Annotated in this window: 46 protein-coding genes, 8 tRNA genes, 1 other RNA gene and 3 pseudogenes (1 of these 58 running past the window's edge); 21 read left to right on the forward strand and 37 right to left on the reverse strand. The window is 38.8% G+C overall.

The window, feature by feature from the left end; genetic code table 11:
- Nucleotides 1-311 precede the first annotated feature (311 nt).
- A complete protein-coding gene (locus CHB62_RS09200; RefSeq protein WP_089366642.1) occupies nt 312-1019 on the reverse strand; it encodes a DNA alkylation repair protein in 708 nt (235 codons plus the stop codon).
- Nucleotides 1020-1238: 219 nt separating this feature from the next.
- Between CHB62_RS09200 and CHB62_RS09205 the strand changes: the two genes are divergently transcribed.
- Nucleotides 1239-1508 carry a co-chaperone GroES gene (locus CHB62_RS09205; RefSeq protein WP_009011918.1) on the forward strand — a complete coding sequence of 90 codons (270 nt, stop codon included), beginning with the start codon at nt 1239-1241 and terminating at the stop codon, nt 1506-1508.
- A gap of 103 nt (nt 1509-1611) precedes the next feature.
- Nucleotides 1612-3237 carry a chaperonin GroEL gene (gene groL / locus CHB62_RS09210; RefSeq protein WP_089366603.1) on the forward strand — a complete coding sequence of 542 codons (1626 nt, stop codon included), beginning with the start codon at nt 1612-1614 and terminating at the stop codon, nt 3235-3237.
- Nucleotides 3238-3349: 112 nt separating this feature from the next.
- On the opposite strand, the gene CHB62_RS09215 is transcribed toward groL, so the two are convergent.
- The 6 genes from CHB62_RS09215 to CHB62_RS09240 all read right to left on the reverse strand — a co-directional run bounded on the left by CHB62_RS09215 (nt 3350) and on the right by CHB62_RS09240 (nt 8375).
- The gene (locus tag CHB62_RS09215; RefSeq protein ID WP_089366604.1) at nt 3350-3754 is read right to left on the reverse strand and encodes a PqqD family protein; all 405 of its coding nucleotides are present in this window, start codon (nt 3752-3754) and stop codon (nt 3350-3352) included.
- 42 nt (nt 3755-3796) lie between these two features.
- Nucleotides 3797-4282, reverse strand: coding sequence for a S24/S26 family peptidase (locus CHB62_RS09220; RefSeq protein ID WP_089366605.1), 486 nt, complete (start codon nt 4280-4282; stop codon nt 3797-3799).
- Nucleotides 4283-4357: 75 nt separating this feature from the next.
- Complete coding sequence (locus CHB62_RS09225) at nt 4358-5245, reverse strand: hypothetical protein (RefSeq protein ID WP_089366606.1); 888 nt, start codon at nt 5243-5245, stop codon at nt 4358-4360.
- Complete coding sequence (locus CHB62_RS09230; protein ID WP_089366607.1) at nt 5232-5732, reverse strand: hypothetical protein; 501 nt, start codon at nt 5730-5732, stop codon at nt 5232-5234. Before CHB62_RS09230 ends, CHB62_RS09225 begins: the two co-directional genes overlap by 14 nt.
- Nucleotides 5733-5762: 30 nt before the next feature.
- On the reverse strand, nt 5763-6626 hold the full coding sequence (locus CHB62_RS09235) for a sigma-70 family RNA polymerase sigma factor (RefSeq protein ID WP_089366608.1): 864 nt from the start codon (nt 6624-6626) through the stop codon (nt 5763-5765).
- A 282-nt stretch (nt 6627-6908) separates the two neighbouring features.
- Entirely contained in the window at nt 6909-8375 is a 1467-nt protein-coding gene (locus tag CHB62_RS09240) for a Do family serine endopeptidase (protein WP_089366609.1), read from the reverse strand.
- A gap of 830 nt (nt 8376-9205) precedes the next feature.
- Between CHB62_RS09240 and rnpB the strand changes: the two genes are divergently transcribed.
- The 5 genes from rnpB (at nt 9206) to CHB62_RS14895 (ending at nt 11019) form a co-directional block, all read left to right on the forward strand.
- An RNA gene (gene rnpB, locus CHB62_RS09245) (RNase P RNA component class A) lies at nt 9206-9590 on the forward strand.
- A gap of 94 nt (nt 9591-9684) precedes the next feature.
- Nucleotides 9685-10113, forward strand: coding sequence for a hypothetical protein (locus CHB62_RS09250; protein ID WP_089366610.1), 429 nt, complete (start codon nt 9685-9687; stop codon nt 10111-10113).
- A gap of 26 nt (nt 10114-10139) precedes the next feature.
- Nucleotides 10140-10547 carry a YkvA family protein gene (locus tag CHB62_RS09255; RefSeq protein WP_089366611.1) on the forward strand — a complete coding sequence of 136 codons (408 nt, stop codon included), beginning with the start codon at nt 10140-10142 and terminating at the stop codon, nt 10545-10547.
- A gap of 21 nt (nt 10548-10568) precedes the next feature.
- Nucleotides 10569-10754, forward strand: a complete 186-nt coding sequence (locus CHB62_RS09260; protein WP_089366612.1) for a FeoB-associated Cys-rich membrane protein — start codon at nt 10569-10571, stop codon at nt 10752-10754.
- 194 nt (nt 10755-10948) lie between these two features.
- A tRNA-Cys gene (locus CHB62_RS14895) sits at nt 10949-11019 on the forward strand.
- A gap of 1261 nt (nt 11020-12280) precedes the next feature.
- Here the strand turns inward: CHB62_RS14895 and CHB62_RS09265 are convergent.
- The 12 genes from CHB62_RS09265 to CHB62_RS09320 all read right to left on the reverse strand — a co-directional run bounded on the left by CHB62_RS09265 (nt 12281) and on the right by CHB62_RS09320 (nt 28218).
- A tRNA-Tyr gene (locus CHB62_RS09265) sits at nt 12281-12362 on the reverse strand.
- 4 nt (nt 12363-12366) lie between these two features.
- Nucleotides 12367-12444, reverse strand: a tRNA-Val gene (locus CHB62_RS09270).
- A 193-nt stretch (nt 12445-12637) separates the two neighbouring features.
- A complete protein-coding gene (locus CHB62_RS09275) occupies nt 12638-13939 on the reverse strand; it encodes an NCS2 family permease (RefSeq protein ID WP_036925343.1) in 1302 nt (433 codons plus the stop codon).
- A gap of 30 nt (nt 13940-13969) precedes the next feature.
- Nucleotides 13970-14746 carry an NAD(+) diphosphatase gene (gene nudC, locus CHB62_RS09280; protein WP_089366613.1) on the reverse strand — a complete coding sequence of 259 codons (777 nt, stop codon included), beginning with the start codon at nt 14744-14746 and terminating at the stop codon, nt 13970-13972.
- 97 nt (nt 14747-14843) lie between these two features.
- The gene (locus CHB62_RS09285) at nt 14844-16592 is read right to left on the reverse strand and encodes a bifunctional metallophosphatase/5'-nucleotidase (protein WP_089366614.1); all 1749 of its coding nucleotides are present in this window, start codon (nt 16590-16592) and stop codon (nt 14844-14846) included.
- A gap of 328 nt (nt 16593-16920) precedes the next feature.
- Nucleotides 16921-18255, reverse strand: coding sequence for an NADP-specific glutamate dehydrogenase (locus CHB62_RS09290; protein WP_009011934.1), 1335 nt, complete (start codon nt 18253-18255; stop codon nt 16921-16923).
- Nucleotides 18256-19578: 1323 nt separating this feature from the next.
- Nucleotides 19579-21300 carry a DEAD/DEAH box helicase gene (locus tag CHB62_RS09295; protein ID WP_089366615.1) on the reverse strand — a complete coding sequence of 574 codons (1722 nt, stop codon included), beginning with the start codon at nt 21298-21300 and terminating at the stop codon, nt 19579-19581.
- A 60-nt stretch (nt 21301-21360) separates the two neighbouring features.
- Nucleotides 21361-22578 carry an LptF/LptG family permease gene (locus CHB62_RS09300; protein ID WP_089366616.1) on the reverse strand — a complete coding sequence of 406 codons (1218 nt, stop codon included), beginning with the start codon at nt 22576-22578 and terminating at the stop codon, nt 21361-21363.
- An 11-nt stretch (nt 22579-22589) separates the two neighbouring features.
- On the reverse strand, nt 22590-23717 hold the full coding sequence (tgt, locus tag CHB62_RS09305; protein WP_089366617.1) for a tRNA guanosine(34) transglycosylase Tgt: 1128 nt from the start codon (nt 23715-23717) through the stop codon (nt 22590-22592).
- Complete coding sequence (gene lon / locus CHB62_RS09310; RefSeq protein WP_089366618.1) at nt 23717-26182, reverse strand: endopeptidase La; 2466 nt, start codon at nt 26180-26182, stop codon at nt 23717-23719. The genes tgt and lon overlap by 1 nt, the downstream gene beginning before the upstream one ends.
- 274 nt (nt 26183-26456) lie before the next feature.
- Nucleotides 26457-27167 carry a tRNA1(Val) (adenine(37)-N6)-methyltransferase gene (locus CHB62_RS09315; protein WP_089366619.1) on the reverse strand — a complete coding sequence of 237 codons (711 nt, stop codon included), beginning with the start codon at nt 27165-27167 and terminating at the stop codon, nt 26457-26459.
- A 19-nt stretch (nt 27168-27186) separates the two neighbouring features.
- Nucleotides 27187-28218 carry a diacylglycerol/lipid kinase family protein gene (locus CHB62_RS09320; RefSeq protein ID WP_089366620.1) on the reverse strand — a complete coding sequence of 344 codons (1032 nt, stop codon included), beginning with the start codon at nt 28216-28218 and terminating at the stop codon, nt 27187-27189.
- 195 nt (nt 28219-28413) lie between these two features.
- Here CHB62_RS09320 and spt point away from each other — a divergent pair, with 195 nt between their 5' ends.
- The 10 genes from spt (at nt 28414) to CHB62_RS09370 (ending at nt 34438) form a co-directional block, all read left to right on the forward strand.
- Complete coding sequence (gene spt / locus CHB62_RS09325; protein ID WP_009011942.1) at nt 28414-29604, forward strand: serine palmitoyltransferase; 1191 nt, start codon at nt 28414-28416, stop codon at nt 29602-29604.
- A gap of 1477 nt (nt 29605-31081) precedes the next feature.
- A tRNA-Pro gene (locus CHB62_RS09330) sits at nt 31082-31155 on the forward strand.
- 39 nt (nt 31156-31194) lie between these two features.
- Nucleotides 31195-31267, forward strand: a tRNA-Gly gene (locus CHB62_RS09335).
- 44 nt (nt 31268-31311) lie between these two features.
- A tRNA-Leu gene (locus CHB62_RS09340) sits at nt 31312-31393 on the forward strand.
- A gap of 30 nt (nt 31394-31423) precedes the next feature.
- Nucleotides 31424-31507, forward strand: a tRNA-Leu gene (locus CHB62_RS09345).
- Nucleotides 31508-31548: 41 nt separating this feature from the next.
- Nucleotides 31549-31621 (forward strand) — tRNA-Gly (locus tag CHB62_RS09350).
- A 33-nt stretch (nt 31622-31654) separates the two neighbouring features.
- A complete protein-coding gene (locus CHB62_RS09355; RefSeq protein WP_009011943.1) occupies nt 31655-32194 on the forward strand; it encodes a hypothetical protein in 540 nt (179 codons plus the stop codon).
- 30 nt (nt 32195-32224) lie between these two features.
- Nucleotides 32225-32632, forward strand: a complete 408-nt coding sequence (locus CHB62_RS09360; RefSeq protein ID WP_089366621.1) for a single-stranded DNA-binding protein — start codon at nt 32225-32227, stop codon at nt 32630-32632.
- Nucleotides 32632-33951: a gliding motility-associated protein GldE gene (gene gldE / locus CHB62_RS09365; RefSeq protein ID WP_089366622.1), complete on the forward strand. Its 1320-nt coding sequence runs from the start codon at nt 32632-32634 to the stop codon at nt 33949-33951. The genes CHB62_RS09360 and gldE overlap by 1 nt, the downstream gene beginning before the upstream one ends.
- Nucleotides 33935-34438: a 4'-phosphopantetheinyl transferase family protein gene (locus CHB62_RS09370; RefSeq protein WP_089366643.1), complete on the forward strand. Its 504-nt coding sequence runs from the start codon at nt 33935-33937 to the stop codon at nt 34436-34438. The genes gldE and CHB62_RS09370 overlap by 17 nt, the downstream gene beginning before the upstream one ends.
- Nucleotides 34439-35888: 1450 nt before the next feature.
- Here CHB62_RS09370 and CHB62_RS09375 read toward each other — a convergent pair.
- From CHB62_RS09375 to CHB62_RS09390, 4 genes are read right to left on the reverse strand one after another with little or no spacing between them, the layout of a single operon-like run.
- On the reverse strand, nt 35889-37166 hold the full coding sequence (locus CHB62_RS09375) for a DUF4302 domain-containing protein (protein WP_089366623.1): 1278 nt from the start codon (nt 37164-37166) through the stop codon (nt 35889-35891).
- A gap of 9 nt (nt 37167-37175) precedes the next feature.
- The gene (locus tag CHB62_RS09380) at nt 37176-38105 is read right to left on the reverse strand and encodes a zinc-binding metallopeptidase (protein ID WP_089366624.1); all 930 of its coding nucleotides are present in this window, start codon (nt 38103-38105) and stop codon (nt 37176-37178) included.
- Nucleotides 38106-38122: 17 nt separating this feature from the next.
- Nucleotides 38123-39700: a RagB/SusD family nutrient uptake outer membrane protein gene (locus CHB62_RS09385; RefSeq protein WP_089366625.1), complete on the reverse strand. Its 1578-nt coding sequence runs from the start codon at nt 39698-39700 to the stop codon at nt 38123-38125.
- Between the two features lie 31 nt (nt 39701-39731).
- Entirely contained in the window at nt 39732-43040 is a 3309-nt protein-coding gene (locus CHB62_RS09390; protein ID WP_089366626.1) for a SusC/RagA family TonB-linked outer membrane protein, read from the reverse strand.
- 1961 nt (nt 43041-45001) lie between these two features.
- Between CHB62_RS09390 and CHB62_RS09395 the strand changes: the two genes are divergently transcribed.
- From CHB62_RS09395 to CHB62_RS15225, 3 genes and pseudogenes are all read left to right on the forward strand, one after another.
- Nucleotides 45002-45259, forward strand: coding sequence for a helix-turn-helix domain-containing protein (locus CHB62_RS09395; RefSeq protein WP_089366627.1), 258 nt, complete (start codon nt 45002-45004; stop codon nt 45257-45259).
- A 3-nt stretch (nt 45260-45262) separates the two neighbouring features.
- Nucleotides 45263-45570, forward strand: a pseudogene (locus CHB62_RS09400) (helix-turn-helix domain-containing protein).
- Between the two features lie 349 nt (nt 45571-45919).
- A pseudogene (locus tag CHB62_RS15225) lies at nt 45920-46042 on the forward strand (plasmid mobilization protein); the annotation flags it as partial.
- A 166-nt stretch (nt 46043-46208) separates the two neighbouring features.
- On the opposite strand, the gene CHB62_RS09405 reads toward CHB62_RS15225, so the two are convergent.
- The 13 genes and pseudogenes from CHB62_RS09405 to CHB62_RS09455 form a co-directional block, all read right to left on the reverse strand.
- Complete coding sequence (locus CHB62_RS09405) at nt 46209-46556, reverse strand: DUF2019 domain-containing protein (protein WP_089366628.1); 348 nt, start codon at nt 46554-46556, stop codon at nt 46209-46211.
- 677 nt (nt 46557-47233) lie between these two features.
- Nucleotides 47234-47947: pseudogene (locus CHB62_RS14900) on the reverse strand (RHS repeat domain-containing protein); the annotation flags it as partial.
- A gap of 343 nt (nt 47948-48290) precedes the next feature.
- Nucleotides 48291-49121, reverse strand: coding sequence for a hypothetical protein (locus CHB62_RS09415; RefSeq protein ID WP_089366629.1), 831 nt, complete (start codon nt 49119-49121; stop codon nt 48291-48293).
- Between the two features lie 2 nt (nt 49122-49123).
- Entirely contained in the window at nt 49124-49801 is a 678-nt protein-coding gene (locus CHB62_RS09420; RefSeq protein WP_089366630.1) for a hypothetical protein, read from the reverse strand.
- A gap of 85 nt (nt 49802-49886) precedes the next feature.
- On the reverse strand, nt 49887-50174 hold the full coding sequence (locus CHB62_RS09425; protein ID WP_089366631.1) for a hypothetical protein: 288 nt from the start codon (nt 50172-50174) through the stop codon (nt 49887-49889).
- A gap of 465 nt (nt 50175-50639) precedes the next feature.
- On the reverse strand, nt 50640-50825 hold the full coding sequence (locus CHB62_RS14660) for a hypothetical protein (RefSeq protein WP_141240418.1): 186 nt from the start codon (nt 50823-50825) through the stop codon (nt 50640-50642).
- Nucleotides 50774-50959: an IS1/IS1595 family N-terminal zinc-binding domain-containing protein gene (locus CHB62_RS15485; protein ID WP_158296831.1), complete on the reverse strand. Its 186-nt coding sequence runs from the start codon at nt 50957-50959 to the stop codon at nt 50774-50776. Before CHB62_RS15485 ends, CHB62_RS14660 begins: the two co-directional genes overlap by 52 nt.
- 162 nt (nt 50960-51121) lie before the next feature.
- On the reverse strand, nt 51122-52147 hold the full coding sequence (locus CHB62_RS09430; protein ID WP_089366632.1) for a beta propeller repeat protein: 1026 nt from the start codon (nt 52145-52147) through the stop codon (nt 51122-51124).
- A gap of 3 nt (nt 52148-52150) precedes the next feature.
- Nucleotides 52151-52390 (reverse strand): hypothetical protein, encoded by a 240-nt coding sequence (locus tag CHB62_RS09435; RefSeq protein ID WP_089366633.1) that lies wholly within the window; start codon nt 52388-52390, stop codon nt 52151-52153.
- A 93-nt stretch (nt 52391-52483) separates the two neighbouring features.
- A complete protein-coding gene (locus tag CHB62_RS09440) occupies nt 52484-53038 on the reverse strand; it encodes a hypothetical protein (RefSeq protein WP_240616250.1) in 555 nt (184 codons plus the stop codon).
- Nucleotides 53039-53119: 81 nt separating this feature from the next.
- On the reverse strand, nt 53120-53341 hold the full coding sequence (locus tag CHB62_RS09445) for a hypothetical protein (RefSeq protein ID WP_089366635.1): 222 nt from the start codon (nt 53339-53341) through the stop codon (nt 53120-53122).
- Nucleotides 53342-53546: 205 nt separating this feature from the next.
- Nucleotides 53547-54047: a hypothetical protein gene (locus CHB62_RS09450; protein ID WP_232214084.1), complete on the reverse strand. Its 501-nt coding sequence runs from the start codon at nt 54045-54047 to the stop codon at nt 53547-53549.
- A gap of 74 nt (nt 54048-54121) precedes the next feature.
- Nucleotides 54122-54451 carry a hypothetical protein gene (locus tag CHB62_RS09455; RefSeq protein ID WP_009011971.1) on the reverse strand — a complete coding sequence of 110 codons (330 nt, stop codon included), beginning with the start codon at nt 54449-54451 and terminating at the stop codon, nt 54122-54124.
- 1339 nt (nt 54452-55790) lie between these two features.
- Between CHB62_RS09455 and serB the strand changes: the two genes are divergently transcribed.
- Nucleotides 55791-57038 (forward strand): phosphoserine phosphatase SerB, encoded by a 1248-nt coding sequence (serB, locus tag CHB62_RS09460; RefSeq protein WP_089366636.1) that lies wholly within the window; start codon nt 55791-55793, stop codon nt 57036-57038.
- A 299-nt stretch (nt 57039-57337) separates the two neighbouring features.
- Here the strand turns inward: serB and CHB62_RS09465 are convergent, their stop codons facing one another.
- Nucleotides 57338-57671 carry the 3' portion of a BT0820 family HAD-type phosphatase gene (locus tag CHB62_RS09465; RefSeq protein ID WP_009011974.1) on the reverse strand. The gene runs 92 nt beyond the window's last position, so the window shows 334 of its 426 coding nt (coding positions 93-426); the start codon falls outside the window, past its right edge; it ends in the stop codon at nt 57338-57340.

Below are 57671 nucleotides of genomic sequence, written 5' to 3' on the forward strand. Positions count from 1 at the left end.
AATATTCTTTATGACTCTCATCGTTATTACGAGTTAATTTTATTTTAACTGGCCGCAAAGGTAGTGAGAATATATGAAACAAACAAGAAATTAGCTAAAAAACATGAAAACATTTATCTTTCCTTGCGTTACGTATTACTTTGATATAATAGCAAACATCTTTGCAGAAGGCTTTAATTATGAGGGTAAAGTCCTTTTACCTCTTCGCCTTTTCACCTTTAACTTAAGACGATAATTCGTCTTTTTATGTCCCTCAGTCTTTGACACGCATTGGAATAAAGTTTTGAAGGTGGGCGAAAGAGAAAAGAGGGTCAGCCACGTTTCATAAGTATAGAACGCTCTGCGGGTGAGAACTTCTCAATCGCATAACGCAACATGGTGCGGGGCATGTCTGCTCGATGGCTCATTACATAATTATAAAGACGATTAGCATCACGCTTCCCAGCCTCACGAAGCATCCAGCCAATAGCTTTGTGCATTAGGTCGTGTGGGTGGTGCATCATCAGGTCGCTTAGTGCGTATGTGTCTTCTAATTGTCCTTTACGAATGAAGGCGTATGTCGATACGATAGCGATACGATTGTCCCATAGTAGTGGACTGTGAGCTAATTGATAGAGAATGTCACGTGATTTGTCGAGTAGGTATTCTCCTACAATGAAGCGGCAAGATAGATCAACAAGGTCCCAGTTGTTAATTCTATCGGTTTGAGAAAGGTAAAGATTGAATAGCTCTTTGCGTAAAGCTTCGTCTTTTTTCTTACTTTTCTCTACCATTATGATTAAGGCACAAAGGCGCACTTCATGCCATTCTGACTGTATCAGCTCCCGTATCTCCTCTATGGATATGTCTTTGTGTAACTTGGCAATAGCTCTGATATTGGGTACGGTAACACCTAAGAAACGGTCGCCTTCTCCATATTCTCCTTTGCCAGCCTTAAAGAACCTCGGGAAAATCTCTCGTTTCTCATCGTCGGACAGCGCTTGAAGTTTGCTTGTAATAATCTTAGTAATCTTTTCCATCATAAATCTTTGATAGTTCTTACCATATTCTTTTTCTATTGCAAAGATAAAACTTTATTTTATTTTTTAGTAAACATGACAAGGAAAACTGACAGGTTGTCAGATAAAATTCGTGAAGATGTCAGTACGTCCTTTTGGCATACTTTTCGTATAAAGTAAGGCGAAACGATTTTTAGGAGTCGTAGAGTAATGATAAACAAAATCTTAAAATATACGATTATGACAATTAAACCTTTAGCAGACAGAGTGCTTGTACTCCCAGCACAGGCAGAAGAGAAAGTTGGTGGTATTATAATTCCAGACACAGCCAAGGAGAAACCACAGCGTGGTAAGGTTGTAGCTGTTGGTAATGGTACTAAGGATGAAGAGATGGTTCTCAAAGTTGGCGACGAGGTACTCTATGGTAAGTATGCTGGTACAGAGCTTGAGAATGAAGGAGAGAAATATCTGATGATGCGTCAGAGTGATGTATTAGCAGTTGTTGAATAAAATAGCCTTTGCTTATTAAAGAATGTAATACTCTTACCTTATATATATTAAGGTGAACGATAAGCAAAGCATAACTAAACAATAATAATAAGGAATAAACAAAATGGCAAAAGAGATAAAATTCAATTCAGACGCACGTGAACTCTTGAAGAGTGGTGTTGATCAGTTGGCAAATGCAGTGAAGGTAACACTCGGTCCTAAGGGTCGTAATGTTGTTATCGGTAAGAAGTTTGGTGCTCCACAGATTACTAAGGACGGTGTTACCGTGGCTAAGGAGGTAGAGCTTGAGGATAACTTTGAGAATGCAGGTGCGCAGCTTGTTAAGAGTGTAGCAAGTAAGACTGGTGACGATGCAGGTGACGGTACAACAACAGCAACTATCCTTACCCAGGCAATCGTTACTGAAGGATTGAAGAACGTTACAGCAGGTGCAAACCCAATGGACCTCAAACGTGGTATTGATAAGGCCGTTGCTAAGGTGGTTGACCATATCAAGGCAACAGCAGAGGTCGTTGGTGACAACTATGACAAGATAGAGCAGGTAGCTACTGTAAGTGCTAACAACGACCCAGAAATTGGTAAGTTGCTTGCAGATGCAATGCGTAAGGTGTCTAAGGATGGTGTTATCACTATCGAAGAGAGCAAGACCCGTGAGACAAGCATCGGCGTTGTTGAGGGTATGCAGTTCGATCGTGGTTACCTCTCTGGTTACTTCGTAACAGATACAGACAAGATGGAGTGTGATATGGAGAACCCATACATCCTCATCTACGATAAGAAGATTTCAAACGTTAAGGACTTCCTTCCAATTCTCCAGCCAGCTGCAGAGAGTGGTCGTCCATTGTTGGTAATTGCAGAGGATGTTGACTCAGAGGCATTGACAACATTGGTAGTAAACCGTCTTCGTGCAGGTTTGAAGATTTGTGCTGTTAAGGCTCCAGGCTTCGGCGACCGTCGTAAAGCAATGCTTGAGGATATCGCTGTGTTGACAGGTGGTGTAGTAATCAGCGAGGAGAAGGGCCTTTCACTTGATAAGGCAACTCTTGAGATGTTGGGTACAGCCAAGAGAGTAACAGTCTCTAAGGACAACACAACTATCGTTGATGGTGCTGGTGAGAAGGAAGCTATCAAGGATCGTGTGGCTCAAATTAAGAACGAAATTGCGACTTCAACAAGCTCATACGATAAGGAGAAATTGCAGGAGCGCTTGGCTAAGCTCTCTGGTGGTGTTGCTGTTCTCTATGTTGGTGCTAACTCTGAGGTAGAGATGAAGGAGAAGAAGGATCGTGTTGACGATGCTCTTTGTGCTACTCGTGCAGCAATGGAAGAGGGTGTAGTTGTTGGTGGTGGTACCACTTACATCCGTGCTCAGGAGGCATTGAAGGACCTTAAGGGTGAGAATGCTGACGAGCAGACAGGTATCAACATCGTTTGTCGTGCTATTGAGGAGCCTCTCCGTCAGATTATCGCTAATGCAGGAGGCGAAGGTGCTGTAGTAGTAAACAATGTTCGTGAGGGTAAGGGTGACTATGGTTACAATGCTCGCAAGGACGTTTACGAGGATCTTCGTGCTGCAGGTGTTATTGACCCAGCTAAGGTTTCTCGTGTTGCTCTTGAGAATGCAGCTTCAATCGCAGGTATGTTCTTGACAACTGAATGTCTTATTGTAGACAAGGTTGAGGACACTCCAGCAATGCCAGCAGCTCCTGGAATGGGCGGTATGATGTAATGTAAGTTTTAGATATTAAATAAAAAGAGGGTGGTGACACCCTCTTTTTTTATGCTCTATCTGAAAGCGAACGGTCTTATTACGTTCTTAATCCTATATTCCTCAATCTTTTTTATCCAAAAAGACGCTTGAAGAGACCTTTCTTCTTAGGTTTACTCTCTTGCTTAAGTACATCTTCTTTAATATCGTCTTTCGTTTCAGCAGTAAGTTCTTTTTCGTTAGTTGACTGGTCTTCAGGAATGTCATCACCCTCGATGATACCAGCAGTGCCCCATTGTGCAGCAAGTGCTACGGCATCCTTACGGGCTGTAGCCTCATCGATTTCATATTGATTACAGATGAGTTCAACGAGATTATCCACTGTAAAAGTGCCCATCTTTTGCACCTCTTCCCACAGGTATGCAGAACTTTCGTTCATTGAAATGATATTACTAAAGTCGATGTTCTCGTCTCCTTCAGCAACGATGATATGCTCTCCGCATACTTCACGGAGGTTGAAACCATTTTTTACTTTCATTCTTATTGATAATTTATTTTGTTATCATTCGTTTTATATCGGTCAAATTGTACCGAAGATAGGAATCCATATTCGTCTATATGCACCTAAGATATATCTCCGTAGCGGTAGGAGTCGGGTCCATATATAGCTATATGTCCTCCATTTCCATGCGTCGGTAGCGTCCATTTCTTTTCTTCCTTTGCGATAGAAACCGATGACGGCACCTACGATATTTTCTTTTTTGCAATGTTCGACACCAAGGTTCCCGTCGCCTCGTAAAGTCACGTTGTCTCCTTCTATACTATCAATGCGATGTAAGACAAAGTGAAGAGGATTTACTTCAGCCAAGACAGGGTCGCCAACTTTGATACTTGAAGGTTTTACCAATAACGCTTTGTCACGATCGTTCTCAAGGAAAGGACGCATAGAATAGCCTCGAAGGCGTAATGTAACCGTATGGCCTTCATTTAATATCTTTACAACTTCTGGCAGAAACTCTGCATTAGCAAACTGAATCTCAGAAGTAGTTAGTACAGTCTTTGACATAAGTCTTATCTATTGTTACTGTTTGATAGTAAGCTGGGGCATAAAAGTAGTGGTAGTCATTCTTTGACGTAAGCCTTACCTTTTTGTTACCGTTTGATAGCAGACCTCTGCTGCTTCCTGGTTTGGTAAACAGTGCAATGTGAAAACCCTTCCTGTTTCAACTATCTTTGTAATTGTATCGCAAACTCCATTATAGATGTCAGAGTCCCATTTCATACTTGAACAAGAGGGGAGGAGTGAAGCAAAGGCCGCAATAGGATTAGGTTTCTCTACAGAGTTTATCTTTGCACGATCAATTCGTGTGATAGCACCTAAGCGTGCCTTGACATTCCGATAGCATGGAGTCTTTCCACTCCAAGGACTACCATATATCCACGTCTCACCATTAATAATTCTAACAATGGGATTATCGTCATTCATAAGGTCGCTGCCAGGAATATAGCGTAGCCACATACTGACTTGTGTAGATTTACCTGTTCCGCTCTTAGCTATAAAAGCATATCCATAGTTGTTGTTACGAACGAGGGAAGCATGAATCAACAATGTCTTCTTATGTGCACCAGCAAAAGCAAAGATAAGCATTAAGGCATTGTTCAGTCCAAATGTACGCATGTTCTTATTACCATTGAGTGCACAACGGCAATCAGAGAAATCCTTATTGCTCTGTAGTAGACAGCAGTCAGCGCCATTAATGTCTTTGATAATATACTGATAACTACCATCATCAACACGGTCGACAACAGTATCACCGTTTCCTGTATCAAAGGCACGAATACGTTGTCTTCTATCTTTTGGAATAGGACGAAGCGTATCGTCAACAGTCAGTCGGAAAAAAACATCCTCCGATACTTCCTTAATCCTAAAAGGCTCAAAAGAACTTAGTAAGTGCATTCCATTGACACCCGTCTCACGGAAGATAATCTGTATATCAAAGTCAGCTATTCTAAAGTTATTTATTTCCATTCTCTTGTGTTTGAGCTTCCTTTGACTGAACTGCAGGTGTCGTATTCACTTGAGGAGTTTCGTTTGGAGTATAGTTGTCTGGTGTTACAGCCTTATATCTGAACTCAGAGTCAGAAATCAACTTAACATCATACTTCTTCTTACCCTTTTCGTATTTATTCTTTAAGGCTGTGAACTTCTTCATAGCCTTACTTTCATTTTCTGCATACATCGTTACGCAGGTTGGAAAGTTCTGTAAACCAGTACTCTGAAGGTAATAACGAAGCTGATAGGAGTAGTCTTCACGATTAGCAAGGAAATTCGTGCGGTCGTTGGCAAGGTAAGCATCTATCTTCTGTACGTTGGTCATGTAGACCGTTGAATCATTAAAAGAAGCTGCGAAGCCAAACATATAGACTTTTGCAGGTTTATATCCTTTTGCATTACTACTATTTACCCATCCCAGTAGGAGTACTACCGCTATGATTAATACCTGACGTACTTTCATCTTAATTTATAAATATATTATAATGTTATGTTATTGCCCCAAATACGCCTTCAATATCTTACTATTGGTTTGCTGGCGTAGGCGTCGTATTGCTTTCTCCTTTATTTGTCTAACACGTTCACGTGTGAGATTATACTTACTGCCAATCTCTTCCAAGGTCATTTCTCGTTGGTTTATACCGAAATAAGCTTCAATAACCACCTTCTCTCTATCTTCGAGAATTTGTAAAGCTCTTCCGATCTCGTCACGTAAACTCTCCTCAACTAATTCCTTATCAGTAGAAGGGGTGTTGTCGTTGGGGATAACGTCTAACAGACTGCTCTGTTCATCATCATAGAAAGGCGCATCAACCGATACATGACGGGAATTAACCTTCATCGCATCAACAATCTTGTCTTCTGGTAAGTCTGTGTTCTGTGCTATCTCATCAATACTGGGTCGTCGCTCGTTCTCTTGTTCAAACTGAGTCAATATCTTATTGATTTTGTTGACGGAACTAACTTGATTTAGTGGTAGCCTAATGATACGACTTTGTTCGGCTATTGCCTGTAAGATACTTTGTCTTATCCACCATACAGCGTATGAGATAAACTTGAACCCACGGGTCTCGTCAAATTTCTCAGCTGCCTTAATGAGTCCTACATTCCCTTCATTGATGAGATCGGGCAGTGAGAGACCTTGGTTTTGATACTGCTTAGCAACAGAGACAACGAAACGCAGGTTGGCCTTTGTAAGACGTTCTAAAGCCTTTCGATCACCATTTCGGATTTTTTGAGCAAGCTCAACTTCTTCTTCAATACTGATCATTTCTTCATGACCGATCTCCTGTAGATACTTGTCGAGAGAAGCGCTCTCTCGATTCGTAATCGATTTTGTGATTTTCAGCTGTCTCATGTGCTTAGTATTATATAAAGTGATGGCAAATTTACACAAATTCAATGAGTTGAACAAATAAAAAAGTAAAAAACTCACCTAAGAAAGTTTAATGTTGTATGGTAAGTTTTATCCTCATGGTTTGTACATCTTTGTTGTTTCTTTGTTTAGGTAGGTTTTCTTTTTGCCTTTTTATGCCTTTATCTTGAGCAGTTAGAGCATAAAAAGTCCCCCATTCTTGATTATCTCACAAGGATGGGGGACCTATCATTTATCGACATCTTCGTCGAAAGTTATCTGTTATTAGTCAGCAAGCGGAATTGCGAAGTATGCCTTCTTACCAGTTGGGTAGATGCCTTGTACATAGAGTACAGGGTCCTTGCTGGTTGATGCTTTCTTAACGATGTTCTGCAAGTCGTCGATACTCTTCACCATGTTCTCATTTACATTCTGAATGATGAACCCACGATTGATGCCAGCATTCTTCAGTGCACCACTATTAACCTTCAATACCTCAAGACCATAGCTGATGTTAAGCTGTTTCTTAAGATTGTCTTGTACAGGACGGAACTGTCCACCGAGAACGTCAATGTCGGCTTGTTCAATAACCTTTGTCGTTCCTTGTGCATTCTTCAGTGTGATAGTCTTTGAAATCTCTTTCTTATGACGGATATAGGTTACAGTAGCCTTGTCGCCAGGACGCTTGCTGTTGAGTGCCTGCTGAAGCTCAGACATACGTGTTACCTTCTGTCCATCAAACTTAGTGATAACATCGCCCTTAGCCAAACCTAAGGCAGCGCCGTTGCCATCATCTGATACCTCGCTGACATATACACCTTCGTTTGTACCGAGGTCAACACTCTTGCCCTCTTCTTTCTGTGCATTGATATAATTCAAGACGTCGCCACCTTGGATACCGAGCATTACACGCTGTACGCTACCATACTTCTTAATATCCTCAACAACCTTATTCATTATTGATGTTGGGATGGCAAAACCGTAACCACTGTATGCACCTGTCTGTGAGTAGAGCATAGCATTGATACCAACCAACTCGCCCTGAGTGTTAACCAATGCACCACCAGAGTTACCTTGGTTGATGGCTGCGTCAGTCTGGATAAAGCTCTCGATACCATTGCGAGTAGCACCCAAGCCACGTGACTTAGCACTTACAATACCTGCAGTAACTGTAGAATTGAGGTTGTAAGGGTTACCTACAGCAATTACCCATTCACCTACCTTCAATTTGTCAGAGTCACCGATAGGGAGGGTAGGGAGGTTCTTTGCGTTAACCTTCAGTAATGCAAGGTCTGTCTGTTTGTCAGTTCCTACGATGCGAGCAGAGAACTCACGGTTGTCATTCAGTGTGACTGTCAGTTCGTCAGCACCCTCAACAACGTGATTATTCGTTACGATATAACCATCAGGAGAGATGATAACACCACTACCAGTAGCCTCTTTCTTAGGGGTCTGAACCTGCTGACGGCGTGAGCCATTACCTTGGTTAGGATTTCCAAAGAAGCCAAATGGGTCGAAGAAACCACCGAATGGGTCGTCTTGAACGTCAACGGTTTGTGTCTTAGAGTTCTGTACATACTTAATGTGAACAACGGCGGGGAGAGCCTTCTCGGCAGCGTATGTCAAGTCGACTGGCTGTCCAGGAGCTACAACGGGTGCCTCAGCTGCATAAACTTTGATGAATGCGCCTGTAGAAAAAGCAAGGGCAGTAACACATGCTGCACCTACCAAATACTTTGATAAATTCTTCATATACTTAATTATTTGTACGTTAATTACTTTTTTGTGTGTCAAGTAGTCATTATTTCTAAATGTCTTGTTGACATCTTTCGAGATGCAAATATAGATGCAAAAAGTGAGAAACCGACATTTTGTCAGTTATCTTTATCCGATTTTAACATTTCCCAAATGCGTCTTAACGGTTCTTAGTTAATGCCATGAAATAATTTACATTCATTCAGTTTGAGTGCCTTTTTGTTGTTATTTCAAACATTTTGCTCTCTATAACGATGCTTTGTAAAAAGAAAGGTATATGGAAATGTCGTCTCTATTGTCATCTCTGTTTAATGAGTTTGCAAAGTAGTTGTTTGTGTCTGATAGAACTTCTCCTTGTAATTTACGCATCTGTTGTAGCAATGTGTATTACGCTCTTCGAACAGTAGAAGCATAAAAGTCTACTGAAATGAGTAAGGTTATTAGGTACATTATAGTGAGATTATTTTTAAAATTAGTTTGCTGTCATATTTAACAAATCAAGTAAGTTGCTGTGTGTTAGAAACTTATTTATCATTGGTAGCTGACAGATGTGACAGGAAAATTTGTTTTGAAGAAATCATTTATCGATAGTTGACGATTCACGTAAGTAAAAAGTTGTATGTAAAAGAAGGTATTATCAGATGTAAACTCAGTTTCTTTTATCCCATGTATAGCATGGTTTGCGCATGCAAAACGAGACAAGGAAGAGCGATGATAAGCTGATACGTATAATCAATTCCATTATGCCATTCTTTGTAATAAATATAGATAATCATTGAAATATTTTGCCTTTTCCATGATTTCTACTATCTTTGCACTCTGATAAGGCAGTGTTCCGGCTCTGTCGCTGGCATCTGTAATGGGTGCGAGAGGAAAGTCCGGGCAGCATAGGGCATCCTGCTTCCGAAAATAGAAGCTATTGGTGACAGTAGATGTAGGCAGAAGAAAATAACCGCCATACACTCGTATGGTAAGGATGAGAAGGTGGTGTAAGAGACTACCAGCAGGCGGGTGATCGTCTGGCTGTGCCGTTCAGGAGCTGCAAGTTCATGTAAACCGTTGTTTGAGGGTAGCCCGCCCAAGCTATAAGCACAACGGAGGGTAGAATGCTTTAGTTGCAGGGCGACCTGTAATATAGATAAATGACAGGCATCTTCCTATTATCTAAAGATGAGGAAGAGACAGAACCCGGCTTATAGGAACACTGTTTTATTTTTCTTTCATATAAGTTCTTTTTCTCTCATGTGGGTATAACGGAGAGATTAGAGGGAATGTAACAATACTAAAATTAATACTTTAAGATCTTATGAAAGATTTAGAAGAAAAATATGTAACTGTGTTGGACGATTTTCAACGCACTGTAGAAAATAAAATCCGAAACCATAAAGACGAAGATGGGTTCCCTCAGTTGCCAGCAGAGCTTAGCGAAGAGGACCTTTCTAATTATCTCTTCGATTATCAAGCGGCTTTGGATAGCGAGGGAACGGAGCGTACACGCTATACGATAGCAGGGTTCCTAATGTGTCTGCCAATATTGATTTTATCGGCTTTTCGTGATGACTCTTTGCCTTTCAAAGGGGCATTGAATGTGTTGGCGGCGATTGGTGTAGGACTCATTCTCTTCCTTCTTTACAGAATCCTCATGAAGTTGATGGTACGTAGTAAGATTCGACGTGCAAACTTGGATTACCCAGAAGCAAAGGCTTATGTGGACCGTGTGATGGCATTCGAGTAGGTTTAATTAATGTTTTAACGATAAGTATGGAGTTACCTGATTTACAGAAATATAAAGATAAGTTCACCCAGCAGGGGTTCTTTGATAAGATTCAGCGTATTGCAAAACGTGCAGGTGCTAAGTTGGTATATGTTGCTTTGCTACTATATTACTTATTGCAGAGTGATAAAGTGTCATTGAAGGATAAGGCGATTATCATTGGTGCGTTGGGATACCTTATCTCTCCGCTTGATATTGTACCAGATGCTATTCCTATAGCAGGACTCACCGACGACCTTACTGTCCTACTTTATGCACTGAACAAAGTGTGGACTTCTATCGATGATGACATTAAGAAGCAGGCACAGGATAAACTGTCAAAGTGGTTTGATGATGACGAAATGAACGTTGCGGAGGACCTCTTCACAGAAGATTCTACTGACAACCCAGTATAAAAAGAGTAGAAAGGAGGATTTATGTGGCAGTATGTTGTCTTAGCCATAGTGATTTTGTCGGCTATTGGCTATGTGGCTTATCGTACGTGGCAAACGTTTAGAGCGGCGAGTGATCCTTGTCATGGATGTGCTGGCTGTGCTATACATGACCAGTTGAAAGCAAAGCAGAAAAGGAAAGGGCGCAAGAAGCCTGTATGCTTCAAGTAGTTCCTGAAGAGATATTTGTCATTAGTTTTGTTTATACCATCTCTTACAAGATAGGCTATAGAGACTTGTTGAGTTTGTTCATAACATTGAGTTGATATCATGTTTATTGAAAAAAGTCTCTAAATTGTTTGGTTGAACCGAATTAATTGATTATCTTTGCACTCGCAAATCGCAATTATGATTTGTAATAGAATGGTGCTTGGGCCGGGAGGTTAGGCAATGGTCTGCAAAACCATGTAGAGCGGTTCGATTCCGCTAGGCACCTCAAGAGACTCTCAGTAATGAGGGTCTTTTTTTATGTCGATATTTGACTGTAGTGTAGTCAATGCTTGTATCATTTAGCTTTTATATTCTTTCACTTCTTAAAACCTTGATTATTTGTCAGTATTTTTGCTCCCCATTAAGGCTAATACAGGCTCTTTGGATTGATAGAAAAGGCCTAACTATATTCGAGAACATGCTCTTCTTGCATGTTGAAGACGCTCTTCTTGAAGCAAGAAGGGCATGTTCTTTAATGCTCTTTGTAATGTATTGATTTCTTGTGAGTTATAAGCTCGTTAGTAGAAGATTTCATTCCTCGGACTTGAGAATGTTGCTCTCTAATTATGTAATTATTTTTTACGATACAATTAGTGATCCCTAAAAGTGGTACAATTGGTGGAGTTGTCTTATGTATGGTATTGATAGAGGGAAGTGAAAGTTCTTCTTCTCACAACGTAACGCTTAATAATACATGCAAATAGTCCTTGAAGAAAGGTTATTTCATTCCTTCGTCTTCTCCGAATAGAGTGGGGAGTAATCATAGAACTCTCTTAAGGGGGTAAAGATATTGTTTGGTTGGGGTTGTTTTATTAATGTGTTAGCAGCCTGTCTGATAAGGGTGAGAGGTGTAGATTCACGAAGAAAGACGATATTATCAGACTTGAGAACCTTGTGCATTGGACCATATATTGTTTTAATCTAATAAGCTGTATTCTCGGTATAATGATTGCTTCGGGGTAGTGGCTTAGCTGTAATTATGTCGTACAGATAAGAATATGGGTTGAATAATCGTGCTTTAAGGTAAGAGATTATTCTGAAGTAATTTTATCAAAACGAACTTTGCTGTCATATCTGTCATCCTTTAAGTGTATATAACTAATTAATTTATATGTAGTTACACGAAATGTTAAATGTGACAGCAAACTAAAATAAAAAATAATTGGTATAATTGTGTGGTTGTTTTACGTATTTGTATTGGGCAAATTCATAGATTTTACTGCACATAGAAATAATATTGTCCCGTGACATTCGGTAGGCTGTTCTTAAATCATCACGGAGAAAGCTAAAGGAGGCAAAGGCGAGTTGAAGGGTAGTGCTATAACGAATGATTTCAATGGTTACAAGGCTACCAGTTAAAGATTATAAGTCCATGATTACCTCTATATACTTATCTCTTAATCATAGTGGAGTAGGGTATAGGTCGGTAGTATCTCAATAGATATATAAAGCAAAAGAGTTGTAATCAGATGATTACAACTCTTTTGTGGGTAGTGATGGATTCGAACCACCGAAGCTAGAAGCAGCAGATTTACAGTCTGCCCCATTTGGCCACTCTGGAAACTACCCAAGGTGGTGGGCGTTGACGGATTCGAACCGCCGACCCTCTGCTTGTAAGGCAGATGCTCTAAACCAGCTGAGCTAAACGCCCTTACTTTTCGTAAGCGGTTGCAAAAGTAGTCATTTTATTTTAATTGTGCAAACTTTATCATGGTTTTTTCTTCTTTTTCTATTATATGACAAAGAAATGTTCTTTTAGAGTAGGTGTGGTATGGTGATATAAATAAAAACTCCCTATGAGTAGCTTTATGACTCATAGGGAGTTGCTTATTTAAAAGTCGTTGTTAGCTTCTCACAAAGTTCAGGATAAAGAGAACTGCTAATACAACGAGTGTCCAGTTCAGATCCTTCCACTGACGTGTAAAAGTCTTCATGAATACATATGCAATGATTCCTAAGCAAATACCATCAGCGATAGAATAGCAAAGCACCATTGTAATCATTGTGATGAAGGCTGGGAATGATTCTGTAATATCCTGAAGATTGATTTTCTTTACAGAGTCAATCATCAGTACACCTACCATAACCAAAGCTCCACTTGTTGCTGCACTTGGGATGAGTAAGAAGATAGGGGAGAGGAAGAGTGATACGATGAAGAAAATACCTACTGTAAATGCTGTTACACCAGATCGACCACCTTCTGCAATACCGCTTGCGCTCTCAACGTATGTAGTTAGCGTAGAACTACCCAACATAGCACCGCAAGTTGTACCAATGGCATCACTCATCATTGCTTCCTTTACATGCGGGATGTTGCCATTTGGTTCAACTATACCTGTTTTATCAGCTAAGCCCATCAGGGTGCCGATAGTGTCAAAGATGTTTATTAAGAGTAGAGAGAATATTACCAATACAGTCTTAAGATTCAGAAGACCTGAAAAGTCAAACTTACAGAAGATAGGAGTTATGTCCTGTGGTGCAGAAACTGGTAGCCATCCATTAGGAAAGACTGTTACGCCCATTGGTATACCTATAATTGTTGTGATGATGATACCCCAGAACAAAGAGCCTTTGACGTTTCTTGCCATGAGCGCACCACTGAGTAAGATAGCAATGATACCAAGAATACAGGTAGGTGTGAAGGCTCCTAAGCCAACGAGGGTTGCATCGTTATTAACGATAATATTTGCATTCTTCAGACCGATAAAAGCAATGAACATACCAATACCAGCTGATATGGCATAGCGTAAATTTGTCGGGATAGCATTGAGAATCATCTCTCGCACGTTGAAGAAGGTAATTACGACGAAGAGAATACCCTCAATGAGCATGATAGCAAGCGACTGCTGCCATGTAAACTTTAATGATACGCAGAGTGTATAGGCAAAGAAGGCGTTAAGACCCATAGATGGAGCTTGTGCAAAAGGAAGCTTTGCCATAAATGCTAACAACAATGTAGCTATAGCTGCTGCCAGTGCTGTACCAGTGAAGAGTGCTCCCTTGTCCATACCAGTACTTGCAAGAATACTTGGATTGACAGCTAAGATATAGCTCATAGTTAAGAATGTTGTTGCTCCTGCAATAATCTCAGTGCGGAGCTTCATAGATTTGGAATCAAATCCGAGGGCTTTTTCTAAGAAAGTCATCATTGTTTTAAGGTTTAAATACTCTTTAGTTTATATTGATGTTTTATTTATCCAATCATCAAGAATCATTCGTGCTATTGATAAAGGCTCAGGAATGGTTGGTAGATTGTCTTTAGTAAACCAGGCTCCTTTTGATAGTTCGCTTTGTTGTAGATGAATGTCCCCACCGTCATAATCGGCATTAAAACCTACCATCAGACCACAAGGATAGGGCCAAGGTTGTGAACCAAAATAACGGATGTTCTTTATCTTGATTCCTGTTTCTTCTTTTACCTCACGATGTACAGCCTCTTCGAGTGTTTCACCAGTCTCAACAAACCCCGCTACAAGTCCATAGAAATCGGTCTTGAAGTTACGAGCATGTACCAAAAGGACTTCGTTGCCTCGGTGTACAAGAACGATGACTGCTGTTGCCAATTGTGGCCATACTTCTTTTCCACAATTCGTACAACGCTTTGATATATCAGTGTGCATCTTCATTGGTGCACCACAAACGCCACAGAACTTAGTGTTATTATCCCAGTAAAGTAGTTCATGACACTTGCCAGCCTTAAGATAAAGTTCCTTGGAAAGGTGGTAGAAAGATGGACGTAAGCCACACATCTCATACAGAGGATTGTCTGTAATTGGTTGGTCTATCATGACCGCCTTCACTTCTGTACCATCCTCCATAGGAGTGACATTCAGCACATGTGTCCAAGGATGTAGTGTTACTGGAGCTTCTTCAGAAAGTGGAATGGTATAGTCTTTACCCACTTTCTCAAGCATGATATCTGTCTTACAGAAAACAAACCAGTATTTTTTCATTGGCCTCAGTATTAATCTTTTGCCTAATTCTATTAACCTTAAACTCTAAACTATCATTATGTTTATTGCTCTTTGGTTACTTTCCCTTCTTATTTGTTTATTCGCCAAAAAGAAGTTTACGGTCACGTGCAGCAGCAGGAACGGTCCATGTCTCTGGAATAAACTTCCAGTTATGGTTTGGCTGTGGATTCATCACACCAGCTTTCTTTATCTCTTCCATTAAATAATGGCGTTGGTCTTTTGGACTTTCCCAAATGATTCGACTCTTCAAAGAGTCACGTGGAATACCAGCACCCTTGGTTAATAACTCGCCACCACCATTAGCACGATAGCTATTAACTGCTACTGTGTACCACTTATTCTCATCAAATGGTTCTCCATTACTCATGCGAAGTATACGTACCTTTTGTCCATCAGGTTTTGTAACATCGACTTCATAATCAATGCCAGCTGCTGAATCAAAGTTGAATGAGAAGTTCTTGAAGCCAAGACGTTGTGCATCATTCTGTGTATTTGAGAGCAAAAGTAGATGATCTTCAGGGCTCTTCATCGTGTTACACCACAAATCATAACTCATTTCAAGATGCTTACGAATCTCTTTACCAGTCAAACGCATGGTGCAGAGGTTGTTCTCATACTTATAAAGATTGAACATATCAGCAACAGTGATAGGACCAGCCTTGATAGATGCGTTGAATAATAAAGGTGCATTGAAAGCAATATCTGCCTTAGTAATCTCCAACTCCAAGTTGAGGATAAGGTCGTTGAAAGCAGAGTTGCCGAAGTAACTATCTTTTGTATAGATAGTATTTTCAAATCTTCCAATTACCTGATCGCTCCATGCTTTTACGGCATCAATCTCTGGTTGGAAGTGTTGAATGAAAGCATCATCAGCTTTGAGTTCCTTTACATCAACCAATTCACCCGTAGCTTTTGTTACGGTATATTGACGCTTACCTTTGACTGTCTTAGGTCTAAGGGTTAATGTTGCTATCGCTACACGTTGTGCATTGTTAGCAGGGTCAAGACAGATTACGTCTTTACCAACAATATTCTTTTCAATAGAACTATGTGGGGTATGGTCATGACCGAAGAAAACAATATCAAAACCAGGCACTTCCTTTGCTACTTTCTTCGAAGCATCTTCATCGTATTCAGGTGTCTTGATACCACCATCCCAACCAGAATGGAATAAACCAACAATAACGTCTGGCTTTTCTTTCGTCTTCACTTCTGCCATTGTTCGCTTGGCACAAGAGACCATTTCTTCAAAACGTAGACCACTCCAAATGCTCTCTTTCAACCAGTTAGGTATAGCAGGGGTGAGCATACCGATAACACAAACCTTAATACCATTCTTTTTCTTGATAGTATAATAAGGTAAGATATAAGGCTTATTAGTCTTTGTGTCGATAATATTTGCACCAAGGATAGGGAACTTCAACTCCTTAAACCATTTGTCATAAACCATGTGTCCTGTTTCAATATCGTGGTTTCCTACCGTTGCTACGTCATATCCCATATAGTTAAGTACGCTTGCTGCGATGTTAGTCTTCTCTGGTGCAACGTAATTATAATAGTAGGAGATAGGCTGACCTTGTAGGATATCACCATTATCCAATAAATAGACATTGTCTTTTCCATCCTTCTTACGCAGTTCTTCTACTAATGTATAGACTCTTGCCATTGAACCGCTCTTAGGCTTTCGAGTGATGAAGTCGTATGGAAAGAAAGAACCATGCACGTCAGTTGTTTCGATAAGTTTGATGGTAACATCCTTCTGTTGTGCCATAGTTGAAGAACTGAGTCCTAACATGATGGAAAGTAATATTGTTGAAAGTTTCATAATCTTAATTTTAATTCAGCTACAAAAGTACTAAATTCTACGGAAATAAACGAACTTGTCTTGTTATGTTTCAAAGTATGTTTGTAGCTTGGGGGAGTTGAGTAGGGGTGTTTTCAAGGTCAACAGGGAATTGTTTAATAATCTTTTGTGTCGTATAAGAATTATGCTGGTGATAGTACGAAATATGTCAGAAGCACACAGGCTAAACCCTTTGAACGTCCTTTTAAGTATTCTATCTTATATCATTTTGAATAAATACTATGAACCTTCTCTATGGTTAAAGCTGTGTGCTCCTGTTTTTTAGTTGCGTTTGATAAGCGTAGAAAACCTAAATAACGCCTTGCGCCATCATTGCCTTAGCAACCTTGATAAAGCCTGCAACGTTAGCACCCTTTACATAGTTGATATATCCATCGGCTTCTGTACCATACTTGACACAGTTTGCGTGGATATCATCCATAATCTGATGGAGTTTTTGGTCAACCTCTTCACGACTCCATTTCAGTCGTCCTGAGTTCTGACTCATCTCAAGTCCTGATACAGCTACACCGCCGGCATTACTTGCTTTACCTGGGCAATAAAGCACTTTTGCTTCTTGGAAGACCCTTACAGCCTCTGGTGTAGAAGGCATGTTTGCACCTTCTGTCACAGCGATAACACCATTCTTTACGAGTTCAGCAGCTGCTTCTCCGTTGATTTCATTCTGTGTCGCACATGGAGTTGCGATGTCAGCTTTCTCAGACCAAGGTCTTCCTCCTGGGACATACTTCACATTATACTTCTCAGCATACTCACGAATACGCCCACGTTCAATGTTCTTGAGTTCCATGATATAAGCGAGTTTTTCCTCGTCAATACCATCTGGGTCGTAGATATAGCCATCAGAGTCAGAACAAGTCAAAGGTTTTGCACCTAATTCTAAAAGCTTTTCTATTGTGTATTGTGCTACATTACCCGAACCAGAGACGAGGACAGTCTTACCTTTAAGGTCAATATTACGAGTCTTGAGCATGTTCTGCAAGAAGTATACATTACCATATCCTGTTGCTTCAGGACGGATAAGGGAACCACCGAACTCCTGACCTTTACCCGTAAGGATACCAACGAACTGATTAGTCAGTTTCTTATATTGTCCAAACATATAGCCAACTTCGCGTCCACCAACACCGATGTCACCGGCTGGAACGTCACAGTCTGGACCAATGTAATTCCACAATTCTCTCATGAAAGCCTGGCAGAAACGCATTACCTCTGCATTTGACTTACCTCGAGGAGAAAAGTCTGAACCACCCTTAGCGCCACCCATAGGGAGTGTTGTCAGTGAGTTCTTGAATGTCTGTTCAAAGGCAAGGAATTTCAAGATGGACTCATTAACCGATGCATGGAAACGTAATCCACCTTTGTAAGGTCCAATAGTGTTGTTATGCTGTACACGAAAACCCATATTAGTTTGTACATTTCCCCTGTCATCAACCCAGTTTACACGAAACTTTATGATTCTGTCTGGCACACAGAGTCGCTCGATAAGATTGGCTTGCTCAAAACCTGGATGTTTATTATATTCATCTTCGATCGTATCTAATACCTGTGAAACAGCCTGAATATACTCTGGCTCATTTGGAAAACGCTGTTTTAATCTCTCTACGACTTCTGTTGCTTTCATAAATAGTTGTTTTTATTATTATACCCTGAAATGTTTTATTTCATATATTTACGCTTGTTTACCTTGCAAAGGTAATATTTTTTGTTAAATTACTTGTCATTTTGTCGTTAAATATTTGATTACAGTGTTAATTAGTTATCCTTAGTTTCTATTATAAAGTATCTTTTTGTAACGCCATTAAATCTCTTTTTTCTCTGTTTTTCAGTGTCGTTACGTGTCAACAAATCCCTTGTTGTTTGTATTCTTTCATTGATTTAATAGACAAACAGAAATCCTTTTCGCAACAGATTGGATGTGTGGATACTCCCTTTTCTTACCGTTCATTCCGAAGGTCAGATTGCTCTTCAATTTTACAACATATATATGTAAATCAAATACCATATTATACTGAACTTTTTTTTATTTAAGTTTGCTGTCATATTTAACATTTCGTATAAAATATTGTAAGCTAATTAGTTACATACAACAAGGTGATGACAGTAATGACAGGAAATTTATTTTATACGAAAAAGCTCTGTTTTATTTTCGATATAATTCTTTGCTCTTTAGTCACATAAATTACCTTGCACCTAAAATATATTTCTATTTTGTTAGTGTATGGGTATATACTCTGTTCATGTCAGCCGAGGAACGCAGCCTCCTCCAAGTGCTCACTCCCATCAATAACTATAAACTCACTTTTCATCTACTGATTTTGGCATGTCTTTAAGTCTATATCTTTGTTATGAAAATCATTTAATGACCCATATAATCATAGTGAACTTTATATCGTTAGGCGCATCCTTTTCTTTTTGAGCGGGGCTGGGGAAGGAGGTTTCTCGACCTTTCTGTCAACTATTTTCGCTCCTCTCATGTCTAATATATGCTCGTCATAGTTTAAGAAGACGCTCTTCAATGTTTAAGAACATGCCCTTCTTGCGTGTTGAAGACGCCTTTCTATGGTCAAGAGAAGCATCTTCTTTGAGGTTATATGTAATATCTTGATTTGTTGTATGTTACAAAGTCGTATTTAAGAGATAATATACTTCTACTTAGAGAGAGTTCAGTTTGATGCAATGTAGTGATTTTTTACGAATACATAGGGCGCTTAGAAGCGTCGAGTGATAGTTTTCTTGTAAGTAGGAGAAGGTGGTTTTTCTTCCTTTCCCTTCCTTGCAATGAGGAGTTTGATTACAGAGTTACCCCCATAGAAGATGTTGATGAGGCTAAAAAAGGTGCTGTTATGCGTATCATTCATTAATGGGCAGGTGGGAATAAAACAATGCCCATAACCCTTGTTCTTGGGTTATGGGCATTATATAATAATGTGTAAGCACACTTGTTTTACTTCTTACCAAGTCCACGAAGCCACTTCAGAGGCTTTTTAATAAGCGCCTTCAAGCCTGATTCTTTGTTGGATGTTGATGGTAAATCCTCACGAATATCATATTTCGTACTCCTTCTTACAGACTTGTCTTCTGGTGTACGCTGGCGGTTGTTACGTTTCTTACGCTTATTGTTAGGCTTCTTATTCTGCTGATTGGTAGTGTTTTCAGCATTGCCTTTATTATTAGCAGGTTTTCTGTCATTGCGCTTCTCGTTCTCAGCTTTTGGCTGACGCTCCTGCTGCTTACCCTTATTCTGACGGTTTTTCTTCTTGTTTACTGGTTTACCCTCAGTTGCTGCAGGCTTGTTATCTTGCTGCTTTTGAGTTTTATTATTCTGTTTGTTACCAGCCTTACGCTCCTGTTGGTTCGCGTTGTTCTCGTCAACGTTGTTCTGTGTTTGTGGTGCAGGACGTCTGTTGCGCTGCTTGTTGTTTCCCTGTTTCTTGTCCTTGTGACTCTGATGGTCGCGGTCCTTACGGCGGCGGTTCTTGGCACTATTGCCACCCTTTTTAGGCTTTCCGTTGCTCTTATATTCTGGTCCTTCACCAAGGTCAGCTGGTAGTTGTCCCTTCTCAATCTCCTTCTCTAAGAATGATTCAATCTGTTGGAAGAAATAGATATCATCTTCGTTCACAAAGGTAATCGCCTTTCCGTCACGGTCAGCACGTGCTGTACGACCGATGCGGTGTACGTAATCCTCTGCATCATGAGGTACATCATAGTTGATGACCATTGCTATGTCATCGATATCAATACCACGTGCAACGATGTCTGTAGCAACCAGTACATCTATTTGTCCGCTCTTGAACTTAAACATAACGTCATTGCGCTGTTCTTGATCGAGGTCGGAATGCATCTCACCACAGTTGATGTGCATACGATTAAGCGATCCTGCAATCTGCTTTACCTTCTGTTTTGAACCCGAGAAGATAATGACACGCTTGAGATCGCCAGCCTTGAAGATATCCTTAATGATACCCATCTTCTGTGTCTCATAGCATACGTAAGCTGTCTGCTGAATCTTCTCTGCAGGTTTACTAACAGCGAGTTTAATCTCAACAGGATTCTTTAGCAGTGTCTTAGCAAGTTCTTCTATCTTCTTAGGCATGGTAGCAGAGAACATAATTGTCTGACATGTAGCAGGTAATTTCTTAGCAATAGTCATAATGTCATCCGCAAAACCCATGTCGAGCATGCGGTCAGCTTCGTCCAGGATGAAGAAGCTCACCTTAGATAAGTCTACATTTCCAAGAGAGATATGAGAGATGAAACGGCCCGGTGTAGCAATCACTACGTCTGCTCCCAATGCGAGACTCTTCAACTCCTGGTCGTATCTATTACCATCATTACCGCCATAGACAGCAACACAAGATACACCATTAAGATAGTAGGCAAAGCCCTGCATACCTTGATCAATCTGCTGTGCTAACTCGCGTGTAGGCGACATGATGACACAATTAATTGCTGACTCAGGGTAGCCACCATCAGCCAGTTTAGAGAGAACTGGGAGTAGGTAAGCCGCTGTTTTACCTGTTCCAGTCTGGGCAACACCCAATACGTCGTGTCCTCTTAATATCTCGGGAATGCACTTCTCCTGAACTGGAGTACATTCATCAAAACGCATGTCATATAGTGCGTCAAGTACGTTATCGTTTAAATCTAAATCTTCAAAATACATATTCTACTGTTTTGCCCTTCTTCAATGAGGGTAGTTTTTACTTTTGTTTTGTCCGCCTTATTAACTTGGTGCATGCCTATAGCAGAAGTAGGCGATGATAGCAAAGATAATATTTGGTATCCACGCTGCCAATATAGGCGGTGTGTCATCCTTAATAGCAAAGGTTGCTGAAACGGTTTGGAGCATGATATAGCCGAAACTCAAAGCCAAACCGATTCCAAGATAGAGTCCCATTCCACCTTTCCTCTTACGTGAAGAGAGGGAGAGACCGATGATAGTTAGGATGAAGGAGGAGAACGACATTGCTATTCGCTTGTGGAACTCAACTTCATACTGTACCACATTACCAGAACCACGGCTGGTCTGCTTGGAGATATAGTTTAGTAGTTCTGGGGAGGTAAAGGTCTCCTGTTGACCTTTAGAATAGACAAGGTCGGTCGGTTCCATGAGTAGAACGGTGTCCTTTGAGGCTCCGCTTTGGATATGCTCCTTTAGTCCTTTCAGTGTACGTATCTTCCAATTGCTAACCTTCCAATGATACTTTGTGTCAGCAACGGTATCATACTGAATCTCCATTGCAGTCATGTGGCTAACAATCTTCTTGTTTTTAGTCTTTACAAGTGAGAACCCATAGCCCCGTTTATACTGGTCGTCGTAATGCTGAATATAAGCGGTAGTATTCTTTGCAACAAACAGTTGTACGTTCTCTGCCGATGTGTTCTTTTTAGAATTACGATAGAGAGACTCAAAGTTTTGGCGAATAACAGTCCCATGAGGTATCACAAAGCTGTTAAGATAGAATGTTAAGCCTGCGATGAGCACACATGATATCATGTAGGGACGCATCAGTCGTCTGATGGAAACGCCAGCTGCCATCATTGAAATAATCTCAGAGTTACCTGCCAGTTTAGAAGTAAAGAAGATAACTGCAATGAATACGAATAGTGGAGAGAAGAGATTGGAATAGTAAGGGACGAAGTTGGCGTAGTAATCAAAGATGATTGCTCGCCATGGAGCATGATATTGCGTGAACTTAGAGAGGTTCTCGTTGAAGTCGAACACAATAGCAATGGAGATAATCAATAAGATAGCATAGATGTATGTACCTATGAATTTCTTAATGATATACCAGTCCAGAATACCAATATAACGAGAAGGGGAGAGCATCTGAAGTAGATGTCCTACCTTCTTCAAGACAGGAAAGCGTGCAATAACACGTTGCCCGAAATGATTAATCAGTTTCTTAACTTTATCAACAATCTCTTTAACCTTACTCATTTGGTTTCTTCTTAAATTCTTCTTCCTAACTGTTCAATGACAGAAGCTTTCCACTGTACGAAGTCACCTTGCTCAATATGTGTACGTGCATCCGTTACGAGACGGAGATAGAATGCAAGGTTATGGATGCTGGCAATCTGCATTGCGAGCAATTCTCCTGCCTTGAAGAGATGATGGAGATAGGCTTTACTTGTGATAATATCAATATCACAGCCATCAGGATCAATCGGTGAGAAATCATTTTCCCACTTCTTATTCTTCATGTTCATCGTACCATTGTAGGTGAAGAGCATTGCATTACGGCCGTTACGGGTAGGCATAACACAATCAAACATATCCACACCGCGTTCAATAGCTTCAAGAATGTTCTGTGGTGTACCAACTCCCATCAGGTAACGAGGCTTGTCCTTTGGAAGAATCTCATTGACAACTTCAATCATCTCATACATTACCTCTGTTGGTTCACCAACTGCCAAGCCACCGATAGCATTACCATCTGCACCCTTATCAGCCACAAACTTCGCCGCTTCACGGCGTAAGTCCTTGTAAGTACAGCCTTGAACGATAGGGAAGAGACTCTGGTTATGACCGTAGAGCGGCTCCGTCTCGTTGAAACGTTTAATACATCTGTCAAGCCAACGTTGCGTTAGTTGCAAACTCTTCTTGGCATATTGGTAGTCACTCTGCCCTGGAGGGCACTCGTCGAAAGCCATCATGATATCGGCACCAATGATTCGTTCGGTGTCCATCACGTTCTCTGGTGTGAAGATATGCTTAGAACCATCGATGTGACTTCTGAACTCACAGCCCTCTTCTGACAGTTTGCGAATACCTGTCAATGAGAAAACTTGGAAGCCACCAGAGTCTGTCAGGATTGGACGATCCCAACCATTGAAACCATGCAGACCACCTGCAGCCTTGATGATATCAAGTCCTGGACGCAGGTAAAGGTGATAGGTATTACCTAAGATAATCTGTGCCTTAACTTGTTTTCGCAACTCCTCAAAGTGTACACCCTTAACAGAACCGACGGTACCAACAGGCATAAAGATAGGAGTCTTTATCTGTCCGTGGTCGGTTGTGATGATACCTGTGCGGGCATCACTGGCATTATCTGTATGCTGAAGCTCAAATGTCATTATTTTGTTTCCTCCTTCTTTTCTTCAACAATCGTAAAGTCTACAGGGCGTTCTACCTTTTCATCGGTCAAAGCAAAGTCCCATACCTGCTGAATGTTCTCAACAAAGTGGAATTGAAGTCCCTTACGATAAACCTCAGGAATCTCCTCAACATCCTTCTTATTCTCTGAACACATCACGATATCAGTAATTCCTGCACGTTTAGCAGCAAGTATCTTCTCCTTGATACCACCCACTGGAAGAACCTTACCACGTAGGGTTATCTCACCCGTCATAGCTGTGTTCTTACGCACCTTGCGCTGTGTGAGTGCTGAAGCAATACTTGTTGCAATGGTGATACCAGCTGAAGGACCATCCTTCGGAGTTGCTCCTTCTGGTACGTGGATATGGATATTCCACTGTTCAAAGATGCGATAATCAACGTTCAATGCGCTGATATGTGCCTTGACATACTCCAATGCAATGACAGCAGACTCTTTCATGACATCACCAAGGTTACCAGTCAGGGTTAACTTACCCGCTTTACCCTTAGAAAGTGAGGTTTCAATAAAGAGAATCTCACCGCCAACACTGGTCCATGCAAGACCTGTTACCACACCAGCATATTTGTTGCCCTGGTAGATATCACGTGTGAAAGGTGGCTTACCTAATAGATCTTCCAACTTATCTGGTGTAATCTTCGTATAAGGAAGTTGCTTGTCCATTGCCTGCTTGAAAGCCAACTTGCGCATAGCTTTGTTGATTTGCTTCTCAAGTTGACGCACACCACTTTCGCGAGTATAGCTTTCGATAATCTTCTCCAGCGTTGCCTTGGCAAACTTTGGCTTCTCTTCTAACTGGTCTAAACCTGTGTTTTCGAGTTCTTTTGGTACGAGGTGGCGCTTTGCTATCTCTACCTTTTCTTCCGTGATATAGCCTGAAACCTCGATAAGTTCCATACGATCGAGTAGTGGACGTGGGATTGTATTGATGTCATTGGCCGTTGCAATGAATAAGACCTTTGATAAATCGTAGTCCATATCCAAGTAATTATCGTGGAAAGCATTGTTCTGCTCAGGGTCGAGAACCTCCAATAAGGCTGATGAAGGGTCGCCGTTAACAGTGTTCTGAGTAACTTTGTCAATCTCGTCAAGAATGAAAACAGGATTTGATGAGCCTGCCTTTTGAATATTCTTGATGATACGTCCAGGCATAGCACCAATGTAAGTCTTACGATGTCCTCGGATTTCTGACTCATCATGGAGGCCACCTAATGACACACGAACATACTTACGTTTCATAGCTTCGGCTATACTCTTGCCCAAACTGGTCTTACCAACACCCGGAGGACCGTAAAGACAGAGGATTGGTGACTTTAGATTGCCACGCAACTGAAGGACGGCAATGTATTCAAGGATACGTTCCTTCACCTTGTCCATGCCATAGTGATCTTTGTCAAGAATACGTTTCGCACGCTTCAAATCAAGGTCGTCTTTGGTATATTCATCCCAAGGCAGACTAACCATTGTGCGCAAGTAGTTTACTTGTACACTATAGTCAGGACTTTGTGGATTTAATGTTTCGAGTTTGTCTAATTCCTTTTGGAAAACTTTAGCAACCTCTTCTGGCCACTTTTTGTTCTTTGCCTTCTCAAGCAACTCCTTCTTGTCAGGTGCAGAATCGCCATCCCCTAACTCCTCCTTAATATTCTTAATCTGCTGATGCAGGAAGTATTCGCGCTGCTGCTCATCGAGATCTTCACGTGTCTTAGAGCGTATGTCTTGGCGAAGATGCTGGAATTGTATTTCACGATTTAGCACCTTCATCAATGAGAATAAGCGATCCTTGATAGAGTTTTCTTCCAACATTTGAATCTTGTCAGTCACAGGGAATGGCATTGTTGAGCAAATATAATTCACTGCAATGACAGGATTATTAATGTTGTCAAGTGCGAATTGTGAATCGTCTGGAATGTCGTCACTACCATGGATATATTCCTTTACGACCACCTTCATGTCTTCTACTGCTGTAGAAAACTCTTTGTCCTTTTCAGGCTCAGCCTCTTCTGGTATAGCCACAGTGTATCCCTTCATGTAAGGTGTTGTTGTTGTAATCTTCTTTATCTTACACTTGCCAAGACCTTGCAATATCACTGTGCGGTTATTACCTTCGTAATTACCAGGCATATCAAAGGCACGAACGAAGCGTGCATAGATACCTGTCGTATAGATGTCGTCCTCTTGAGGCTCGTTAATGTTGCTATCTTTCTGACTGACAATCGCTATGATTGTGTTTGGATTCTCTTCCAAGTGTCTAACAAGTTCTAATGTTGGCTTCCTTCCAACGAGGATAGGGGAGAGAATCCCAGGGAACATAACGAGGTTACGGGTTACGAAAACGGGTATCTCGCCGTCGACCTGTATGTCTAACTTTGGCATATCACCCTCGTAATCAGTAATCATTTGAATAGAGCTATTTTGTTTCATAAAGTTCTTTTATACCTACTTTTAGCTTGCAAAGGTACAAAATAAAACCGAAAGACTGAAAGAATAATTGTGCTTTAATTGGCTCTCTCGTAAAAAGACTGGTTTATATGCGTGAAGAGATGGTGGTTAGGATGAGTTGCAATGTAAATAAGAAAAACTGTTTTTCGGGGCTTTAAGCTTGCTGTTTGATATGGTTAAACAGCATATATAACAACGCATAAGCTCTTTGAGATAGATGGTAATGTTTTTACCTTATTGTCTATCTACTTCATGCCTACTTGATGTAGAATTCTTGTGTAATATTTTGATACCATTCTGTGCGTGTCCCCTTATCGGTGGTCAGCACTTGTTCTTCCGTCTCACATTGTTTAGTAGCGTCCTTCCCAAATTCTATTAAGCAGCGTTTAGCTGGTTTTGAAGATTTAGTCTTAATGTTTACAAGCTTCAATACTGATAATCCGTTAAATATAGCTTCTGCTTCAAGTATATCTTTGTTGTCGTAGGGAATGATAATGGAGAGCGTTCCCTTTGTTTTAAGGAGCCTCTTAGCATGATAAATAAGTTCTTGAGGAGAGAGGGAATCAGCATGCCTTGCAGTCGTTCTTGACTGTAAAGGATTTTTTAATGAGTTGATGAAATATGGCGGATTACAGACGATTGCATCATAAACGCCCTCAGTACAGGTTTCATGACATAGCTGATAGTCTTGTAGACAACAATTGATGATGTTTATTCTATCGTTGAACGGAGATTGTGAAACGTTAAGCTGAGCATCCTCGAAAGCTCCTTTGTCTATCTCTATAGCGTCAATGTCGGCTAAAGGAAAACGTTGAGCCATCATGAGAGCGATGAGTCCTGTCCCTGTTCCGATGTCAAGAATCTTCTTACCTCCTTGTGCCCAAGCTCCAAGCAATACCCCATCTGTCCCGACCTTCATGGCCGTGTGGTTGTCAACGATATGGAATTGCTTAAAAGTAAAGCCCATGCGCCTTGTTATGGAGTTTCTATATATTCAGTTTGCGAAGCAGATTCTTATTGATTGCCTGTACTTTTCTACTTTGTTTGGTAAGGTCTTGTCTCATCAAGTCAAAGTTGTAGAATATCTCAGAAAAGGCTGTTTGTAACATATTTGGTTGTCTACAGTCCTTCCCACCCTTAGGGTTAACAATGATGTTTATGCCTTTAGGAACAATAGAAATATCCACATCTGCACTTGATGTAATAGGGTCGCCATCATAGTGAATGATACCTTCGCTCTTACGATGTATGTGTATATGCTTGGACCTGAAGGTCTTTATCTTCAGATTCTTATCTAATGTCTTATTGAAAAGTTCTATGGCAACTTGTGGCGCATCGATGAGGTCGAATGGTTCCATTATGATAACATCTAACAGTCCGTCGCTCATTGATGCCTGAGGAGCGATGTATGCATTGTTACCATACTGTGAGGCATTGGCTACAGAGACGAGGAAGGCCTTATAGCTATGCGTTCCGTCTTCATCTTCAATGACGTAAGTTTCAGGCTCATAACGCAATCCCTCCTCAAGAACCTTCTGCATATAAGTGATAGGACCACGTTTCCCAGCTTCTGCAAACTTCATAGAAATAAATGCATCGAAGCCCATTCCGCAGGTGCAAAAGAATGGATGTTCGTTAATGATACCGTAGTCAAGTTTCTTAATATCGCAGTAGTTTAGAATGTCAATACACTTCTTAAGGTTCATGGGTAGGTTTAGGTGTCTGGCAAGTCCATTGCCAGAGCCACACGGAAGAATGCCCATTGCCGTGTCTGTTTGGGTCAATGCTCTTCCAACTTCGTTGACTGTACCATCTCCGCCTACAGCAACAACAATATCAACACCATCTTTTGCCGCTTCCTTTGCGAGCTCAGTTGCATGGCTAGCATAACTTGTTTCTGCTATGCAATAGTCAAACCTATCTTTATCGAGCCGTTCTTCAATAAGGCCAGGAATGCCTGCTTTACTGACTGTACCCGATATTGGGTTTAGGATAAAAGTTATTTTTTTCTTATTCATTGTGCCAAATAATCAGCGCATAGTTTATTTGTACAAAGATACATATTTGTTGGTTATATCGAGGAGATTAAGAGAGTAAAAATGTTTAAAAACCACTTTTCTAATCAAAAAGACTTTTTTGTCATTCTAAATTAGTATCTTTGCAGCCTGAAAATAATATTTAAGTAGTCATTGACTACACCATATTAAAAAATAATGGGACAATTACAAGACAAGTACAAAAGCTACCGCGAGCCGCAAAAGTTTATGGAGGCAGGTGTCTATCCATACTTTCGTGAGATTACAAGTAAGCAAGGAACAGAAGTAACAGATATTGATGGCAACAAGATTCTTATGTTTGGTTCTAACGCCTATACGGGTTTACCAAACGATCAGCGTGTGATTGATGCTGCTCATCGTGCTCTTGATAAGTATGGTTCGGGGTGTGCTGGAAGTCGATTCTTAAATGGAACGCTCGATCTTCATGTACAGTTAGAGAAAGAACTTGCTGCTTTTGAGGGTAAAGATGAGGCGCTTGTTTTCTCAACAGGCTTTTCAGTGAATGCTGGTGTTCTCGCTGTGGTTGTGGGACGAGGTGATTATATCATCTGTGACGACCGCGATCATGCGAGTATTGTTGATGGACGTCGTTTGAGTTTTGCAACTCAACTGCGTTACAAGCATAACGATATGGAGGATTTGGAGCGTATTCTCCAGCGTCTTCCTAAAGAGGCTGTTAAGTTGATCGTCGTTGATGGCGTCTTCTCTATGGAGGGAGACCTTGCTAATCTCCCTGCAATTATAGAGTTAAAGCATAAGTATAATTGCTCTGTTATGGTCGACGAGGCACACGGATTAGGTGTCTTTGGTCGTCAGGGTAGAGGTGTTTGCGACCATTTTGGGCTGACTGATGAGGTTGATCTTATTATGGGTACCTTCTCAAAGAGCTTGGCTTCTATCGGTGGTTTTATAGCAGGTGATAAGGATACCATTAACTATCTTCGTCATACTTGCCGTACCTATATCTTCTCTGCAAGTAATACTCCATCTGCAACAGCTGCTGCGTTGGAAGCTCTTCATATCTTAGAGCAGGAGCCAGAGCGTCTGGAGCAGTTATGGAAGGTTACAAATTATGCTCTAAAACGTTTCAGAGAAGAAGGCTTTGAGATTGGTGATACTGAGAGTCCGATAATTCCGCTCTATGTACGTGATATCGAAAAGACTTTCATTGTTACGCGATTGGCTTACGAGGCTGGCGTATTTATCAACCCTGTTATTCCTCCTGCTTGTGCTCCACAAGATACGTTGGTACGCTTTGCGTTGATGGCTACTCATACCGAAGAGCAGGTTGAACGTGGCGTTCAGGCGCTGACAAAGATTTTTAAGGAACAAGGTATTATAAAATAAGATACTAATAGATTCTGATAAAGGAACTATAATTTAAGAACGAAGAGGTTATTCTTATTGAGTAAGCTCTTCGTTCTTTTTTTATATACTATATATATAAGGTGTAAATGCTTCGATAGGATTACGTCTTATTGTTATCTCTCAGTGGCATGTACGATAGGAGTTACGCCTATATTATGTGTAGGACGTCAAGATGCAGATTATGAACTTTATGTTTTGTTAGTTTTCATATCTGTTTGTTGTTATGATAGAAACGATTCTATTTACTCGCTATTTACCAACGTTGTGAACTTCTTCTGTATTTGTGTTGAGTCTTGATAAAGCTGGAGTAGAAGGCGAAATATAACGTGTGAGTACTGTTTGTAGTTGTTATCTCTTCGCTGGATTGACAGTCATTTGTAGCCTATGATGAGCTGAGAAGACAAACTACGAATTGCACGAATTATGTTAATAAGAGGGTGATAGACTTGAATAATGCTATTTGTGTAAGATGGAATGTTGTCGTGAAAAGGTGAGGGTGCTGTAAAGAAGATAAAAACTGATATATTGAAAAACCATTACATAGAACCAAGTTAAATACCCTCAAAAGAGGACTATAATGTCTATTAACAATATGCTTATAACTTGCAATAAATCAATTGATTACGAATAATGTTTGAGAATATGCTCTTCTTGCCTCAAGAAGGGCGTCTTCAACATGCAAGAAGAGCATGTTCTCGAACGAAGAAGGGCCTTTTCTTATATCACCTCAGAACCTTGTTTGAAAGAATAGGGGAGTGGTTTGTAAAACATCTCTACAATTCCTGCTATCATGTATTGTGCTTGTTCTTACGTTTTCAATATTTCTGTTGGGGTAGCTTGGAGAGTTTTCTTCAAAGAGCAATAAGAGGTTTTACATATAAGTAGCGGTTGCAAATCGTTGGACTTACTTCCTCCTCGAGCCAACATGTGTTTATTAAAGAGAACAGGAGAAGAGGAAAGTAGTCACAATGAAGCTCTTGTTGGAGGATAATAAAAGGTCAATGTTAATCGTATAGTTCCACTTGTATGGGTAATATCAATCATTATTTCCCTCTCAGCAAGGATGGTTGACGGGAGAAAAATTAGTAGCCGAGGTGGGGGAGGGGTAGCTTCTTCTGACTTTATAAGCTCTATTACGCTACATATCTGAAGCGTAAAACTAATCATTATACTCTAATTTTATTTGGAAAGAAGGGCGGTCTGTTCGTTAGATCTTAGTAGAGATAGGTTAGGAAAGGACATTTTTTTTTAGTTTATATGGATATAGAGTGATGCCTTTATTATAGTTTGATAATCAATAGTTTATTTAATATTAGAGCAGAGAAAAGTTAACAGAATAATGCAAAAGCATTAATTTTTTCTTGAAAAAAAACGTAGAAAAGTTTGGCAGTAAAGAAAATATATAGTACCTTTGCACTCGCAATTCGGAAATGAGTTAATCATTAAAGAAAAGCAACGGGGCGTAGCGCAGCTCGGTAGCGCATCTGGTTTGGGACCAGGCGGTCGCAGGTTCGAATCCTGTCGCCCCGACTTCTTGTCTAACTCTTTAGAGAAAGAGAGACGTTAAATGCGGCAATAGCTCAGTTGGTAGAGCACGACCTTGCCAAGGTCGGGGTCGCGAGTTCGAGTCTCGTTTGCCGCTCTTTGATATTCTGAAAGATATATAAGCTCTTGCTTTTAGTATATGCCCAGGTGGCGGAATTGGTAGACGCGCACGTTTCAGGTGCGTGTGTTTCACGACGTGCAGGTTCGAGTCCTGTTCTGGGCACTTTTTTATTCAGAATGTCACGGACATGTTGGAGAGGTGGCGGAATTGGTAGACGCGCTACTTTGAGGGGGTAGTGAAAATTGTTTCGTGGGAGTTCGAGTCTCCTCCTCTTCACATAGAATAGTTTAGTAAGTTGTTATTACTTACCTTTTAATGCGGCAATAGCTCAGTTGGTAGAGCACGACCTTGCCAAGGTCGGGGTCGCGAGTTCGAGTCTCGTTTGCCGCTCTTTTAAAGAGAAACATACATAGCATTATCTTTATGAATTTATACTTACGATATTTCGATAATGAAGTATTAGTGCATAGCGTCGATGAAGCGTTAGATTTTCTAAGCTCAATTCCAGATATTCAGCTTACTCCAGAGTTGGAAGATGATATTAGAAATTATGCTTCTAATGATGTTTTCTATCCTAAGCGTTATAAGGTGCGCCCACGTGTTTATTTTATTGTGATTAAGACAGAAGCGGCTACGATGATGGACTTCAAGCAAAAGAAGGCGCTTCGCCCAGCTGTTGATGGTATGGCCCGCAAGGATAGTCCTGCTATCATGCATCTTAATGAAGAACGTGAAGGTTGGTATGAAGGTGAACTTGATTTCAAGCGTGTTGTTCTAATCCCTACTTCTGGTAAGCACGAATATCGCGATACACATTTTGTTGCACAGTGTAAGGCTGTTTCTGGATGGGATTGCTATAATCGCATTGTAGAGTACTTAAAAGACAGAGTTGACAATAGAAGTCAATTCCCATCAGCCAAAGGTAAGAATTTTAAGTTTAGATATTTAGGTATGTGGAAGTAATTCCACATTCCTTTTTGTTATTATGCTTTTATGAATAAAGTAATGTTGATTGGCAATGTCGGTCGTGAACCAGAAGTGAAGTACTATGATACCGACCAGTGTGTAGCTTCTTTTACGTTGGCTACAACGGAACGTGGATATACACTTCCTAATGGTACTGTTGTGCCTGATCATACGGATTGGCATAATATTGTTCTATTCAAGGCATTGGCTAAGTATGCAGAGAAATATATTCATAAAGGTGATAAACTCTATATTGAGGGGCGAGTACGTTATCGTTCTTATGATGATAAGAAGGGGATACGACGACATGTAACTGAGATTTATGGTGACAATCTTGAATGGCTTGCTGCGCCTCGCAAAGCGGAAAATGTGTCTGGTGATAAGACTGACGATAGGTCTGCTGATACCATAGATGAAACTAATTTACCGTTTTAATGGATAGCTTTTTAGTAGATTTTTCTTCTTATATAAGTGTTAATCCAATAGATATCAATGTTGTTGTTGCTATTCTGTTGGTAATTTTACTTCTTCTTTTGTCAGGTTTTGCAAGTGCATCGGAGATAGCTTTTTTTAGTCTTTCGCCTACTGATGTTGAATCACTTGACCCGGATAAAAGTTCTTCGGATAAGCTTATTGAACTGTTAAGGGATGATAGTGAACGTACATTGGCAACGGTGCTTATCACAAACAACCTTGTTAATGTGGCGGTCATCATGCTGTGTAATTACATCTTTGGCAGCTTATTTACATTTGGTGCTGAATGGTTGCAATTCCTTTGTGTAACCATTTTGTTGACTTTCCTTCTTCTTCTTTTTGGTGAAATTATTCCGAAGGTTTATAGTAGACGTAGACCATTGGCTTTCTGTAGAAAAGCTGTTAAAGGTATTATGTTCTTCCGTCGATTGTTCTGGCCTATAGAGACGATACTTTTGAAGAGTGGTGCTTTTGCTGAGAAGGTTATCCAAAAAGAAAATAGACAATTGTCGGTTGATGAACTTGAACAAGCCTTAGAACTAACAGATAAAGAGGAGATTAAGGACGAGCAGAGTATGCTTCAAGGTATTATTCGTTTTGGTGATGAGACGGCTAAAGAGATTATGACTTCTCGTCAGGATATTGTTGATTTGGATATTCGCTGCTCGTATGATACTGTATTGAAGGGTATTGTTGAGAATAACTATTCTCGTATTCCTGTTTATCAAGATAACCAGGATAATATACGTGGCGTACTTTATATTAAGGATCTCTTACCTCATCTTTCTAAAGGGTCAAACTTTAGATGGCAAAGTTTAATACGACCACCTTATTTCGTGCCAGAAACAAAGAAGATTGATGATCTCTTACGTGATTTCCAAGAGAATAAGGTTCATATAGCTATTGTGGTAGATGAATTTGGTGGTACAAGTGGTATTGTGACACTGGAAGATATCCTCGAGGAAATAGTTGGGGAGATTAATGATGAATTTGATGAAGACGAACGTAATTATACTAAGTTGGCCTCAAATACATATCTCTTTGAGGGGAAGACACTCTTGAAGGATTTCCTTAAGATTCTTAATCTCCCTGATGATGAATTTGATGATATTGAAGGTGATGCTGATTCGTTAGCAGGATTACTTTTAGAGATAAAAGGTGACTTCCCTGCAGTACATGAAGTCTTAATTTATAAAGATTATAAGTTTGAGGTCTTAGAAATAGAAGAGCGACGTATTAGTAAAGTAAAGGTTATAGTCTGTGGTGCGAATAACGAATGATGCTGAGGGCAAGGTAACTATCGGTTTGCTGGAGATTGATAAAGGGAAGCAGGCTGAGAAAGAAGGAGTACGTCGTATCCTAAAAGAAATCTTAGGCTTTGAAACACCTGTCTTACATAATGAGGATGGGAAGCCAATGGTCGAGGGATATCATATTAGTATCACTCATACTATTGGTTATGTCGCTGTAATTCTCTCTCGAAATTATGAGGTTGGCATTGATATAGAATACTTTTCTAATCGAGTTAATCGTATAGCATCTCGCTTTCTTAGGTGTGATGAAATATTTACAAATACTTTGGATACACTTACTGCTTGGTGTGCTAAAGAAACAATCTATAAACTCTTCTCTTCTGAACATTTGGCTTTGCAAGAGATTAAAGTGAATCCACAATTAAGAACTGTCACTAATCTTAGGCAGTGTCTTACTTTTGAGTTCAAATGTGAATGTACACCCAAGTATATCTTAACCTATACTTGGTATTAGTTTTATTTGTATTCTTTATTCCTTCGAAGCGTGAATGTAATGCTACAAAGAGCATTGTTTTATTACGAAATAACGCCTTTGTTGGTAAAAAATGTTTAAATAATTAGTATAATTAGACTAAATACTTGACTTTCGTTTCCTTTTTACTTACATTTGTACCAGCCATTTAGTGGATAACATAATATATTTACCAATTAGTCTAATTAATAGGAGGTATTTAACATGAAAGAAAACAAAACACATGAATTCTTCGAAGACTATGACTTCGAGAATCAGAATAGTCGGGAACACACCAACACAGACCAAACGCTTGGTGGAGAGATTTGGTACAACTAAGTTGTATACATATTAGGTTATATATGATATAATAAATAAGAGCGCACTTATCCTATTAGTTTAAGTGTGTTCTTTTTAATATGTTCATTATTCGTTTACTATAAAAAGAGGTAGTGCCTTAAAATGATACCTCCTCTCTTTTGAAGAAACTGTCAAAGTTCTCTTTGTTCGAATTATTTATCCTTTTTGCAACAGCAGTCGAGTTTTTTTGAAGAAGGCGGTAAGCCTTTTATGATGGACTTTTACTCCTCTTAGAAAAACGATTAACCTTTTCCATGCATACAGTCAAATCTATGTTTAATAAGTGGTGTAGCCTTTTATGGTGGTTTAAATCTCTCTTTGAAAAACGATTAACCCCTTTCTATGGAAATGGAGAAATCTATGTTTAGGAAATGGTCAAGCCTTTTATGGTGTGTCATCACCACGCTTAAATAATGATTAATCCTTTGCAAGCATACAGGCAAATCAATGATTAAGGAATGGTCATGCTTTTTATAGTGAACCGTCACCACGTTTAGAATAATGATTAACCCTTTCTTTGCAAACGGTCAAATCTATGTTTAAGAAAAGGTCAAGCCTTTTATGGTGAGTCATCACCACGCTTAGAATAATGATTAATCCTTTGCAAGCATACAGGCAAATCAATGATTAAGGAATGGTCATGCTTTTTATAGTGAATCATCACCACGCTTTGAATAAGGATTAACCCTTTCTTTGCAAACGGTCAAATCTATGTTTAAGAAATGGCCAAGCCTTTTGTGGTGGGTCATCACCACGCTTTGAACTATGATTTACCCTCTCAACGAAAATACTCAACGATTTTGAAGAAAGAAGTCAATCTTTTTTTAAGAAAGAGCAGACCTTTTGGTAAAATCTATCACCCTTTTTTGTGAAAAGGGCTTACTTTATTTTGCAAAAATAGTTGTTGCTTTATGACAAAACTATCGTACTTATTTTTTACAAAGATAATCGAGTTTTTATGAAAGAGCTGGCAATGCTTTTGTAAAGACATTCATCAGTTTTAAAAAGTTAGTGTTTTTTTTACGGAAAGTGTATTGGGGGGTAGGAATAAAAAGAGGGAATGTGTTTATTTTGACACATCCCCTTTTTTATTTTAGAAATCAACACGCCAAACCCCTCTATCGAATACGAATGATTTGTTAGAATCATCGTTACTTGTCATTCGTAAAGACGTTGGATGCTTTGAATCATTGATAGTTAATGTATAAGTCGTAGGATTACCATTGGTGAGGAAGGTGTTAGCTATATCCTTCAGTCTAAAATTATTATAGAAGTTAGTGCCATTCTTCTCATCAGCTGTTTTAGTTCTCGTTATAAAACCAGAGATGGTTAGCTGATCATTTCCACTTACACTATAATTTACTTTGACATCTCCCCAGCCATTCCCAACGTAAGATGAGAAGCTAAGATAACCTGGCTTGTTACTAAAGAAGAGAGTTACAATAGCATTATTCTGACTTGTTGCGTATGTGGCTACATCACGCCAAATATTCACTTCTGTCGTACTACTATAAGTAGTATTAAATGACCAATCGTCGAGGAAAAGAGCTTCCAATGGAGTTGCTGCACGTGGACAAAGTTGTATTGTTTTGTCATTAACATCAAGCCATTTATCATCAGCAGAATAAGTAAAGCGAGTCATCTTCTTTCCATACAAAGGACTCTCTCGAAGAATCTCCATACCTTCTTTTGTATAAATGAAAGGAATCTCTATAGTCTTGCCTTCTTTGCCGACGAAAGTTAACGTGTGATATTTCATTTCAACAGGATATGTCTCATTATCGATGATTAGATTATAACGCTCTGAGTACATTGCTGAAATTGTATTCTTAACATCTGCGAAGAAGTTAGCCCACGTTAGGTTTTCAGGCATTGGAGTTAGAACAACACGATCTCCATGTTTACGACCTTCGAGGACTACACTATCTTTTGAACAAGACATCACACGGAACTCAAAATCGCCTTCAAAACCTTTACCATTTTGTCCGATAGCCTTACCATTCAGTACTCCAACAGGATCAGAATACTTATGTAAAGCGCTATTAAAAGAGTCGAACGAAAGCAAGACACCTTGTCCCTGTTGAATCTTATAATGCGATGTTGCCTTCACATTCTCTGTTTCTTCTTCACAGAAAACATTGTTATCTGTTCCGAACTTGCAGAGAATATTGTATCCACCGAAGCCGCCAGAACCTTGATAAGCCATTCGCCAGCCGTTAGGTGCTGCAGTCAAGATATCTTTTGTATTTTTGATAGACTCAGCAATACGTGCAGCTGAAGGCTTATTAAATGCATCTTCCACTTCTGGTGTGCAAGAAGCTACAAGTATAAATGCAGTTGTAGCTATTAATAACCTATATACATTTTTCATACTTAAATCTTAATTTAAAGTTTCCAGATCCAGACTATTTACTTCGCTTGCACGTCGCAAAACAATGGTACGTAGCTTATCGATATCTACACCCCAAGAGTCCTTTAGATAACTACGAATGATACTCAACTTAGCGAGAATTGCCTTCTTACCAGTTTCGTCACCATTAGCAGCCACTGCCTGAGCAAGTCTTTTCTGCCACATTACATCAGTATCCGTTACATAACATGAGAACACTTCAGCGAAGTCCTCGTTGTATTCGCTACTTGCATAACCTGTTACATAACCTTCTTTACCTGCATCTTCATCTTTTACGTTTACCCAATCAGCAGAGTGATACTCCTTAGTGATTGTACGAAAATCAGTAGAGTAATCCTTCAACTGCGTAAGGATATGTGCGAACTCATGATGCATTGTATGGAAATAAGCACGATTTAAATCGAAATTACTACCCGAAGCAAATGGATTTGTTTGTTCAATATATAGATGTGCAGGGTCTAAGTAATTTACTTGGAAGAGATTCACACGAATACCACCTTCAGCAAAACCAAGTACAATAGAGCCGTCATTCTTATGTTGAGCTGAACCAATCAGCTGAAACTCTCTAAAGCAATGTTGTTTAAGGAAGTCTGGTCCCATCAACTCGGTATATGCATCAAGCCACACGTGTTTGATAATCTTAGCCAAGGCAATAGACTTCTTAATGTCTGCAGGGCTAACATTATAGCCCATGTCACTATTCTGGTCAATATAAAGATAATTGAACCGAATGTTGTAAGGTTCAGTATAATTTTTATTTAACCACTTATCAAATGCTGTTGAGTCTGTATTCTCCTCTCGTGTAGGGAATATAGAGTTGTTTGCATCAACATCATCATTCGAACAAGCAATAGTCAAAGCAGCTACAGCTGCGAAAAGAAATATTTTTATAGTATTCATACATTGTCCTCCCTTTTTTAATTCTCACGTGGATTAGGTTCCAGTCCAGCTTCGATTACATCAGAAGGTAACTGTAAAGCACCTCTGAGGTCACCCGATTTGAAGTAGACAGGATCTTCACCATCGATGAGGTGAGTTATTCTAATACCATAACGTTTGATATCCATAAATCGCATTCCCAGTTGGCAAGTCTCTATACGTCGCATCTGTAGCAAGATATAAAGTAAGTTCGTCTGCGTCTCGTCAATTGAGAAGCCTTGTGGGTGCAATGCTTTCTTAAAGCCAAAGTCCGATTTATTCGTGATCTCTTCTGGCACCAAAGGTACTGTTGCTAAGAAATCATTCACAGATTGTAGAGTCAGTGTAGGACGAGTTGCTGTTACCACGCCATTTTTCTCTACATTAGGAGCACAGTGTGCGTTAATCCATAGATTCATATCATTCAGTGCTTCCGTGTACTTCTTCAAGTGGATTTCCGCTTCAGCGCGAACAAGCAGAGTTTCGTCAGCTGTGAGCACAGCATCAACAGTACGAATAAATCCTCTACTTCTTGCAGCATCAGTATATTCAAACTCATTAGACAAACGGGGGTAAGCAATCTGCTGGCTATTACCATAGAGTAAGTGCGACTCATAAAGCGTGTTATCAACAGAGCCTGCTCCCCATGGCATCTTTGTCCAGTAGAGTTCATTAAGAATAACATCGTAACCTGAATTAAAACGCTTATATCCTCCATAGAAAGTGGCAGCACCAGCAGAAGACACCGCCGTCTGTAGCATAAAGTTAGCATTCTCACTTGAGTTAATGTAAGCATCGTGAATAGCCCATCTTCCTCCGAGAGTCTTATAGCGATAGACTGTGCGTAAGAGAGAAGCAGGCTGAGAGCCTAATGCTTTAGAAGCATATTCAGCAGCTTTATCCCACTTCTGGTAATAGAGATTGAAGCGTGCTGCGAATGCGTATGCTGCTTTCAGATTAAAGTGATATTTAGGTACTGTCATATAAGATTCGCTTACATGAGGTAAAGCAGCTTCAATATCAGCATTAATATTCTCATAGAGTTCACGAAGTGTGCCACGTTTATCTATTGAACGGTTAGGCTCTTTTGGATAAGGCAATCCAAGATACTTATCAGCCTTTGAGTCGTCATACGCCATACAGAAAGCAGTTGCAAGTCGGAACATTGACCATGCTCGACAGAGTAAAGCCTCAGCTTTCACAGCCTCAACATCTCCATCTTTCACCTTGCTAAGGTCAGCAATAGCCTGATTAGCATTACCTATAGCATAATACATCTTTCCCCAGACATGTCGTGGGTCATCATTTCCTGTAGTATTCACGTCTTTCCAACGAAATAGTTGGTCTTGATTTGTTTGATAATTGAAAGTTTTTCCATTATCCATTACGTTATCACTACAATACTCCATCATATAATCAGTGGACCCATCAGGATAAGCTGACGACACCAACTGTGTAGCCTTTTCAAAGTTGTCTACCTCAGCTCGATCATCAGGCAACTTATCCAAGAAGTCATTACAGGACGAGAATGTAAACAGTAATCCCACTCCTGCCAATAGAATATTTATCTTTTTCATTTTGTAGTTCTCCTAATTATATATGTTAGTATCAGATTCCGAGACGCAATGTCAGTGTGAGCTGACGAGGAACAGGTAGAGCCACACCACCCGCATTATAGAATTCAGGGTCCTGACCATTGAGTTTCTTATCAGAATAAATCAAGAAGAGGTTAGTAGCCTGAAGCTTTAAGCTCAATGAACTTAATGAAAGATGTCTTATCATCTGTACAGGGAAATCATAACTCAGTGATATTTCCTTCATGCGAATAAAGTCTCCTTTGGCAATACGCTCCGTTGAGTAGTTGTATGCGTTATAAGCACGATACAAATAGCCATCTTGCTGCAGTGATCTAAGGTCAGCTATAGCAGGGATATTCGTATGCTTCTCATCACCAGCCTCAGTCCATCGATTACGGAACTCCTTAGGCATCGCAGACATATCAGAATAGCTTGTGCTAAAGAATGGGTCAAGGCGTACCTTATTACCAAAAGCGTAAGTGGTAAAGATACTTAAGTGCCAACCTTTATAAGAGAATGTGTTACCAAATGAGCCTGTAATCGTTGGATCTGTTGGACCCTCATAGACTAAGTGGTCGAGATTATAGCTCTGGAAATCCACACCACTTGTTGTAAGGTTGCCATTCTGGTTGATAACCTGTGGTATTCCATGCTCGTTAAGTCCCTTGAAGTCCCAAGAGAAAAGTGCACGATAAGGATAACCTACCATTGTGAAACCGCCTCCACTCACCATTGACATGATACGTGAACGGCTATCGAGGTCGGTTACACGTGTATTAACATGAGAGAAGATAAAGTCAGTAGTCCATTGGAAATTCTTCGTCATGATGTTCTTACTTGAGATAGACAGTTCCTCACCATGCGACTTCATACTTGCAACGTTAGCATATTCAGTAATTGTACCCTTCGTACCATTTGTTGTACGTGGACCAATAAGGTCGTAGTTATTACGTGTGTACCAGTCGAATACAACATTCAAGCGGTTATTTAAGAATCCTAAGTCTACACCAATGTTAAACTCATGTTTCTTCTCATAAGTAAGATCAGGGTTAGCAAAGTTCCAAATCTCTAATCCAGACTCTTTATCAATAGCAAATGGACGCCAGAAATTTGTACTTGTAATCATCACCTGTGAATTGGTAACAGCAGGTTTATCACCCGTCAGAGAGTATGACATACGTAAGGTAGCGTGTGTCATTGCACTCTTAAATGTCTTTTGGAACCATGGCTCCTCATGTGCATTCCACACACCTGACACGTTCCATGTAGGTAGCCATCGAGCCGTGCGAGCTTTACCGAGTCGGTTACTTCCTTCATAACGAGTTGTAAAGTTGGCAGCATAACGTCCCTTCCATGAATAGTTTGCTGTACCGAAGAAAGACACGTCACGGTTGTAGCTATTAGAGAGACTATAATACAACATATTCTCTTCTACAGCATGCTTGAAGTAATGATAGTCGTAATTAGCTAAGAAACCTAATCCGTACTGCATACCCACACCTTCAAAGAAACTACGGTTACGCTTTGTATTGTTAATCTCCATACCTCCATAGAGGTTCAAGATATGTTTCTCGTTGAATACATCATTATAGCTTGCCGTTGCACGGAAATCCCAGCTATTCATGCGATACTTTGTTTCGTCATAGAAACCTCCCTTAGGTAATACAGAGTATTTCAAAGAGTTAGGCTGGTCTGGATCAAGATACAACCAAGGGTTCGCATTGCGAATAGTAGCGTCGTCCATAGCACGATAAGCCATTGCCATGTTAGAGCCTTCACGAATCTGGTAAGCTTGAGAAGTGATAGAATACTTATATGCACCAAGGAGAGCGATTTGTACCTTACTGATAGGCTTATACTTCAATTCTGCTTGCATCTTCAAATCGAGAACATCAAAGTCAATGAAATTATTTGCTAACTCATGATGTATATTAAAAGGTGCATAGTTGCGAACATAGAAAGTATTTGGATCTAAGGCACGTGAGGTGTTAATAGCATAAGAATAAGGATTGATGTCAAAACCACGATTTACCTCACCCGTTACCACGTTTACATCTTGATTAACTGAACCAGGGGCACGTTGCTTACGATATGAAGTGTTACCAATAAGATTTAAGGAAACTTTCTTACTTAGGTTATAGTTTGCATTAACAGAGTAAGTCATACGACGAACCTTGCTCTGCTCGGTCCATCCTGGGTCATCCATGAATGAGAATGATGTATAATATTGAGCTTTCTCCGTACCAGATGACATAGAGATAGAATGGTTCATAGAGACAGAATTGCTGAAAAGCTCTTTGAACCAGTTGGTATTACGCATCTCTGCTTCACGAAGATAATCATTAATAGCAGTTGGGTTATTTGCAATACCAAATCGTCCGTTAGTCTCATCGTAAGTATTCAGCAGCGTGTACATCTTACCGTAGATACCACTTGTGGCTGCACGCATCGTGCGTGAAAAGGAGAATAAGCCATCAGCAGCCATCTCTTTATAAATACCCATTTGTTCCTGTGAGTTCATGATATTAAATTGTGAGTAGCTTGGACGCATACGCATCGTGAACTCACCAGTATAGCTAATACGGTTATTACCAGCTTTACCTTTCTTTGTTGTCACAACAATCACACCACCCATGGCACGTGCACCATAGATAGATGTTGCAGAACCGTCCTTCAGAATCTGGAAACTTTCGATGTCGTCAGCATTTAGTCCTGCAATAGCAGAAGAGATAAGTGTTGCAGCATCTCCTGATGACAAGTTGTCTGCATTGACCTCTGTTACATCTTCCATGATGACACCATCAACTACCCAGAGTGGTTTTGAGGAACCATAGATAGAGGTAGCACCACGCACACGAATCTTCGGTGCCGTACCGAATGTTCCTGACACGTTTTGAACACTCACACCTGCCGCACGACCTTCGAGCGAACGACTCACGTCTGCCATACCATCAAGTTTTGCTTTTGAAGCATCAATCTTGGTGGCTGCACCAGAGAAGAGTCGTTTGTCTTGTTGGGTCATACCCGTTACGACAACCTCCGTAAGCTGATGATCGTCATTGCTTAGGGCAACCTTCATGCCGTCTTTAGGCGTAAGGGTCTGTGTGACCATACCAATGTAACTGACTACGAGTTTCTTTCCTGCAGGGACATCGATTGAGAAACGGCCGTCTATATCAGTGACAGTACCCGTCGTAGTACCTTGTACCATGACAGACGCACCGATGATGGCTTCTCCATCTCCCTGAGAAACTACGGTTCCATTAATCTTTGTCTGTCCGAATGCTGTGCCTAACGACAGAATCAGACCAAACAAGAATAGAGCAATTCTTTTTTCCATAGATCTCTTGTGATTATTAAAACATTTTTGAATAACTGTCTTGTTAAACTATACGTATTTTATTCTTCGCTGAAATCTTATATTAGAATAGGTATATAAACTTTAAAAGATTGTTTAGGTTCTACAATAGATAAAGAGTATTACGTCTATTGGCCACAAAGATAATTATTATTTATTGAGATTGCAAACTTTTTTTGTCCTATATTGCATTTTATATTAAAATTTCCTTTAATTCCATAACGGCATACTTCGTTTCTCCTTAATAAAAGACATGTTTTTTTGAGTGAAAGCCCTTTTGTTCCATTCAAGAATTAAAAATGTAGTTGACTCTTGCTTTTGTTATTCTACGTTTAACACCTATCATTAAAATTTCTTGCAGTCAGTGTACTCTTTGCTGTGTTTTAGCTGTGAATTTTGTGTCCTACAAATCTTAGTCCTTCTAAATGGTTTTTACTTTTAAAAAGATCTTCATATATAATGAATGGTGGAGCATACAAAAGTAAGAAGGGTTATGTTTCAAGCTCTTTCCCTTCTCCATTATTTCCCTTCAGTTGGTAATAGTAGGCGTGGAGAAGAGTAGGAGCAGAGTCCTGTAGATTGTAGGGGTGAGTCTAATAGGAGACGAGGTGAAACTAATTCTTTTGCTCTATACATACAAAGTCATGTCGTGCTTAACCCTGTCCGACATCTCCTTTCATTCAGAAAAGGGTAGGGGAGAGAGTGACTATTTTATCTTGTTGTCAATATTTTTGTTCCTTCAAATCATACACATGCCCTTTGAGCAAATAGAAAAGGCTTAATTAGATTGCAGAATATACCTTTCTTGTGTGTTGAATACGCCCTTCTTGGAGCAAGAAGGGCATTTTCTTTAATGCCTTTCTTAACCTGTTGATTCTATGTGTGTTATAAGCGTTGATTTAATAACTATTATACCCAATCTTAAGGATTTATCATACGTCCTTTTATAATATCTTTTTATTCTTCTTAGCGATATCTTTGGCATATAGAACAATTATTTTGATACGCTTATAGAGATGTAAGTAAATGTAGTAAGAGAAATTCCTCCCGTAGAATAAAACAAAGCCTCGGGTGTAAAATCATTCCTACTACTGAACTCTATGCGAAGGTTTACAGAAGCAAGATAGTACGGAATTTCTTTACTTTCTTGCAAGGTCAAGTCCTGCTGATGAAGCGGAAAATCTCCACCGCAGGACTTTTCTCTTGTCTGCCGAGAACGTTTTTTATTCAAGACCAATTTATTGTACGGTTGTATTTTTCGCTCCAACCTTGCGAAAGTAGGCTGACCGCCAAAGAGAAATGCCCGAACGAATACGGCATACCCAGGCTCTTTGGACGCAAGCGCATAAAATAAACATTCTACCTGTCAATCGTACGGACGATTTATCTATCTAACTACAGAGAGATAGATAAATCTTACCTTCGTCCAAACGGTCTATCGTTCGAACTATCTATTTATCGAACAATCGGACGATCGATATGTCGAATTGTCGAACTCTCGCGAGTTACCTGCTTTCATTTTCGTTGATATGAAACGAACCGGCACCTCTTCTCATTACCGCAATCATACCATTCTTATACAGAACATAAGAGTTTTTCAGCGACAGCTCCAAATCTGATAGGGAAAGCTAACAGCCTTTGCGCTTAAAGTTTATAAGCTTTCTATGAAAAGCTTATAAGTAATCTGACAAAAGCTTATAAGTAATTCACAAAAAAACTTATAAGCTTTTTGCTAAAAGCTTAAGAGCTTTTTGGTGAAAGCTTAGGAGCTTTTCAGACTAACAAACTAACTTCTCTTCTTTTCCTTCTATTTCCTTGCTTTTCTGCGTTGCTTAGTTCAATGCAGTTCTACGCTTACCTTTGCACACAACTATAGTGGCAACAGACTGTATATGAGTTTGTTTGCCAAGTAACATTAACGTAATCAAAACAAAAAGAATGCAATGAAACTTATCATTATTGACCGCAAGGCATGGGAGCAGCACTGCTCCGACTTTGCAGACTTTGTCCATCGTATCGAACAACTCATCGGCAACCCACCCGTAAAGGACGAATGGCTCGACAACGAAGCCGTATGTCGCAGACTCGGCATCAGCAAGCGATACAGAGATATGGGTAAAATTTCTTATTCAATGATTGGGCATAAGTGTTATTATAAGGAGAGTGACATCACGGAATTACTGAACGCAAAAAGTGAATGAACTATGACAGAGAACGAAATCGTTACACAGCAAGACCCTCAAATGCAGTGTTTGCACAGTTGATGGAGGGTACTTTGAAGAAACTGGAGTGTTATTGTTCTACAGCCCGTCCGATGTTAGGCGGAGAGGTTTACCTCACGGGCGAGGAAGTTTGCAGTCTGTTACGTCTGAGTACCCGTACACTTCAAGACTATCGGGACAGCGGAACGATTGCCTATTGCAAAATCTGAGGCAAGATACTCTACAGGCAAAGCGACATACAAGCCATGCTCGAAAGGCACTATTATCCAATACGCAAGAAGGAAGGCTAACAAAACGTGTCGCAAGAAGTCATAACTTAAGTCAAGGGTATGGTCAAGAATAAAGTAAATCAATAAGCAGCTGGTCAGTAAGTTAGTTTTAACTCATGTCAAAATTGACTCACTGACCAAACTACAGACTTAACTCAGTCGACAAGTCGATAAATCGATAAGTCAAGAAGTTGACAAGTCGATAAGTCTGAACTTTGGTCAAGAAATATCGGGAGGTAATATCAACAGCACAAGTATCATTTCTTTATACTGGCAAGGTGTGTCTTTATACCACAAACTGCCGTTTGTACCACAAAGACCCTTGCCCCAAATGGGGGTTAAATCACTCCAAAGTCGTGATTAAAGAGCAATGAAAAAGCAGAAACAAAAGAAGCCAGACGGCAGATGTTCCACCTGCCCACGATGGGATAGATGGCACATCAGAATACCTAATTCCGAAGACCAGCAGAAGCTTATCAGACTCTACCGCAAGTAGGGAGAAGTGCCGAAGCGTTCTCATAAATTCATTTTTCTTTGTTTTGGGTTACAAATATAGCAAAGGCAGAGATTCTTATCCCTACCTTTATACCTAATTATTTAGAACCAAATTGATTATCGAGTAGTTATTCTGACAACTCCCAATATGGAGCATTACTGGGTTATAATACTAGGGTCCCTTTTTCCCACTCATCTATAGTCATTTTAGCTGTTAGCGAGTGAATATTATTACTACTTGCAATACTTTGCAATATTTGCATAGCATTGCGTTCAAAAATAGGCAAAAGATATGTTGCAGCCCACATGCGAGCACCAACAGATTCGCTATATAGAAGTTTAGACAATTGCTTTAGGCTATTTGTCTCTTTTAAATAACGAGCACTTTTAGCTATTACCTGATAGCTTTTGTTTGCTTGTGCGTAATTACCTGTTTCTGTTGCTTCAGCATGCTTTATCGCAGCTTCTTCAAACTTCCTATAAGCCGTTTCTATTTTTTTTAAGGTTTCCATCCAAATTTCTTTAATGTTTCAATTCCAAATTTATATTGAGCATCATAACTTTGAGTACTTAGCCATTGGTGTACCGTTTTACCACCAGTAAATGGCTGGATAGAAGAATAATACCCTGAAACTTTTGCATGAATGCTGCCTGCACCATATGGAAGTTTTATTAAGTTATTGGTATTATGTATCTTATACGCACCAAATTTTGAGACATTACCTGATGTTTGTTCAACTATATGATGCCAGGCTTTTCCTGGCCCAGCAGATCCCTTAGCCTGTTTAAAGGAATTAAAAGTAGCATATCCCATTCCGGCAGATATTTTTGAAGTGCTAACTGAAGCCTTATACGCCGAGCCTGCACCTGCTGACAGGATAATACCAATACCACCGTCAACCAACTCTGCGTTATCTTTTGACATGCCAGCAGCTTGAAGTCCTTGACTTGTAAAAGAACTAGTCTCATTTCCTGTTATCATTTGCGTAAAACCAGAAACAGCGACGTCACTACCATGAACAACCGCAAGACCTCCAACAACTCCACCTGCACCAGTCCATGACGTAGCAACTCCTCCAACAGCTCCTATACCAGCTTCCACGACTCCTCCGACACCTTTGATAAATCCCAAAGTTCTCGTAGTCATCTGATTTCTCATCCACCATTCTTTTATAGCTTTGACCTGCTTTCCATTGGGATCAACAAGAATTACTGGAGATTGGTAACAATAAACATACGGATTTAAATTAAATGAATAATAAACACCCTCATTATGCTCCCCGTCAAGATAGTTTTCACTATTTCGAGGGACATAATTAGAAATAGGGTCCACACTCATCCAAAGACTAATCCTCTGTTCATAGTATCTCGCACCATAGTAGTACATACCTGTCTCCTCATCAAACTCCTTGGCATTGAAAAGATAAGGTGTGTTCCACGTATTGTTGCGCTCTTCTATGAACACTTCGCCAAACGGCACATACTCAATGTGCTGTGACACTTCTCCGTCTAAGTTGGTGATGTAACTACTGCTACCCAAGTGGTCGGGATGGTAGTAGAACTGCATCTTTTCGTAGTCGTCATTTGGCTTGAAGTTGCCGTTTGCAGCCCTTGTGCGTGCCATAGCCCTTGCCTGTGTTGCCTCCGGCGTGCCATCGTTACAGCAGAATTGTCGTGCAAACGAGAGGAAAGTGAGCTTGCTCAAGCTTTCCCGAGTGCAGCCGACAATGTCTTTTAGACAAACCTAACCATTCACATAGTCGTCATTGTCCTTACCGTTATAAGGTTGGTCAAATGCCTTGTAATTGTCTTTAATGGATTGTAACTGCTGGTTGTACTTATCCTTGTAGTTAATGGTAATACCATCAGCTTCTTTGCCTGCATACGGTATTCGTCTTGGGTCTGTCTCTTATGTTCACCGATATATGCTGCTTTTTTGATTTTACTTCAAATTCAATCATAACTTCTTATTGTTTTTGGTTATCAATTATTTAACGTCGTTCTTTCCTGTTTATTGCTTACGGCTTTTAATACCCATATAAGGGTAATGATGAACACCCTTATAAGGGTATTGCCTGTTACCCTTATATGGGTGTTGGGGCATACCCTTGTATGGATAAGTTCAAACAATCTATATGTGGTTTACCATAGACTTGCAGTTTTAATGCTATACATTCTGTTATTTATCACTGCTGTGACTCGCCATATGTGTGCCACATTTGTTACTCTTTTTATTTTGACAACTTCTAATTTTGAGCATTACCTTTAATGTCTATTTCTTTAGTATCTAATCTCTTATTTATATCTATTTTATACTTGCACAATATCTTTTTAAATCTTTCTTTGTTACTATTAGTAATTCCTTCAAATATAATATCGCCTTTATAATTATATATTCCTATAAATTCCAGACAATCGGGTCCATTGCAATAATCAGATCCCCAAATAGCATAGTAAATGCTTTTTTTTGAATTTACAATTCCTATCTCATAAATAGGCGTTTGTAATACATTTAAAAATATGCCATTTACTGTTCTTTTCTTTGTATTTGCTATTGGGAGTTTATACTCTTTTAAAATTGTATCATTAGCTGTAAATACAAGTACCTGTTTTAGAATGATAGGAGTTGAATATGGATCTTCATGATAATCTAAGATATCTAAAGTATCCTTGCTATATTCACTCTTTACAATTAAAGCATACTTTCCTGTTTTGTTTATAAAAATGCTATCAGACTCCGAATAGTACGGTTGTTTTTTATTTGTACCTCTAGTATTATCTGTAAGGGTAATTATACCCTTATTACAGGTAATACATGTAAATACTAATAACAAGCAAATAATAATTTTCATCATTTTTTTTCTTAATAAATTTCCAATAGGAGTAGCTATTTTAGAATGTCCCGATAATTCCATTGCTCTATATTTTAGAAAAACATTATTTAATTGACCGACTGTCCAATGTTCTAAAGAAACCCATCTTGCTTTTGTCGTTTCTTTAAAATCTTTCATATTGCCAGATAATGCTGCTGAATAACTCGAAGATATTTCAAAACTTTCTGTATCTTCAATTATCATACTTACATAATATAATAGTCGTAATAGCTTATTATACGTTTCTTTTGTAATAAGAGACGTAGTCTTGGATATAAATTGTGTGTTTTTACATACTTTAATAATCTTTTTTCTTCTATTATATTACCGTTGTTATGATTAATTATTACTAGCATTACTATTATCTCTTGTTGTCGTTTTTCACAACACCATTTTACAAATTGGCGATATGCAGGCAATTTTGATACTCTACAATTATTCCAAATCCCAAGTAGACCTAATACATTTTTTTTTAATAATAAATCATTTGCTATTGAATATAAAATTGTTGTATCTGTACAATTATATAATAGGTTTATTTTATAATCATCCCATGTTTCATGCGATTCTGGATAAAAAATATTTAAGTCTTCACGATCTTTTATGAGCATGAATTTCACTAGTTCTTTAAAAGAAGGTCGTGAAAACAGTATAGAGAGTGAATCTTTATTTAGAGTATCAGTAGATTCATTAGTCATAGAAAGGTGTAAATACCTACCTAATAAAGTATTAAAACTCTTGTTGGATTCCATATCATTAGATATGACAAAAGGATTCTGAGTCCAAATGTCCATTTTATGATAATCTCTTTTTATGGAAACCTGAGCATAACAACAAATTATGCTACAGATTTCCATTAGAAGCACAGTTAAGTTTCTTTTCATTTTGTATATATTTGCTTAAAAGATACTTTTATATCTGTTCCTTTTCTATTTCCCTTATCTTCTTTTTGGAAACGCATAATATCATTCATAAAAGAAACTTGAGCCGATATATAATATGTTGTAATCTCGTATTCGCATTTCCTCGCTCAAGGAATAGGATTTTGCCAGCAGAATTCTCGCCTACACCTACTATCTGATTATCGGAATGCTTAATTCCATGTAAGGCAAGTTGTTTAACCAGCCTATTCTTTACCGTCCAAGTTGGTGATGTAACTACTGCTACCCAAGTGGTCACCGTGCGCTCGCTATCGGTATCGTACCAATGCGAGAATAAATGCTTTTGTCGTCCACTGTAAGCTGATGATTCCCACATTGGCAAATGTATATAACATTCTTGAGAAATCCAAAGAAATCGGAATTTATTTTTGAGGTTTTTGTTTTATTGTATCAAATTGCATCCCATGGGTATTTGATAAGGCGTTGTTTTTCCTAATTGCGACACTCAATTAGAACATATTCCCAAGAAAGCATGTTCTGGTTATCAACCTCTTGGCGATATTAATATCTCATTGAAAAGTGGCTTTGAAGTGATTTACTAACGAGAATGTAAGAAACTCAATGTTTATAATCCGAGCAAGGCTCTTGGGCGAAGACTTTAAGCTCATCACGGAAGACCCTTCAAAAGAAACTTACTTAGAGAACTAACAGAAATCGCTGCCTTTACTCATAAGAGAGGAGTTCTGTACAACGAAGTCGTGAAAGTCATCAATAATTAATCATTCTGTCGCCACTGCTCAACGACTGCTTGGAAAACTCGAAACCTATTACCAAACTCTCATCAGACTGCAACAGTAAGCAGTGCTGCTGACAAAATCTCTTGAGAGAAGTCAAGAATGAATGCTGATAAATCATAATGCCCAACGTTAGTATCGTGCTGTGATTGCCCAATCGCTCTTTGGTCAGTTATCCATGTTAGGAAGATAGGCTTTGCATGTTGTAGACGGTAATAAAACAGTTCTGGCAATTCTTACATCGGTAGCGTTGTTTACCTATTACTACTTTTACCACTTTAATAATATTGTTTGAGTGGCAATGCGGACATTGAATCTCAATTCCCAATCTGGAGCATAAAGTGCCGAAGCGTTCTTGTATATTCACTTTTCTTTGTTTGGGGTTACAAATATAGCAAAAAGCAGAGAATCTTTCCCTGCCTTTACGCCTAATCTTTTAAAAATAACATTGATAATCAGATGGTTATTCTGATATTTCCCAAATTAAAGCATTACCGTGTTGTATGTGTTTTATAAGATACAACCACTACTATAATACTATTTTTTGCATTCTAGCACCACCACTGTATATATAAACAATATTATTAATTAGACAGTTGGGGCGTACATAGTTTGGCTCTTCTAACTTTTTGATTTGCCAAGTTTTGCCTTTATCTAAACTATAAAGCAAATCGTATTCTGTAAAAGCACCTTTTATATTACCAATAAAACCTATTATTGCTTTGTCATTAGATTGTAAGTTTTTAATAATAGAATAATTTTTGATTTTTTTTATAACCCTCGATTGCCGTGCATTGGGTTTATAGCTTATTAAAGAAATTTCATTTTTATCTGTTAGCGTATTCCCAGCAATTATTATAGTATTATTACCTTGTCTTACTATACTTTGGGGCGTTATAGAAAGTCTTATTTCTTTATTTTCTTTTTCTGTACTTCCAAAATACGAGGTTTCACCACTACTAAATATTGCATATGACTTTTCGTTCATACCTAAACCTTGCAAGGCATAATTTTCAATATCAATACTATCTATATTTTGATTTTTATCTAATGAGTATAGCTTTATTGGACCTCTGTTATTCGTATAAAATATTTTACTATTATTAGTCCAAATTGCAGATATCGGTTTTATATTTGTATAATTTTTAATATTTTCTTTTTTTATATTAAAAGCTACAATGCTAAAATTATAATTTTCTCTCACATCATTTCGTAAAATATAAATATAGTCATTTAGTTGAGTACCTATATTAAAATAACTATAATTTAAACTTGAATTTATTTTAACCCAATTTTTTCCTCCATCGATAGTTTTATAAATATTTGCCTCGTCTGTTGATTTGGGAATATTATTTGGATTTTCTAATTCTTTTTCTGATAATTCTTCATATTCTGTATAGGTTCCAAACAAATATCCTTCATATTCTGTTTTGAAATACATATAAGCAAACGCTTGATTTACATCGGGAATTCCTTTACATTTAATCATATTCGTATCGTCTTTACAACCAAACAAGAATAACAACAAAAAATTAAATAATACAAACTTTTTCATAAGTCAATTTCTATGGTTGGAATATTTTTTTTTTCTGTCAAGTATTGGCATTGCCTTATCTGGATCTACATCTTTATCGATTTCAAACCTAAATTCCTTTCCTTTGTTTTTAAGGTTTTTAATCCAATTATTATATGCCTTCATAGAGTCTTTTAGAATACCATATATATTTCCCTGCTCTACTTTTCCTGTGCGCGATTTACCCTTTTTTGAAATTTCTCTTAATGCTATACATTCTTTCATTTATTGCTGCGATGGCTTGGCGTTTGTGTGCCACGTTTATTGTTCTTTTTATTTTGACAAGTCCCAATTTGGAACATTACCAAAAATCGTGTGTTATTTGTTTTCATATATGATTTCTTTTGTTTCATAGTGTCGTCTATATATTTTTTCTAATTTTACTATTCGGTTATTTTTATCATAAGTAAATACACATGTATATGAAATAAGGACGTCAGACATATTGGGCTTGTAAGTATATCTATATTGGGTAATAAGACTATCCTTGACTATAATGTTAATACTAAATACATAGTCTACACTGGCATCAAGATGTGTGTAATACTTATTGATATCTTGTATAGAAATCTTTTTTCGCTCCCCTATAGGCTTTGTAAACGATAAGATTTCGCTTGGGTCATAACTTGACAAAATATCAGCAATAATACACGCATCTTTATATATGACCTCGGGATATTTTAGAATTATTCCATAATCAATCAGGCTATAAGATTGATCTAAAAATATCTTTTGATATTTGATATCATCTGCGGACAATTTAACCAATCTACCTCGTTTATTATACACCCCGATTTTTTTTTCGTTTAGAAATAAACTTCTCTCTACCTTACAACCATTGCTTAAAATTTTTACAACAGTTTGTGATTTCAATTCTAAACTATTTAGAATTGAAATCACAGAAAGTATCAATATAGCACAAAATCTCATTATTAATCTTTTATTTAGTTTTTTTCAAAAAATAATTCTTCTGTATACAGCTGTTGATTCTAATCTTGTTTTTCCAGCATTCATATTACGTTTTTTCTCACCACCAAGATACATTGGAGCAACGCGAGTTTGAGGTGCTTTAAAAGATTTTCCAACATTTTTCTTCCATTTCGCATAATGTTCATTGGAGATTTTCCATCCCATAGTGTTCATATGAATTTCGAAACGTCCAGTACTTCTGCGCATGTTCTTAATTGTTTATGGTTATCAACTATATAAAACACTATTCTTTCCTGTTTATTGCTTACGGCTTTTAATACCCATACAAGGGTATTGCCCGTTATCCTTATATGGGTGTTGAGGCATACCCTTGTATGGGTAAGTTCAAACAATCGATATATGGTTTACCATAGTCTTGCTGTTTTAATGTTATACATTCTGTTCTCTATTGCTATTGTGGCTTGTAAAAAGATATTTCCTTTATAACTTTTTTCTTAGGTAAATCACGAATGTCATAGATTGTAACCACAATGGTATCGGGTGGAACTTGCCTTTCAAAATAATAATTAAGCGTGTACGGTGCTTCAAATGCAGGAATGTTATCTATTTCCCAAGTTTCTCCATAACCTTTGCTTTGCAAGTTATCACTATCTGATAAGATAATTATAAATTGGTAGCTATCTCTATCAACTATTAATGCTTCACTATTGTAATCTCTGTAATTATACGGATGTTCTACAAATGATCCTTTTATGTGAATACATATACTATCAAATACTATTGCAGTTCTATCTGTTTTATATATAGACACAAGCGCACCTCGCTCTTGAGATTCTGCTGCAGATATACTATTTGCAATTCTTAAAGTCTTTCGTTTATAAAAACAGTTACATGAAGACAAAGTATTTATAATTAATATTATCAAAGTAGTCGATAAAAAAATCTTCCTCATAGTATACAAATTGAATAACACTGCCATAACTGATTTTTGTACATAAATAGAATAATTCAAGTATTAAAATAAGCCTAGTAACCACGGACGTGGTCTACCTGCCCACCGAGGTTGCAGCCATAGGTTACTTTCTCCTCATCGGGGTAAATCATTTCCAATAGGCGGTTATGACTGTCATATTTCCACTGTGTGATGTAGGTTGCCACTGCCTGATTAGGCATAATCAGCGTACGTACCGTCTTAAAGACCTCACCCATTTTACCATAGTAATACTCGATAGCACCACTTCCGTCCTCACGAAGCATCAATCTGCCGATACGATTGTAAGAAGAGTTGATACCACCGTAATGGTACTTCACGTTGTTTTCTGGATGGTCGGGCAATGAGTTTAAATATCGTCTCATGGGCCTGTAAAATTAATAAGCATTAAAAAGTGGATAACTCAAAATGTATATAAAATTTTATGGCTGAAATTATGTTGTCCTAATTTCAGCCAGCTCTCAAACGTCACGAGAAAGAAGGATATATTCCGTAGACGGAGAGTGAAATCCATTCAAAGAATGAGTTACGACCATAAGCCTGTTATTAGTTATACCCTCGTTGGCAAATGTATATAACATTCTTGAGAAATCCAAAAAAATCGGGATTTATTTTTGAAGATTATTTGTTATATGGCACATATTGCATCTTATGGCTATTTGAGAAGCTTTAATTTCATAGTTACAACACTCCATTAAAATTGATTTATCCTACAGAAAGGCATTGATTACCAGAATTTTGTCGGCAGTAACATCTCAACGAAAAATAGCCTTGAAGAGATTTTCTAACGAAGATGTAAGAAACTCAAAGTTTATAGTCTGGATTTCTTCTCGTCTACTTCGTTTTCTACGAGAAAATTGTTATCGTAGAAGGTTCTTTGAGGCATTGCAGAATAAAGAAAGGGAAAGAAACTTACTCGTTTCTTATTCATTCACCCTTTGACATATAACCAACTCTGACTTCTAATAATCATTTTTTTGATCTTTTGAGATATGAAATGATAAACTAAAACTCTTATATAATAGGTGCACAGAGTTACGGAGAGATTGGAGGCAAAGGTTATATTACGGAGGTGCCGATGGCATAAAGAGAGACGGAAGTGTAGTGTACAGATTCCTAATTAGTCTTTTGGGAGAAACGCTTTGTGTATAAATTGCTAATGGAATAGGCAAAATATCTCCGTTGTTCCACGCATCGATGGCGTCTCCGTGACTATCAGTGCTTTGATTTGATAACTCTTCATACTCTCCTTTTCTCTGTGTGACATTCCGTCAGAAACCTAAGCTTAGGCGAATTATTATCACTTCAAAATTCAAAAGACCCACTTTTATCATATAAGTTATTTTTAAATAGCATTGACAGTAATTTATTCTTTAAAAATATTTTTCCTGTCATTCCTGTCATCCGAATTGTCTATCTAACTTGTTGGTTTATAGTGTCATTGTATGAAATGTTAAATATGACAGGAAAATGAAATTTAAAATGTTATAGGAATTGTGCATAATAAATCCTTTACTTTTTGTAATCTTAATCGTACTATAATTTTGAAGATTCTTAGTTCAGAGAATCAACATTCTATATAGGGAATAAGGCACTAATTTCTTTATTTATTAGATCGTAGATGTGTTATACAAAAGTAAAAGGTGTGCTAATCTTGTTCATTTCATATAAAATGAGTACTTTTGTATTTACAAACTATTATTTATGAAAGAAACAAAGGCAGAACAAGAAGAACTAATCCTTATCCGTATTACAGGACAAGATAGGCCAGGACTGACAACAGCAGTAATGGCTATCCTCGCACATTATAATGCACATGTCTTAGATATTGGTCAAGCAGATATCCATTCCACATTGTCACTCGGTATTCTTATTCGTATTGATGAAAAAGGAGCTGGGCAAGTAATGAAAGAGCTATTATTTAAAGCTACGGAGCTTGGTGTAAATATTGGCTTCTCCCCAGTTGCAGACAATGAATACGAAGATTGGGTTAACGAGCAAGGTAAAAATAGATATATTCTAACCATTATCGGTAGATCTCTCTCTGCACGCAATATCGAAGGGGCAACACGTGTGATTACAGGGCAGGGAGTGAATATTGATTCTATTCTACGTTTGACGGGTCGTCAAAGTATACGTAAAAGTAATCAAAGTGTGAGAGCTTGCATTGAATTCTCGTTGCGTGGTACTCCAAAAGATTACAGACAGATGCAAGCAGACCTCATGCAGATGAGTCATGAACAAGGTATTGATTTCTCTTTACAGAAGGATACCATGTATAGGCGAATGCGTCGACTTATATGTTTTGATATGGATTCTACGCTCATACAAACAGAATGTATAGATGAATTAGCAAAGCGTGCTGGAGTAGGGAAAGAGGTTTCTGAAATTACAGAACAAGCTATGCGTGGTGAGATAGATTTCAAAGAAAGTTTCACACGACGTGTTGCTTTATTGAAAGGTCTTGATGCTAGTGTCATGGAGGATATAGCAAGGACAATGCCTATCACGGAAGGTGTAGATCGCTTGATGACCGTGTTAAAGCAGTGTGGATATAAGATAGCAATATTAAGTGGAGGGTTTACTTATTTTGGTGAATATCTTCAGCGGAAATATGGGATTGACTATGTTTACGCAAATGAGCTTGAGATAGATGAGAATAATAAGTTAACTGGACGTTACGTAGGTGAGATTGTTGATGGCAAACGGAAAGCAGAGCTACTAAAATTAATTGCTCAAGTAGAAAAGGTTAATCTTGCACAAACTATCGCTGTTGGTGATGGAGCTAATGACCTTCCTATGTTATCTGACGCAGGATTAGGTATAGCATTTCATGCAAAGCCTCGTGTGCAGGCAACAGCAGAACAGAATATTACCACTATAGGGCTGGATGGTGTCTTGTATTTCCTTGGTTTTAAGGATAGTTATTTGGGTGAGGCTGGAAGACTCTAAGCCAGAAATCAAGTTTAGATAAAATAGATTCAAGTGAACAACTATAGACTGTTACTAATATATCAGAATTTGGTAAATAAGTCATTAAAGTTTGATAGATGCAGTTAGATTTTTATTTGTTAACAACCATTGTTGTTGATCATTATTATAGAAACCTACTTGGAATAAAGAAAAGGTGTAGTTGCTTAATATAAAATAGGAGATAATCAACTGTGATTATCTCCTATTTCATATTAAGTAATCTCAATCTTTGAGACTCTTAAACCGATCTGTGCGTCTTGGGGAAGTAAGTCCTATTATCAAAAATTCCACCAGTGTTTCTTTTTTGGAGGTTGATGATCTTCAAAAGAGCGATGAGCATAGTTGCGGCTCTCCCATGTCTCATGGTTGGTTATCATTTGATAGATAGTCCCCCAATCAGGTAATCCTCCAAGATTACGGTCGTCAATAAACATCTCAACCTTTAGTTTTCTGGAGAAATGATTGTTCTTTTCCTTCTCTTCTTCAGGGTAGTCCTTGTTAACAGCCCAGAAATCGACACCACGTTCATGACACCAGTCAACAGCTTCTTGGAGTAAATCACCTTCCCTAACACTCCATAAGATAAGTTGATGGCCGTCTTTAATCAGCATT

The sequence above is a fragment of the Prevotella jejuni genome (genome assembly GCF_900187995.1).
Classification (GTDB): domain Bacteria; phylum Bacteroidota; class Bacteroidia; order Bacteroidales; family Bacteroidaceae; genus Prevotella; species Prevotella jejuni.

What these genes read in the sequence shown, in the direction of transcription:
- CHB62_RS09200 (WP_089366642.1), bottom strand. Translation starts at nt 1,019, where the DNA reads ATGGAAAAGATTACTAAGATTATTACAAGCAAACTTCAAGCGCTGTCC.
- CHB62_RS09205 (WP_009011918.1), top strand. Translation starts at nt 1,239, where the DNA reads ATGACAATTAAACCTTTAGCAGACAGAGTGCTTGTACTCCCAGCACAG.
- groL (WP_089366603.1), top strand. Translation starts at nt 1,612, where the DNA reads ATGGCAAAAGAGATAAAATTCAATTCAGACGCACGTGAACTCTTGAAG.
- CHB62_RS09215 (WP_089366604.1), bottom strand. Translation starts at nt 3,754, where the DNA reads ATGAAAGTAAAAAATGGTTTCAACCTCCGTGAAGTATGCGGAGAGCAT.
- CHB62_RS09220 (WP_089366605.1), bottom strand. Translation starts at nt 4,282, where the DNA reads ATGTCAAAGACTGTACTAACTACTTCTGAGATTCAGTTTGCTAATGCA.
- CHB62_RS09225 (WP_089366606.1), bottom strand. Translation starts at nt 5,245, where the DNA reads ATGGAAATAAATAACTTTAGAATAGCTGACTTTGATATACAGATTATC.
- CHB62_RS09230 (WP_089366607.1), bottom strand. Translation starts at nt 5,732, where the DNA reads ATGAAAGTACGTCAGGTATTAATCATAGCGGTAGTACTCCTACTGGGA.
- CHB62_RS09235 (WP_089366608.1), bottom strand. Translation starts at nt 6,626, where the DNA reads ATGAGACAGCTGAAAATCACAAAATCGATTACGAATCGAGAGAGCGCT.
- CHB62_RS09240 (WP_089366609.1), bottom strand. Translation starts at nt 8,375, where the DNA reads ATGAAGAATTTATCAAAGTATTTGGTAGGTGCAGCATGTGTTACTGCC.
- CHB62_RS09250 (WP_089366610.1), top strand. Translation starts at nt 9,685, where the DNA reads ATGAAAGATTTAGAAGAAAAATATGTAACTGTGTTGGACGATTTTCAA.
- CHB62_RS09255 (WP_089366611.1), top strand. Translation starts at nt 10,140, where the DNA reads ATGGAGTTACCTGATTTACAGAAATATAAAGATAAGTTCACCCAGCAG.
- CHB62_RS09260 (WP_089366612.1), top strand. Translation starts at nt 10,569, where the DNA reads ATGTGGCAGTATGTTGTCTTAGCCATAGTGATTTTGTCGGCTATTGGC.
- CHB62_RS09275 (WP_036925343.1), bottom strand. Translation starts at nt 13,939, where the DNA reads ATGACTTTCTTAGAAAAAGCCCTCGGATTTGATTCCAAATCTATGAAG.
- nudC (WP_089366613.1), bottom strand. Translation starts at nt 14,746, where the DNA reads ATGAAAAAATACTGGTTTGTTTTCTGTAAGACAGATATCATGCTTGAG.
- CHB62_RS09285 (WP_089366614.1), bottom strand. Translation starts at nt 16,592, where the DNA reads ATGAAACTTTCAACAATATTACTTTCCATCATGTTAGGACTCAGTTCT.
- CHB62_RS09290 (WP_009011934.1), bottom strand. Translation starts at nt 18,255, where the DNA reads ATGAAAGCAACAGAAGTCGTAGAGAGATTAAAACAGCGTTTTCCAAAT.
- CHB62_RS09295 (WP_089366615.1), bottom strand. Translation starts at nt 21,300, where the DNA reads ATGTATTTTGAAGATTTAGATTTAAACGATAACGTACTTGACGCACTA.
- CHB62_RS09300 (WP_089366616.1), bottom strand. Translation starts at nt 22,578, where the DNA reads ATGAGTAAGGTTAAAGAGATTGTTGATAAAGTTAAGAAACTGATTAAT.
- tgt (WP_089366617.1), bottom strand. Translation starts at nt 23,717, where the DNA reads ATGACATTTGAGCTTCAGCATACAGATAATGCCAGTGATGCCCGCACA.
- lon (WP_089366618.1), bottom strand. Translation starts at nt 26,182, where the DNA reads ATGAAACAAAATAGCTCTATTCAAATGATTACTGATTACGAGGGTGAT.
- CHB62_RS09315 (WP_089366619.1), bottom strand. Translation starts at nt 27,167, where the DNA reads ATGGGCTTTACTTTTAAGCAATTCCATATCGTTGACAACCACACGGCC.
- CHB62_RS09320 (WP_089366620.1), bottom strand. Translation starts at nt 28,218, where the DNA reads ATGAATAAGAAAAAAATAACTTTTATCCTAAACCCAATATCGGGTACA.
- spt (WP_009011942.1), top strand. Translation starts at nt 28,414, where the DNA reads ATGGGACAATTACAAGACAAGTACAAAAGCTACCGCGAGCCGCAAAAG.
- CHB62_RS09355 (WP_009011943.1), top strand. Translation starts at nt 31,655, where the DNA reads ATGAATTTATACTTACGATATTTCGATAATGAAGTATTAGTGCATAGC.
- CHB62_RS09360 (WP_089366621.1), top strand. Translation starts at nt 32,225, where the DNA reads ATGAATAAAGTAATGTTGATTGGCAATGTCGGTCGTGAACCAGAAGTG.
- gldE (WP_089366622.1), top strand. Translation starts at nt 32,632, where the DNA reads ATGGATAGCTTTTTAGTAGATTTTTCTTCTTATATAAGTGTTAATCCA.
- CHB62_RS09375 (WP_089366623.1), bottom strand. Translation starts at nt 37,166, where the DNA reads ATGAAAAATGTATATAGGTTATTAATAGCTACAACTGCATTTATACTT.
- CHB62_RS09380 (WP_089366624.1), bottom strand. Translation starts at nt 38,105, where the DNA reads ATGAATACTATAAAAATATTTCTTTTCGCAGCTGTAGCTGCTTTGACT.
- CHB62_RS09385 (WP_089366625.1), bottom strand. Translation starts at nt 39,700, where the DNA reads ATGAAAAAGATAAATATTCTATTGGCAGGAGTGGGATTACTGTTTACA.
- CHB62_RS09390 (WP_089366626.1), bottom strand. Translation starts at nt 43,040, where the DNA reads ATGGAAAAAAGAATTGCTCTATTCTTGTTTGGTCTGATTCTGTCGTTA.
- CHB62_RS09395 (WP_089366627.1), top strand. Translation starts at nt 45,002, where the DNA reads ATGAAACTTATCATTATTGACCGCAAGGCATGGGAGCAGCACTGCTCC.
- CHB62_RS09405 (WP_089366628.1), bottom strand. Translation starts at nt 46,556, where the DNA reads ATGGAAACCTTAAAAAAAATAGAAACGGCTTATAGGAAGTTTGAAGAA.
- CHB62_RS09415 (WP_089366629.1), bottom strand. Translation starts at nt 49,121, where the DNA reads ATGATAATTGAAGATACAGAAAGTTTTGAAATATCTTCGAGTTATTCA.
- CHB62_RS09420 (WP_089366630.1), bottom strand. Translation starts at nt 49,801, where the DNA reads ATGAAAAGAAACTTAACTGTGCTTCTAATGGAAATCTGTAGCATAATT.
- CHB62_RS09425 (WP_089366631.1), bottom strand. Translation starts at nt 50,174, where the DNA reads ATGTGGGAATCATCAGCTTACAGTGGACGACAAAAGCATTTATTCTCG.
- CHB62_RS09430 (WP_089366632.1), bottom strand. Translation starts at nt 52,147, where the DNA reads ATGAAAAAGTTTGTATTATTTAATTTTTTGTTGTTATTCTTGTTTGGT.
- CHB62_RS09435 (WP_089366633.1), bottom strand. Translation starts at nt 52,390, where the DNA reads ATGAAAGAATGTATAGCATTAAGAGAAATTTCAAAAAAGGGTAAATCG.
- CHB62_RS09445 (WP_089366635.1), bottom strand. Translation starts at nt 53,341, where the DNA reads ATGCGCAGAAGTACTGGACGTTTCGAAATTCATATGAACACTATGGGA.
- CHB62_RS09450 (WP_232214084.1), bottom strand. Translation starts at nt 54,047, where the DNA reads ATGAGGAAGATTTTTTTATCGACTACTTTGATAATATTAATTATAAAT.
- CHB62_RS09455 (WP_009011971.1), bottom strand. Translation starts at nt 54,451, where the DNA reads ATGAGACGATATTTAAACTCATTGCCCGACCATCCAGAAAACAACGTG.
- serB (WP_089366636.1), top strand. Translation starts at nt 55,791, where the DNA reads ATGAAAGAAACAAAGGCAGAACAAGAAGAACTAATCCTTATCCGTATT.